Source organism: Rhodoferax sp. RT5P35 (assembly GCF_056521385.1).
Genome location: NZ_JBWMAX010000009.1, coordinates 1 through 53,928 on the forward strand (window position 1 = coordinate 1; position 53,928 = coordinate 53,928).

Annotated in this window: 62 protein-coding genes (1 of these 62 only partly in view); 31 read left to right on the forward strand and 31 right to left on the reverse strand. The window is 61.9% G+C overall.

The genetic code is table 11. The features are described from left to right. The first annotated feature begins 173 nt into the window (after positions 1-173). The 4 genes from AC097L_RS15010 (at position 174) to AC097L_RS15025 (ending at position 2,351) form a co-directional block, all read left to right on the forward strand. On the forward strand, positions 174-614 hold the full coding sequence (locus AC097L_RS15010) for a hypothetical protein (RefSeq protein WP_479587341.1): 441 nt from the start codon (positions 174-176) through the stop codon (positions 612-614). Positions 615-745: 131 nt separating this feature from the next. Beyond that, positions 746-1,009 carry a BrnT family toxin gene (locus tag AC097L_RS15015; protein WP_479587342.1) on the forward strand — a complete coding sequence of 88 codons (264 nt, stop codon included), beginning with the start codon at positions 746-748 and terminating at the stop codon, positions 1,007-1,009. Continuing rightward, positions 999-1,268: a type II toxin-antitoxin system BrnA family antitoxin gene (gene brnA / locus AC097L_RS15020; protein ID WP_479587343.1), complete on the forward strand. Its 270-nt coding sequence runs from the start codon at positions 999-1,001 to the stop codon at positions 1,266-1,268. Before AC097L_RS15015 ends, brnA begins: the two co-directional genes overlap by 11 nt. Before the next feature lie 363 nt (positions 1,269-1,631). Next, complete coding sequence (locus tag AC097L_RS15025; protein ID WP_479587344.1) at positions 1,632-2,351, forward strand: hypothetical protein; 720 nt, start codon at positions 1,632-1,634, stop codon at positions 2,349-2,351. Between the two features lie 326 nt (positions 2,352-2,677). Here the strand turns inward: AC097L_RS15025 and AC097L_RS15030 are convergent, their stop codons facing one another. From AC097L_RS15030 to AC097L_RS15075, 10 genes are all read right to left on the reverse strand, one after another. Then, the gene (locus AC097L_RS15030; RefSeq protein ID WP_479587345.1) at positions 2,678-2,980 is read right to left on the reverse strand and encodes a hypothetical protein; all 303 of its coding nucleotides are present in this window, start codon (positions 2,978-2,980) and stop codon (positions 2,678-2,680) included. An 11-nt stretch (positions 2,981-2,991) separates the two neighbouring features. Continuing rightward, positions 2,992-3,291 carry a DUF6172 family protein gene (locus AC097L_RS15035; RefSeq protein WP_479587346.1) on the reverse strand — a complete coding sequence of 100 codons (300 nt, stop codon included), beginning with the start codon at positions 3,289-3,291 and terminating at the stop codon, positions 2,992-2,994. Positions 3,292-3,482: 191 nt separating this feature from the next. Further along, positions 3,483-4,331 carry a 2OG-Fe(II) oxygenase family protein gene (locus AC097L_RS15040; RefSeq protein ID WP_479587347.1) on the reverse strand — a complete coding sequence of 283 codons (849 nt, stop codon included), beginning with the start codon at positions 4,329-4,331 and terminating at the stop codon, positions 3,483-3,485. Between the two features lie 88 nt (positions 4,332-4,419). Then, positions 4,420-5,412 carry a nucleoside hydrolase gene (locus AC097L_RS15045; protein ID WP_479587348.1) on the reverse strand — a complete coding sequence of 331 codons (993 nt, stop codon included), beginning with the start codon at positions 5,410-5,412 and terminating at the stop codon, positions 4,420-4,422. Positions 5,413-5,511: 99 nt separating this feature from the next. Continuing rightward, positions 5,512-6,441, reverse strand: coding sequence for a ribokinase (locus tag AC097L_RS15050; RefSeq protein ID WP_479587349.1), 930 nt, complete (start codon positions 6,439-6,441; stop codon positions 5,512-5,514). Positions 6,442-6,608: 167 nt separating this feature from the next. Then, on the reverse strand, positions 6,609-7,574 hold the full coding sequence (locus AC097L_RS15055) for an ABC transporter permease (RefSeq protein ID WP_479587350.1): 966 nt from the start codon (positions 7,572-7,574) through the stop codon (positions 6,609-6,611). Further along, positions 7,574-8,668 (reverse strand): ABC transporter permease, encoded by a 1,095-nt coding sequence (locus AC097L_RS15060; protein WP_479587351.1) that lies wholly within the window; start codon positions 8,666-8,668, stop codon positions 7,574-7,576. The genes AC097L_RS15055 and AC097L_RS15060 overlap by 1 nt, the downstream gene beginning before the upstream one ends. 17 nt (positions 8,669-8,685) lie before the next feature. Next, positions 8,686-10,281, reverse strand: coding sequence for an ABC transporter ATP-binding protein (locus tag AC097L_RS15065; RefSeq protein WP_479587352.1), 1,596 nt, complete (start codon positions 10,279-10,281; stop codon positions 8,686-8,688). Between the two features lie 11 nt (positions 10,282-10,292). Continuing rightward, the gene (locus tag AC097L_RS15070) at positions 10,293-11,288 is read right to left on the reverse strand and encodes a BMP family lipoprotein (protein WP_479587353.1); all 996 of its coding nucleotides are present in this window, start codon (positions 11,286-11,288) and stop codon (positions 10,293-10,295) included. A gap of 169 nt (positions 11,289-11,457) precedes the next feature. After that, a complete protein-coding gene (locus AC097L_RS15075) occupies positions 11,458-12,360 on the reverse strand; it encodes a 23S rRNA (adenine(2030)-N(6))-methyltransferase RlmJ (RefSeq protein WP_479587354.1) in 903 nt (300 codons plus the stop codon). Between the two features lie 69 nt (positions 12,361-12,429). On the opposite strand from AC097L_RS15075, the gene AC097L_RS15080 reads away from it, so the two are divergent. The 5 genes from AC097L_RS15080 (at position 12,430) to mdtD (ending at position 17,082) form a co-directional block, all read left to right on the forward strand. Next, positions 12,430-14,034 (forward strand): serine/threonine protein kinase, encoded by a 1,605-nt coding sequence (locus tag AC097L_RS15080; protein ID WP_479587355.1) that lies wholly within the window; start codon positions 12,430-12,432, stop codon positions 14,032-14,034. A 198-nt stretch (positions 14,035-14,232) separates the two neighbouring features. Beyond that, positions 14,233-14,664, forward strand: a complete 432-nt coding sequence (rplM, locus tag AC097L_RS15085) for a 50S ribosomal protein L13 (RefSeq protein WP_092758364.1) — start codon at positions 14,233-14,235, stop codon at positions 14,662-14,664. Positions 14,665-14,676: 12 nt separating this feature from the next. After that, positions 14,677-15,069, forward strand: coding sequence for a 30S ribosomal protein S9 (gene rpsI, locus AC097L_RS15090; RefSeq protein WP_295960582.1), 393 nt, complete (start codon positions 14,677-14,679; stop codon positions 15,067-15,069). Between the two features lie 156 nt (positions 15,070-15,225). Then, positions 15,226-15,591 (forward strand): iron-sulfur cluster insertion protein ErpA, encoded by a 366-nt coding sequence (gene erpA / locus AC097L_RS15095; protein ID WP_092758362.1) that lies wholly within the window; start codon positions 15,226-15,228, stop codon positions 15,589-15,591. A gap of 72 nt (positions 15,592-15,663) precedes the next feature. Next, positions 15,664-17,082, forward strand: coding sequence for a multidrug transporter subunit MdtD (mdtD, locus tag AC097L_RS15100; RefSeq protein WP_479587356.1), 1,419 nt, complete (start codon positions 15,664-15,666; stop codon positions 17,080-17,082). A gap of 8 nt (positions 17,083-17,090) precedes the next feature. Here the strand turns inward: mdtD and AC097L_RS15105 are convergent, their stop codons facing one another. Further along, complete coding sequence (locus AC097L_RS15105; RefSeq protein WP_479587357.1) at positions 17,091-18,194, reverse strand: anhydro-N-acetylmuramic acid kinase; 1,104 nt, start codon at positions 18,192-18,194, stop codon at positions 17,091-17,093. A gap of 4 nt (positions 18,195-18,198) precedes the next feature. After that, a complete protein-coding gene (locus AC097L_RS15110) occupies positions 18,199-19,539 on the reverse strand; it encodes a peptidoglycan DD-metalloendopeptidase family protein (RefSeq protein WP_479587358.1) in 1,341 nt (446 codons plus the stop codon). A gap of 172 nt (positions 19,540-19,711) precedes the next feature. On the opposite strand from AC097L_RS15110, the gene tyrS reads away from it, so the two are divergent. From tyrS to dtd, 3 genes are read left to right on the forward strand one after another with little or no spacing between them, the layout of a single operon-like run. After that, positions 19,712-20,956, forward strand: a complete 1,245-nt coding sequence (gene tyrS / locus AC097L_RS15115; RefSeq protein WP_479587359.1) for a tyrosine--tRNA ligase — start codon at positions 19,712-19,714, stop codon at positions 20,954-20,956. A gap of 33 nt (positions 20,957-20,989) precedes the next feature. Beyond that, entirely contained in the window at positions 20,990-21,754 is a 765-nt protein-coding gene (locus AC097L_RS15120) for a molybdate ABC transporter substrate-binding protein (protein WP_479587360.1), read from the forward strand. Between the two features lie 9 nt (positions 21,755-21,763). Then, positions 21,764-22,201, forward strand: a complete 438-nt coding sequence (gene dtd, locus AC097L_RS15125) for a D-aminoacyl-tRNA deacylase (protein ID WP_479587361.1) — start codon at positions 21,764-21,766, stop codon at positions 22,199-22,201. Here dtd and AC097L_RS15130 read toward each other — a convergent pair. Genes AC097L_RS15130 through AC097L_RS15145 form a run of 4 tightly spaced genes read right to left on the reverse strand, consistent with a single transcriptional unit; the run spans position 22,198 to position 24,731 of the window. Beyond that, positions 22,198-22,806, reverse strand: a complete 609-nt coding sequence (locus tag AC097L_RS15130) for an OmpA family protein (protein WP_479587362.1) — start codon at positions 22,804-22,806, stop codon at positions 22,198-22,200. The two genes, dtd and AC097L_RS15130, sit on opposite strands and share 4 nt — an antisense overlap. Then, a complete protein-coding gene (locus AC097L_RS15135; protein WP_479587363.1) occupies positions 22,803-23,258 on the reverse strand; it encodes a FecR family protein in 456 nt (151 codons plus the stop codon). The genes AC097L_RS15130 and AC097L_RS15135 overlap by 4 nt, the downstream gene beginning before the upstream one ends. Before the next feature lie 13 nt (positions 23,259-23,271). After that, the gene (ybeY, locus tag AC097L_RS15140; RefSeq protein ID WP_479587364.1) at positions 23,272-23,727 is read right to left on the reverse strand and encodes an rRNA maturation RNase YbeY; all 456 of its coding nucleotides are present in this window, start codon (positions 23,725-23,727) and stop codon (positions 23,272-23,274) included. Positions 23,728-23,774: 47 nt separating this feature from the next. Beyond that, positions 23,775-24,731 (reverse strand): PhoH family protein, encoded by a 957-nt coding sequence (locus AC097L_RS15145; RefSeq protein ID WP_479587365.1) that lies wholly within the window; start codon positions 24,729-24,731, stop codon positions 23,775-23,777. A gap of 95 nt (positions 24,732-24,826) precedes the next feature. On the opposite strand from AC097L_RS15145, the gene AC097L_RS15150 reads away from it, so the two are divergent. From AC097L_RS15150 to AC097L_RS15165, 4 genes are all read left to right on the forward strand, one after another. Continuing rightward, positions 24,827-25,933 (forward strand): MlaE family ABC transporter permease, encoded by a 1,107-nt coding sequence (locus AC097L_RS15150; RefSeq protein WP_479587366.1) that lies wholly within the window; start codon positions 24,827-24,829, stop codon positions 25,931-25,933. Between the two features lies 1 nt (position 25,934). Next, complete coding sequence (locus AC097L_RS15155) at positions 25,935-26,747, forward strand: ABC transporter ATP-binding protein (protein ID WP_479587367.1); 813 nt, start codon at positions 25,935-25,937, stop codon at positions 26,745-26,747. Next, entirely contained in the window at positions 26,737-27,714 is a 978-nt protein-coding gene (locus tag AC097L_RS15160; RefSeq protein WP_479587368.1) for an MlaD family protein, read from the forward strand. The genes AC097L_RS15155 and AC097L_RS15160 overlap by 11 nt, the downstream gene beginning before the upstream one ends. A 77-nt stretch (positions 27,715-27,791) precedes the next feature. Continuing rightward, positions 27,792-28,394, forward strand: coding sequence for an ABC-type transport auxiliary lipoprotein family protein (locus AC097L_RS15165; RefSeq protein WP_479587369.1), 603 nt, complete (start codon positions 27,792-27,794; stop codon positions 28,392-28,394). A gap of 7 nt (positions 28,395-28,401) precedes the next feature. On the opposite strand, the gene AC097L_RS15170 is transcribed toward AC097L_RS15165, so the two are convergent. After that, complete coding sequence (locus AC097L_RS15170) at positions 28,402-28,929, reverse strand: bactofilin family protein (RefSeq protein WP_479587370.1); 528 nt, start codon at positions 28,927-28,929, stop codon at positions 28,402-28,404. A gap of 200 nt (positions 28,930-29,129) precedes the next feature. Between AC097L_RS15170 and ruvA the strand changes: the two genes are divergently transcribed. Further along, complete coding sequence (gene ruvA, locus AC097L_RS15175; protein WP_479587371.1) at positions 29,130-29,702, forward strand: Holliday junction branch migration protein RuvA; 573 nt, start codon at positions 29,130-29,132, stop codon at positions 29,700-29,702. On the opposite strand, the gene AC097L_RS15180 is transcribed toward ruvA, so the two are convergent. Then, positions 29,703-30,863, reverse strand: a complete 1,161-nt coding sequence (locus AC097L_RS15180; RefSeq protein ID WP_479587372.1) for a carbonic anhydrase — start codon at positions 30,861-30,863, stop codon at positions 29,703-29,705. It abuts the gene before it with no gap. Positions 30,864-30,991: 128 nt separating this feature from the next. On the opposite strand from AC097L_RS15180, the gene ruvB reads away from it, so the two are divergent. The 3 genes from ruvB to AC097L_RS15195 are packed head-to-tail and all read left to right on the forward strand — an operon-like array spanning position 30,992 to position 32,746. Beyond that, on the forward strand, positions 30,992-32,053 hold the full coding sequence (gene ruvB, locus AC097L_RS15185) for a Holliday junction branch migration DNA helicase RuvB (protein WP_479587373.1): 1,062 nt from the start codon (positions 30,992-30,994) through the stop codon (positions 32,051-32,053). 49 nt (positions 32,054-32,102) lie between these two features. Beyond that, positions 32,103-32,360, forward strand: coding sequence for a ribbon-helix-helix domain-containing protein (locus AC097L_RS15190; RefSeq protein WP_479587374.1), 258 nt, complete (start codon positions 32,103-32,105; stop codon positions 32,358-32,360). Next, entirely contained in the window at positions 32,357-32,746 is a 390-nt protein-coding gene (locus AC097L_RS15195; RefSeq protein WP_479587375.1) for a PIN domain-containing protein, read from the forward strand. Before AC097L_RS15190 ends, AC097L_RS15195 begins: the two co-directional genes overlap by 4 nt. 219 nt (positions 32,747-32,965) lie before the next feature. On the opposite strand, the gene AC097L_RS15200 is transcribed toward AC097L_RS15195, so the two are convergent. The 8 genes from AC097L_RS15200 to AC097L_RS15235 all read right to left on the reverse strand — a co-directional run bounded on the left by AC097L_RS15200 (position 32,966) and on the right by AC097L_RS15235 (position 39,579). Then, positions 32,966-33,607, reverse strand: coding sequence for a histidine phosphatase family protein (locus AC097L_RS15200; RefSeq protein WP_479587376.1), 642 nt, complete (start codon positions 33,605-33,607; stop codon positions 32,966-32,968). 10 nt (positions 33,608-33,617) lie between these two features. Beyond that, positions 33,618-34,244, reverse strand: coding sequence for a DUF4136 domain-containing protein (locus AC097L_RS15205; protein ID WP_479587377.1), 627 nt, complete (start codon positions 34,242-34,244; stop codon positions 33,618-33,620). Further along, positions 34,241-35,179: a tRNA 2-thiocytidine(32) synthetase TtcA gene (gene ttcA / locus AC097L_RS15210; protein WP_479587378.1), complete on the reverse strand. Its 939-nt coding sequence runs from the start codon at positions 35,177-35,179 to the stop codon at positions 34,241-34,243. Before ttcA ends, AC097L_RS15205 begins: the two co-directional genes overlap by 4 nt. 60 nt (positions 35,180-35,239) lie before the next feature. After that, positions 35,240-35,992 carry a substrate-binding periplasmic protein gene (locus AC097L_RS15215; RefSeq protein WP_479587379.1) on the reverse strand — a complete coding sequence of 251 codons (753 nt, stop codon included), beginning with the start codon at positions 35,990-35,992 and terminating at the stop codon, positions 35,240-35,242. A 42-nt stretch (positions 35,993-36,034) separates the two neighbouring features. After that, a complete protein-coding gene (locus AC097L_RS15220; protein WP_479587380.1) occupies positions 36,035-37,387 on the reverse strand; it encodes a GGDEF domain-containing protein in 1,353 nt (450 codons plus the stop codon). After that, entirely contained in the window at positions 37,378-38,154 is a 777-nt protein-coding gene (locus AC097L_RS15225; RefSeq protein WP_479587381.1) for a substrate-binding periplasmic protein, read from the reverse strand. The genes AC097L_RS15220 and AC097L_RS15225 overlap by 10 nt, the downstream gene beginning before the upstream one ends. 92 nt (positions 38,155-38,246) lie before the next feature. Next, positions 38,247-38,618, reverse strand: coding sequence for a dihydroneopterin aldolase (locus AC097L_RS15230; protein ID WP_479587382.1), 372 nt, complete (start codon positions 38,616-38,618; stop codon positions 38,247-38,249). 160 nt (positions 38,619-38,778) lie between these two features. Continuing rightward, entirely contained in the window at positions 38,779-39,579 is an 801-nt protein-coding gene (locus tag AC097L_RS15235; protein ID WP_479587383.1) for an SDR family oxidoreductase, read from the reverse strand. A gap of 95 nt (positions 39,580-39,674) precedes the next feature. On the opposite strand from AC097L_RS15235, the gene AC097L_RS15240 reads away from it, so the two are divergent. The 4 genes from AC097L_RS15240 (at position 39,675) to AC097L_RS15255 (ending at position 42,307) form a co-directional block, all read left to right on the forward strand. After that, a complete protein-coding gene (locus AC097L_RS15240; protein WP_479587384.1) occupies positions 39,675-40,691 on the forward strand; it encodes a class I SAM-dependent methyltransferase in 1,017 nt (338 codons plus the stop codon). Positions 40,692-40,693: 2 nt separating this feature from the next. Then, positions 40,694-40,888: a DUF2905 domain-containing protein gene (locus AC097L_RS15245; protein WP_479587385.1), complete on the forward strand. Its 195-nt coding sequence runs from the start codon at positions 40,694-40,696 to the stop codon at positions 40,886-40,888. A 13-nt stretch (positions 40,889-40,901) separates the two neighbouring features. Continuing rightward, positions 40,902-41,828 carry an ROK family protein gene (locus AC097L_RS15250; RefSeq protein WP_479587386.1) on the forward strand — a complete coding sequence of 309 codons (927 nt, stop codon included), beginning with the start codon at positions 40,902-40,904 and terminating at the stop codon, positions 41,826-41,828. Between the two features lie 191 nt (positions 41,829-42,019). Further along, positions 42,020-42,307, forward strand: coding sequence for an H-NS histone family protein (locus AC097L_RS15255; protein WP_479587387.1), 288 nt, complete (start codon positions 42,020-42,022; stop codon positions 42,305-42,307). Between the two features lie 10 nt (positions 42,308-42,317). Here the strand turns inward: AC097L_RS15255 and AC097L_RS15260 are convergent, their stop codons facing one another. After that, positions 42,318-42,464 (reverse strand): hypothetical protein, encoded by a 147-nt coding sequence (locus AC097L_RS15260; RefSeq protein WP_479587388.1) that lies wholly within the window; start codon positions 42,462-42,464, stop codon positions 42,318-42,320. A 104-nt stretch (positions 42,465-42,568) separates the two neighbouring features. On the opposite strand from AC097L_RS15260, the gene AC097L_RS15265 reads away from it, so the two are divergent. Together AC097L_RS15265 and AC097L_RS15270 are read left to right on the forward strand one after the other, a co-directional pair. Next, positions 42,569-43,252, forward strand: a complete 684-nt coding sequence (locus AC097L_RS15265) for a glutathione S-transferase family protein (RefSeq protein WP_479587389.1) — start codon at positions 42,569-42,571, stop codon at positions 43,250-43,252. Positions 43,253-43,265: 13 nt separating this feature from the next. Continuing rightward, positions 43,266-44,531 (forward strand): multifunctional CCA addition/repair protein, encoded by a 1,266-nt coding sequence (locus AC097L_RS15270; protein ID WP_479587390.1) that lies wholly within the window; start codon positions 43,266-43,268, stop codon positions 44,529-44,531. Positions 44,532-44,555: 24 nt separating this feature from the next. Here the strand turns inward: AC097L_RS15270 and AC097L_RS15275 are convergent, their stop codons facing one another. Continuing rightward, on the reverse strand, positions 44,556-45,575 hold the full coding sequence (locus AC097L_RS15275) for a substrate-binding domain-containing protein (protein ID WP_479587391.1): 1,020 nt from the start codon (positions 45,573-45,575) through the stop codon (positions 44,556-44,558). 509 nt (positions 45,576-46,084) lie between these two features. Between AC097L_RS15275 and AC097L_RS15280 the strand changes: the two genes are divergently transcribed. The 5 genes from AC097L_RS15280 to AC097L_RS15300 all read left to right on the forward strand — a co-directional run bounded on the left by AC097L_RS15280 (position 46,085) and on the right by AC097L_RS15300 (position 51,833). Next, the gene (locus tag AC097L_RS15280) at positions 46,085-47,095 is read left to right on the forward strand and encodes a hypothetical protein (RefSeq protein WP_479587392.1); all 1,011 of its coding nucleotides are present in this window, start codon (positions 46,085-46,087) and stop codon (positions 47,093-47,095) included. A gap of 337 nt (positions 47,096-47,432) precedes the next feature. Further along, complete coding sequence (locus AC097L_RS15285) at positions 47,433-48,713, forward strand: ABC transporter substrate-binding protein (RefSeq protein ID WP_479587393.1); 1,281 nt, start codon at positions 47,433-47,435, stop codon at positions 48,711-48,713. An 80-nt stretch (positions 48,714-48,793) separates the two neighbouring features. Then, a complete protein-coding gene (locus AC097L_RS15290) occupies positions 48,794-49,726 on the forward strand; it encodes a carbohydrate ABC transporter permease (protein WP_479587394.1) in 933 nt (310 codons plus the stop codon). Positions 49,727-49,737: 11 nt separating this feature from the next. Next, positions 49,738-50,583, forward strand: coding sequence for a carbohydrate ABC transporter permease (locus tag AC097L_RS15295; protein WP_479587395.1), 846 nt, complete (start codon positions 49,738-49,740; stop codon positions 50,581-50,583). Between the two features lie 62 nt (positions 50,584-50,645). Next, entirely contained in the window at positions 50,646-51,833 is a 1,188-nt protein-coding gene (locus AC097L_RS15300) for an ABC transporter ATP-binding protein (RefSeq protein ID WP_479587396.1), read from the forward strand. Positions 51,834-51,938: 105 nt separating this feature from the next. Here the strand turns inward: AC097L_RS15300 and panC are convergent, their stop codons facing one another. The 3 genes in view from panC to AC097L_RS15315 are tightly spaced (at most 19 nt apart) and all read right to left on the reverse strand, a layout consistent with a single transcriptional unit that may run on beyond the window. Further along, positions 51,939-52,790 carry a pantoate--beta-alanine ligase gene (gene panC / locus AC097L_RS15305; RefSeq protein WP_479587569.1) on the reverse strand — a complete coding sequence of 284 codons (852 nt, stop codon included), beginning with the start codon at positions 52,788-52,790 and terminating at the stop codon, positions 51,939-51,941. A 19-nt stretch (positions 52,791-52,809) separates the two neighbouring features. Next, a complete protein-coding gene (panB, locus tag AC097L_RS15310) occupies positions 52,810-53,739 on the reverse strand; it encodes a 3-methyl-2-oxobutanoate hydroxymethyltransferase (RefSeq protein ID WP_479587397.1) in 930 nt (309 codons plus the stop codon). Further along, on the reverse strand, positions 53,736-53,928 hold the final stretch of the coding sequence (locus AC097L_RS15315; protein WP_479587398.1) for a lytic transglycosylase domain-containing protein. Its footprint extends 1,805 nt past the window's final position; the window shows 193 of its 1,998 coding nt (coding positions 1,806-1,998); its start codon lies off the right edge, out of view; it ends in the stop codon at positions 53,736-53,738. The genes panB and AC097L_RS15315 overlap by 4 nt, the downstream gene beginning before the upstream one ends.

Here is a 53,928-nt window from a genome sequence, read left to right on the forward strand (position 1 = left end):
TTTGAATGTATCGGGGAGGTGGGTTCGAATAATCCCCTATGCTTTCATCTCCCTTTTACCAACAGCCATCCTGGGCGTTGGTTCAGTCCAACAAGGTTTATCTGCCGCGTATGAACATCGCTCTTGTCTCTTTTGCCGCGCCTCGCGGCAGATAAACGCTATTCGTTTTTCAAATGCACGCCGACGAACTCGACAGTAATGGTTGGCGTCTTTACGCACCGGCGCCGAATGATCTGGAACTGAAAAGTGGGCTGCGGCCTGCATGGGTTTCCACGTTGAAGAAGGATCAAGCGACGGTCATCGACGACGTCGAAGATTTTTATCCTGTCGCCGATGTAGCTCCCGAAGGGTGGCAGTGTTTCGTATTGCCGGACTACATACTGCCTCACACATTCGTCGCGGCTTTGCGTTCATCAAACGGCGCATACGCGATGCTTTTCTTTCAGAAGGTTGGCCCTTCCTTCTTTCGGCAAGAGCGCCCGCTCCGCTCAAACTTGCTCGGCTGGTTCAGCTTCGCACTGGCTGAGCCGGTTATTTCCTTGCCGTCCCTTCACGTCAATCTTCAGCTTGCAGTCGAACGACTGCACCGCGAAGGCATCGTCCCTAAGAAATAGATCATGCGCATCGCGTTGACATCTAACCCGTCGCTCAAGCGGACTTGCCTTACGGCAAGCTGCTTACCTTCAACGTTAGAAGTTCAAGCTGGCTGGTGCGTTGACGCCAATTTAGGTATAGTTTCTATACTATGAACTCCTTCGAATTTGATGCCGCAAAGAGCGAGTCCAATCGCACGAAGCACGGCATCGATTTTGTCGAGGCGCAGGGTCTCTGGGACGACCCGATGTTGCTGGAGATTCCGGCAAAAACGGATGATGAGCCGCGGTATTTGGTGATTGGGTCAATTGATGGGAAGCATTGGTCGGCTGTCATCACTTACCGAGGGGCCAATGTCCGATTGATATCCGTGCGTCGTGCACGCACAGAAGAGGTGGCACTTTATGAAAGCTAAAAAGTTTGAGCAACAGTTTGACGAGGGCGTCGACATCACGGCTTCTTTGGACTTGTCTAAAACCAAGCGCGTGCTGCAAGAGCAGAAGCGGGTGAATGTCGATTTTCCAACCTGGATGATTGACTCGCTAGATCGAGAAGCTAGCAAACTGGGGGTTACAAGGCAGTCTGTTATCAAGATCTGGCTGGCCGAACGTCTTGAGACGACCGCTTCTAACTTGCCGTTTCAACGGACGCGCGCTGGTGCCGCGCGTCGCTGAACTCTACGTTAAAGCTCAGGCTTCAGAATGGTTTCGCGCGTCATTGTTTTCGTTGGAGCCTTGCTGGCCATGGGCACCTTGTGGCTGTTTGCATTGATTGCTGTCGCAGACGCATGCTGCAGTTTCGCTTTGCAAGGTAATGCACTATGGATTGCGAGCGCTGTTCTCTTTGGGTTGGCAGCGGTTGTGTCATGGAAGCTATTTCTCGCTAAAGGTCACCAACGGCATGTTTGACACCGTTCACCGCTTTAACAGGTTCGTCGATTGGATACAAAACGGCGGGAGGGGCTTCTGCCTTTCTTCACAACAGAGTGCACCGTTGTTTGCCACTCACGGCCAACGTTAGGCCTCAAAATATCTCCTATGCACTTCATCAGCTTAAAAATGCGATTCATCACAATGATTTCGGCAGCCGCATTGTTAGGAGCATGCGCCGTGCCTCAAGTGAAACAGGTTTCAAATCCTGAACCATCAGCCCTCTCCGTCGATGGAGTTTCGAACACCATTGACCTCAGTATCGTGACGGTAAAGCTTCCGTATGACGAGGTGAAAATGCGTATTCAGTACGGTTGGCTATGCGAGTTCGGCAAGGAGGTCATTCTGCCGAATGACAGGCTCCCGATAAGTAGGCGAGACGTTGACGAAGGTTTCAGGCGCGCGCTAGGACCACTGAATTACAAATTTCCGAAACCTTCCGAATCTGTTTTTCAGCCCTCCTCAGGTGATGGCCCTGACTTACTTCTCGGCGCGACAGTCATCGGGCGAGAAGCAAGCCTTTGTTTCCAGTTTTCTGGCAGCCCCACACTTTCTTTTGGCAACATCAGTTCTGCCAAAGGAAGTGCATATCTAAAAATAACCTGGGAAGTATTCTCAGTTGCAGAGCAAAAAGTCATTCTGAAAAAGACAACTGAAGGCACATATCGGACTGATGAATCCGTGGCAGATGGAGACAAGGTAACGACCCTAAATGCGTTCAAAGCGTCATTGCTCAGCCTGGCGGCGGATCCAGAATTCAAAGAATTGATTCTCCGAAAAATACCTTCACCTCCAAGTAAGGAGAAAACCAATGCTCTGCCAACATGAGCGCATTGAGGCCTAACCCTTCTCTCAAGCGGAGCGCCAACGGCAGGCCGCCAAGCCCGGGCCGGTGATACGCGGTACATTTTCACCGGCCTGGGCTTGGCGGCCTGCCGTCGTCACCCGCTTAGCTCGAACGTTAGGCCGTCCAACGCCTTCCGACTGTCGCTAAGCCTATCCAGTTATCGGGCAGCTCCACCCCCGCCGTCCCCAACCCGCAAATAGGGGTCGGAGCACGAATGCGGGCCAGGGCTGTGCGGGTTCTGTGTGCACCCAGCGCGCAATCGTGATCCGACCCCCATTGGCTGGACCCCCTGTTCAGCCCCACCGCCTCATGCCTCCAAAAACCGCCCCCGAAACGCCTCGCAAAACTGCGGCGTGCCGGTCAGCGACAGCGTAAACGTCTGCCGAGCCTGCCCAGCCACCATTTCAGCCTGCTGCTGCACCTGAAAATCCCACTCCCCGCCTTCCTCCAGCGGGGCCTGCAGGCTGGGGAATGCCGCGTGGGCCCAGTCCAGCACCTGCTGGATTTCGGCCTGTACGGCGGGTGCCTGGGCGGGGGGGACGGATGCCATGGCTTCCAGGGATGCGCAGCCATGCTCGTCTTCGCTGGTGTCGAAGTCGAGGTAGTCCATGGGCTTAAAGCTTACTGTGCAACGCTGGGTTTTGCGGTGCGCACGCCGTTTTTGGCGACCAGCTCGATGTAGAAGGATGTGCCACCGGCAGCGTCCACCTCGTCGATCAGCTTGGTGATGGTGGCGAAGTGCACCACCACGGCGGTCTCGGCGCTGGTGCCGAATTTGCAATCCCAGTCCCAGTAGTCCACGCCTTCGGGCAGGGCCACGCGCAGCTGGCGTTTGACGTATTTACGGATGTCGTGCTTGGTGGCTTCGACCACGCGGTCGCGGTTCTTGCCTTCAATGTTCAGGGGGAATGTTTTTTTCACAAGGTGCCTTTGAGGAGCCGATGCCGCTCCTGAATACGTTTTCAGGGACGGCCATCGGCAGGCGCTCAATTATGAGGCTTAGGACGCGCTTTCTTGCTTGTGCTATTAAATAAATAGCTAGTAGCGCAGGTGCTGTATGCGCCAGAGGCCTATTTTTTATAAATTTCTATACCAGGCTACGCAGCACTACATTAGGTGGGACGGGGACCGCGCAGCTCGGCCATGCGTTCGTCGAAGTACTTCTGCACGGTGTAGCGGTCAGACAGCACCACATCGCGGCGCGGGTGCAGAAACAGCGGCAGTGACACGCGCGACTTGAAGCGGCCTTCGCCCGTGGGATTCAGCACCCGGTGGGTGGTAGACGGGTAGTAGTGGCCCGAGGCTTCCTGCAGCATGTCCCCGATATTGACGATCAGCAGGCCGAAGTCGCAGGGCACGTCATACCAGGCACCGTCTTTGCCCAGTACCTGCAGGCCGGGTTCGGTGGCGGCGGGCAGGATGGTCAGCAGGTTGATGTCGCCGTGCGCAGCGGCGCGCACGCTGCCGGGTGCCTCGTTGCCGCGCAGGGGCGGGTAGTGCAGCACGCGCAGCAGGGTTTGGTCGCAGCCCTCGATCATCTGCGGCAGGGGCTCGGTGTAGAGGGCACGCACTTCGGGCGGCGAGTTGTCTTCCACCCACTTGAGCAGCTCGGCGGCCAGGGCGCTGCCTTGGCTGTAGTAGCGGCGCGCGGCATTCGACACCTCGGCCGGATACCGGCCCCAGGGGTAGATGTGGAAGAACTCCTTGAGGTCGCGCTTGTCGTTGCCCTTGGCGGTCTCGGACACGGCGGGCGAGAAGTAACCGTCGAATTGGACCGGGTCGTGGGTGTACTTGTGCTTGGCCTCGGAGCCAAAGAAGGCTAGCCATTCGGCGTAAATGCCGTCTACCAGGTGCTGGTCCAGCGGGTGGTGCGACAGAACGCCAAAGCCGGTTTCGTGCAGGCTTTTGCAAAAGTCTTGCGCGGCGGTGGCGCTGAGGTAGTTGACGACGGGGAACTGCATGGCGACCTCCTCGGAATAATGATAAGACTTGCGCAGCGCCCTCTGAGCCGCCTAATGGGCACTCAGAGGGACTTGCGAAAGTCTTTTGTTACTTGGGCAACCAGTCGGACATCAGCATCTCTTCCAGCACGGCGTTACAGGCCTCGGCCTGGACCTGCATGCAGACCTGGGTGGCAGGCGTGTCGGCCCAACCGGCCTGGGGGTGGAAGATGTCTTTGCGTTTCATCATGGTCTGGCCGTTGGCGATGCCTTCGGTGGCCACGCGGATGCCGCCGGACTCGACGGTGAACAGCTCGGGGTTCACCAGGTAGATGAAGGCCAGCACGTCGTGCCCGAAGCAGCCGTGGATCTTGGCCACGTGCGGGTAGATGCCGCTATAGAAATCGGCGTAAAAGCTCACGGCGTGGTGCAGCACGTCGGTGGCCACGTGCTGGTGGTGGTCGGCGATTTTCTTGAACAGCGCCAGCGGCAGGATCACGCGGTGGGTCACGTCCAGGCCCACCATGGTGAGCTTCCAGCCTGCGCTGAACACGTGGTCGGCGGCGTGCGGGTCGTTCCACACATTGGCTTCGGCCACGGGGGAGACGTTGCCGGGCTCCAGCACGGTGCCTGCCATCAGGATCACTTCTTTCAGCAGCTTGGGTAGGGTGGGTTCCAGCTTCAGGGCCAGGCTCAGGTTGCCTAGCGGGCCTACCGCCACCAAGGTTATTTCACCGGGGTGGGCGCGGGCCATGTCGACGATGAACTGGGCGCTGGAGCGCGGGTCGAGCTGGTTGGTTGTGGCTACGCGCGAGGGCAGGTTGCCCAGGCCGTCGGCACCGTGGATGAAGGCCGGGGGCGCTTCGCCGGGCTTGACCCAGGGCGTGGCCACACCCTTGGTGACGGGCACGGTTTTACCTGCGATGGCGGTGAGGTACAGGGCGTTGGTGGCCGCTTGCTCTACCGTGACATTGCCGAAGGTGGTGGTGATGCCGACCACGTCGATAGCCGGATGCGCCAACGCGAAGTACAGGGCCATCGCGTCGTCCACGCCGGGGTCGGTATCAAAAATAACTTTGGTAGTAACTGTGGAAGAGGTCATGGCAGTTCAGTTCAAGGTTTATAGGACTTACGCAGCGCCCCTGTGTCGCCCTCTGGGCGCACAGAGAGGCTTGCGTAAGTCCGGGGTTAAATGCTCAGTTTAGGCGGGGAATCCACAAAATTCTCGCAAGGCGGCATCGGCTCCGGCGGGCGTGCCGGTGGCGACCAAGGCTTGCACTTCAGAATGGGTAGGAATGCTGGACTGCGCGCCCGGGCGGGTGCAGGCCAGGGCACCGGCGGCGCTGCCGTACTGCATCGCCAGCGCCAGTGGGTGGCCTTGGGACAGGGCGGCGGTGAGGGCACCGCAAAAGCTGTCGCCTGCTGCAGTGGTGTCCACCGGCGTGACGGGGTAGGCGGCTTGCAGCAGGATCTGGCCGTTGAGCCGTGCGCAGCAGCCCCGGTGGCCCAGGGTGACGACCACGCAGGTGGTGCTCAGCCGGGCCAGGCACTCGGCAATGCTGCCGGTGTGCTGGGCCACGCTGGCCAGCTCGCCTTCATTGACCACCAGCACATCCACGGCGGCCAGCAGGTCGGCGGGCAGTACCTGGGCGGGGGCGGCGTTGAGCACCACCTGCACGCCCTGGGTACGGGCGGCCTGGGCGTAGTCGGTCACCGTGTCCAGCGGGGTCTCTAACTGCAGCAACAGATGGCTAAAGCCCGCTAGCGGCGGCAAATGCGCGGCTTGCAGGCTGGTGTTGGCACCTGGGGCGACGGTGATAGCGTTTTCGGCATCGTCGGACACGCAGATGAAGGCCGTGCCGGTGGGCTGGTCGGGGCTGCGCACCACGTGCTGCACCACGCCTGCATCGGACAGCGAGGCCTCCAGCGGCTGGGCGTAGGTATCCGCCCCCAGCGCCAGCAGCATGTGGGTGGTGGCACCGCCAGCCCGCGCGCAGGCGATGGCCTGGTTGGCACCTTTGCCGCCGGGAAAGGTCTGGAACGCGCGGCCCAGCACGGTTTCACCCGGTGCGGGGATGTGGGTGGCGCGCACCACAAAGTCAAGATTGGCCGAGCCAGCAACAAAAATCATGAAAGTTTCCAACTAAGAGGGCAGCTAACTATCGAGCATTAGACTTGGGAAAGAACCTGCGCAGGCCAGAAACACCGCAGAACTGGCTTTGCCAGGCTGCTGGTGTTGCCCCCTGCAAGGGGGTTGGCGGAAGATGCGCAGCACTGCAGTCTGGGGGTGTGTGTCATTCAGCGGGATTTAACAAAGGGCACGCCGATGGCCTTGGGGGCGACCGACTTGGCCATGAAGCCTGCCAGGATGATGACGGTGACGATATACGGAATCATCTGGATCAGCGAGCCCGGCACCTTGCCGATTACGGGCAGCACCACGCCTTCGAGCTGGATCTGCAGGGCCGAAAAAAACGCAAACATCAGGCAGCCCAGCGTGGTGTGCACCGCGCGCCAGCTGCCAAACACCAGCGCGGCCAAGGCCAGAAAGCCATTGCCCGCCGACATATCGGCCAAAAAGAAGCCGGTCTGCACGATGGCCAGGTAGGCCCCCGACAGGCCGCACAGCACGCCGCCCACCAGCAGGGCCAGGTAGCGCGTGCGCGCCACGCTGATACCGGCGGTGTCGGCTGCATGGGGGTTGTCGCCCACGGCGCGCAGGCGCAGGCCAAAGCGGGTGTGGTTGACCACCCAGTGCACCAGCGGCACCGTCAGAAAGGCCAGGTAGACCAGGATGGTGTGGCCGCCCAGCAGCTCGCGCAGCACCCAGCCCAGCACCGGTACATCGGCCACCGCCTGGCTGCCGGGGATGGTCAGCGACTGGAACCGGCCTTCGTCCAGCGGCGGCGTGCGGCCTCCTTGTTGGAAGAAGAACTGCGCCAGCACAAAGGTCAGGCCGCTGACCGAGATGTTGATGGCCATGCCCGATACCAACTGGTTGCCCCGTTGCTGGATGCACACAAAGCCGTGCAGCAGCGCCAGCAGGCAGGACACGGCGATGCCCGCCAGCACGCCGAACCAGGGGTTTTGCGTGGCGTAGGCGACGCAGGCTGAGGCAAAGGCGCTGCCGAGGATCTTGCCTTCCAGGCTGATGTCCACAATGCCCGAGCGTTCTGCAAACAGGCCGCCCAGTGCTGCAAAAATCAGCACCGGCGCGCTGCGCACCATGGCCACAAAGATGCTGGAGAGTTGGATGTCGTCCATCAGACCGCACTCCTTTTTTTATAGCTGCTCAACAAGGCGGAGAGGGCGGGAGCATATAAATTCTCCATGGCCCCGCAAAACAGGATGATCAGGCCCTGGATGAACACAAAGGTTTCGGGCGGAATATTGGATTTTTCCAGCGACAGGTCAAACCCGCCCTGGATCAGCCCGCCAAACAGCACTGCCGACAACAAGATGCCGATGGGGTGGTTGCGCCCCATCAAGGCCACCGCGATGCCGATAAAACCTGCGCCCGCCGTAAAGTTAAGCCCCAGGTTGTGGGACGAGCCCATCTGGCTGTTCACCGCCGCCATGCCCGCCAGCGCGCCCGATACGGCCATCACGCCGATGATGGTGCCCTTGATGGAAATGCCTGCGTAGTGGGCGGCGTGCGGGTTCAGGCCCACAGTGCTCACCCCGTAGCCCCAGGAGGTGCGCCACATCACCAGCGCGTACAGTCCCAGCGCGGCCAGCGCCAGCACAAAGCTGATGTTGACGGGGGTCTGGCCCAGCACCGGCAGCCAAACGTTCAGCCGGGGCAGCCAGGTGGCTTCGGCAAACTGGCGGCTAGAGGTGCTTTGCTGGCCCACCGGGATCAGCAGGCTGACGATGATGTAGTTCATCAGCGACGATGCGATGAAGTTGAACATGATGGTGGTCACCACGATGTGGCTGCCACGCTTGGCCTGAAGGTACCCGGGCAAAAACGCCCAGGCCGCGCCAAACAGCGTGCTCATGGCGATGGCCAGCGGAATCACCAGCCAGGGGCTCCAGTGTGCGTCCATGTTCAGCACCACCAGGGCCATGCCCAGGCCGCCGATGTACATCTGGCCTTCGCCGCCGATGTTGAACAGGCCGGCGTGCAACGCAAAGGCCACGGCCAGTCCGGTGAAGATGAAAGTGGTGGCGTAGAAAAGCGTGTAGCCCAGGCCCTCGGGGTTCAGAAAGGCGCTGTTGACCAGAATGCCCAGCGACTCGGTGGGGCTTTCGCCCAGGGCGTAAATCACCACGCCCGCCACCAGCATGGCCGAGACGAGGTTCAGGATGGGCAGCAGCAGGTTGGTGGCCCAGCCGGGAAGGTTGTGTGGGTTCATAAATTTAGTGCCCGGACTTACGCAGGGCCGCCAGGCAGGCCTTGCGTAAGTCCTGAATGTGATATGCCGCCCATCATCAGGCCGATGCGGGTGGTGTCAAAGTCCCCCGCTGCCACCTCACCAGTGATCCTGCCGCCACACATCACCAGGATGCGGTCGGCGAGCACGCGGATTTCTTCCAGCTCCACCGACACCAGCACGATGGCGATGCCCGCGTCACGCAGCGCCAGCAGGCGGCGGTGGATGGTCTCGATGGAGCCAATGTCCACGCCACGGGTGGGCTGCCCTATCAAAATGAGAGCAGGTTGTGCAGCTATCTCACGGGCTAGAACTACTTTTTGTTGATTTCCGCCGGACAGCAGGCCGACGCGCAGGCCCGGGTCGGTGGGGCGTACGTCAAATTCGGCAATCAGCTTTTTGGCGTGCGCCAGGATGGCTTGGGGATTGAGCAGCCAGCCAGACTGGAAAATACGGTCGTTCTGGTGCCCCAGCAGGGTGTTGAGGGCCACCGAGTTGGCCTTGACTAGGCCTTCGCGCAGCCGGTCTTCGGGAGCATGGGCAATGCCCAGGGTGCGGTACACCGCCGGCAGGCCATCGGCATCGCGCCGCCCTTTGAAGGGCAGGGGTTGGCCTTGGTAGAGGATGTCGCCGCTGCTGGGCAGGCGCATGCCCGCCAGCACTTCCAACAGTTCGGACTGGCCGTTGCCCGACACTCCGGCCACAGCCACAATTTCACCGGCTCTTACGCAAAAGTTCAGGTCGTCCAGCAGCTTTACGCCCTGGGCGTTGTGCAGGCTGAGGTGCTGTACCTCAAGCACCGCTGCACCGGGCTGGTAGGGGCCACGCGACAGGGTAGATTCGATGCTGCGGCCAATCATCAGGCTGGCCACGGCCTCGCGGCTGCTGGTGGCGGTATCGACCTCGCCCACCACGGTGCCCGCGCGCATCACAGTCACACGGTCGGTCAACGCAAAGATTTCCTGCAGCTTGTGGGTGATCAGGATGATGGTTTTGCCCTGGTCGCGGAACACGCGCAGGATGGCAAACAGCGAATCGGTTTCTTGCGGCGTCAGTACGGCGGTGGGCTCGTCCAGAATCAAGATGTCGGCACCGCGGTAGATCAGCTTCAAAATTTCCACCCGCTGCTGCGCACCCACCGACAGGTTTTCGACCCGCACGTTGGGATCCACTTCCAGGTTGTACTCGGCACCCAGCGCACGCAGGCGCTTTTCTGCGGCCTGGAACGGCGCATCCAGCACCAGCGCACCTTCCACGCCCAGCAAGATGTTTTCCAGCACGGTGAAGCTGTCCACCAGCATGAAGTGCTGGTGGATCATGCCGATGCCTCGCTGGATGGCCTCCTGGCTATTGCGCATGGGGGCGGGCTGGCCATTGAGCAGAATCTGCCCGCTGTCGGCCTGGTAGTAGCCGTACAGAATGCTCATCAGCGTGGATTTGCCCGCGCCGTTTTCACCCACGATGCCGTGGATGGAGCCTTTGCGGACCTTGAAGCTGACCTGGGCGTTGGCCTTGACCAACCCAAACTGTTTGGAGATGCCTTGGAATTCGACGACCGGCACCCCCGGCAGGGTGCCGCCTTCTTGCGCAGTCAACACTCCCTCGGTTAGACGGGGCAGCTGTTGCCGGTACGGTAGTCCACTACCTTGACCTTGCCGGACTTGATGTCGGTGGCAGCCTTGTTAATGCTGGCTTCCATGGCGGGCGTGATCAGCTTGCGGTTGTTGGCATCGAGTGCCCAGTCCACGCCGCCCTCTATCAGGCCTTTGCTGACCACGCCAGCTTTCCAGGTGCCATTTTTGACGCTCATGAAGCCGTCGTAGGTGGCGTTGTCCACGCGCTTGAGCATGGAGGTCAGGATGAAGCCGGGGTAGAGCGGGTTTTGGTTGGAATCGACACCAATGCCGAGTTTGTTCTTGTCCTTGACGGCCTGCAGTGCCCCCATGCCGCTACCGCCTGCAGCGGCAAACACCACGTCCACGCCACGGTCAAACTGTGCGCGGGCCAGCTCGCCACCCTTGGCCGGATCGCTCCAGGCGGCGGGTGTGGTGCCGACCATGTTTTGGGTGACGTCGATCTTCGCATCCACTGACTTCGCACCCTGGGCATAGCCGCAACCAAAGGCGCGGATCAGGGGCACGTCCATACCGCCGATGAAGCCGACTTTTTGCGACTTGCTGGCCAGCGCGGCGGCCACGCCCACCAAGTAGGAGCCTTCTTGCTCCTTGAAGGTGACGGAGCTGACGTTGTCGCCATTCACCACGTCGTCAATGATCATGAACTTGACCTTGGGAAACTCCTTGGAGACGGTGGTGACCGCGTTGGTCATCGAGAAGCCGATAGAGACTACCAGGTCCACGTTTTTGCGGGCCATCTGGCGCAGCACCTGTTCGCTTTGCGCGTCGGAGGTGATGGAGGCTTCCAGGTAACCGATCTTGGTTTCTTTCTTGAAGCGCTCGGCACCTTCGTAGGCCGACTGGTTGAACGATTTGTCAAACTTGCCGCCGCTGCCGTAGATCAGCGCCAGTTTGGGGTCGGCTGCGTGGGCGCTGAGTGCGCAAAATGCAGTGGCGACAGCGAGAGAAATGGAAGTGAGTTTCATATCAAGCAAGTGGGGTTGTGGAGGAAATAAGAGCCAAACATCATGCAATAAGCTTGCCAGTTTGATGCAATATCTTGATCATTTGGTCAGGATATTAAGCGAATTAAACCGCTTGTGAACTGGCGTAAACACCCGGTTGTAGATGCCGTCCACGCCATGCTTTCTGCGGTTAGCCGCCCGAATCCAGCGTCGAGGTGGCGTGCTTGTCTTGTCCCAGGCGCTCCACCATTTGTGCCAGTGCGGGCTTGAGGGCGGCTTTGAGTGTGTGCGGTGGGTTGATCAGGAACATGCCGCTGGCGGGCAGGCCGGGGCGCTTGACTTCGCCGTCGGCATCGGTGGTGAGCTTACTGAACTTCACGGTCAGCGTGGCGTGCAGCCAGCTTTTACCGGCCTTGGTGGCCAAGGTTTTGAGCTTGCGCGGCAGGTCGTGTGCTTCGGGGCGGGGAATGATCGGGTACCAGACGGCGTAAGTGCCGGTGGCAAACAGCTTCAGGCTGTTGGCGATCATCTCGGCCACCAGGCTGTAATCGCTCTTTATTTCATAGCTAGGATCGCAGAGCAGGAAAGCGCGGCGGCTTGGTGGGGGCAAGAATTTTCGGATACCTTCAAAGCCGTCTTCGCGGAACACCGCCACCTGGCGCCCGGCGGACAACTGGGCGATGTTGGCCGACAGGGTTTTGCTGTCGGTGGGGTGCAGTTCAAACAGCTTGAGCCGGTCGTGGTCGCGCAACAGTTGTTGCATGATGAACGGCGAGCCGGGGTACACCTTTTTGCCGCCCGATTTGTTGAAGCTGGCCACCACGTCCAGGTAGTCCTGCAGCGCAGGCGCGGCGACCAGCGGGGGCTGGCCCGGCTCGGGGTCGGCCAGCAGCTTCAGAATGCCATTGGCCGCCTCGCCGCTGGTTTCGGCGTAGTCGCCATCGAGCCGGTACAGACCGGCACCCGCATGGGTGTCCAGCACGGCCAAGGCCGGGTCTTTTTCAGTCAGGTGTTTGAGGGCGGCAATCAAAACCGTGTGTTTAAGCACATCGGCGTGGTTGCCTGCGTGGAAGGCGTGGCGGTAACTAAACATATCCCCCTATGGTAACGAGGCGCACACCGGGTGTGTAGGGCAACGCACTAAACTACCCCTCCTTTTCCCATGCCTGACGCCACCCAGCCCCCTCTCTTACATTCCGATGCCTTGCCTACTGGCACGCGGCTGGGTGAGTTTGGGCTGGTGCGGCTGCTGGGTGTAGGCGGCTTCGGCATGGTCTACGAGGCCTACGACCATTCTCTGCACCGGTCGGTCGCCATCAAGGAATATATGCCGACGGCGCTGGCCGGACGTGCAGGGGGCGTCACCGTTGGCATCCGCTCAGCTCTGGACAGCGCCAGTTACCAGGCCGGGTTGCAGTCGTTTGTGGCGGAAGCCCGGCTGCTGGCGCAGTTTGACCACCCCTCGTTGGTCAAAGTGTTTCGCTTCTGGGAGGCGAACAACACGGCTTACATGGTTATGCCTTTGTACAGCGGCATGACGCTCAAGCAGGCTAGGGGCCAAATGCGTGGCCCACCGTCAGAGGGCTGGCTACGCCAGGTGCTGTGGTCGGTGCTGCAGGCGCTGCAGCTGCTGCACGACAGCCACACCGTGCACCGAGACGTGTCGCCAGAAAATATTTTCCTGCAGGACAGTGGGCCGCCCGTGTTGCTGGACCTGGGCGCGGCCCGCCGGGCGATCGGCGACCTGGGCCTGAAACACACGGCTGTGCTCAAGGTGAATTACGCGCCGATTGAGCAATATGCCGATGTGCGCGATATGGCGCAGGGGCCTTGGAGCGATTTGTATGCGTTGGCCGCCGTGGTCCATGGCTGTGTGGCCGATGCCTTACCCCTGCCCGCCACCTTCCGGGTGTTGCGGGACCGCATGCCCAGCATGCAGGCGGTGGCGCAGGCCGCGCAAGCCGAGCATGGCCAGGTCTATTCGCCTGCATTCGTGGCGGCGCTGGACCAGGCTTTGGCGATCCGCCCTGAAGACCGCCCGCAGTCGGTGCAGGCCTTTGTCCACCTCCTGGGTTTGCACCCGTCTGCGGAAATGGTGCAATTTGACTGGCGCACCGAGATGGGGCAGGGCTGGCGACCCGCGGAGCAGGGTTGGGCACTGCCTGAGCCGATGGATCTGGCCCATCTGCCCACCCATTTTGTCTATCCGCCCCGGCCATCGGTAGACCTACCGTTGGAGCTGCTGAGTCCGGTGGCGGTGCCGCAGGGCCCGCCGCGGCGGGGCCGGTTGTGGGCTGCGGTGGCCGCGCTGGCGCTGGTGGTCGGCGTTGGTGCGGCGCTGTGGACGCTGCCTGCTGGGCAGTCCCGGCTTGTGGCTGGAGTCCCGGCTACCCAGCCGATGCTGGCTGTGCTGCCGCCGGTGTCCACCGTGGTGCCTGTAGAAGTCGTGGCAGAACCGGTGCGGCCCTCTGCTGCGGCTGCGGCACAGCCCGTCTCTGCACCACCGCGCAAGAAAATGGTGGCAGCCAGACCGCCTACCGAGCCCGCCGCACCGGACCCGAACGAGACGGTGGTTTCTGCGCATCTCGCCCAGCGCCACCGCGCGTCCCCGGGCGGTAATACGTCTGTGTTTCTGTGCCCTGACAACAATTTTCTGACCCGCCCGATGTGCATTTACCGGGAATGCCAAAAGCCTGAATTTGCCGCTTTGCCGGTCTGCGTGGAGAACGCGGAACGCCTGTTGGCACAGCAGCAAAATCGGCGCTGACGCCAAATTTGACGGCCATACCCCCGACTTTGTATAATCATGGGCTTCGCAGCGAATAGCTGGCCCCGCGGCGAAGTTTAAAACCCACCTAAGAGATCTCCACTAGAGAGACGCCGACCGTGGAAAAGGGCTGCTAGTACGCCACTTTTGGCGCCAACCTCCTGGGTTGGACAAACCATTCTTTCAAAGAGAAAATTCATGACCAAAACTTTCAGCGCCAAACCCGCTGACGTAGTGCATGAATGGTTTGTGATTGACGCGACCGACAAGGTCCTCGGACGAGTAGCCAGCGAAGTTGCTCTCCGTTTGCGCGGCAAACACAAGGCCATTTATACGCCTCACGTCGATACCGGTGACTTCATCGTCATCATCAACGCAGCCCAGCTGCGTGTCACCGGCGCCAAGTCGACTGACAAGATTTACTACAGCCATTCCGGTTACCCAGGTGGCATTTCTGCCATCTCGTTCCGCGACATGCAAGCCAAACACCCAGGCCGCGCTTTGGAAAAAGCCGTCAAGGGCATGCTGCCCAAGGGCCCGCTCGGCTACGCCATGATCAAGAAGCTCAAGGTGTACGGTGGTGCTGTGCACCCACACACCGCCCAACAGCCTAAAGTGCTGGACATCTAAGGAGTATTTCTGATGATTGGTGATTGGAACAATGGCACCGGCCGTCGCAAATCCAGCGTCGCACGTGTGTTTCTGAAAAAAGGCTCCGGCCAGATCAAGGTCAATGGTAAAGACATCACCGAATTCTTCGGTCGTGCTACCTCGATCATGATTTGCAAGCAACCCCTGCTACTGACCAACCACGCCGAGACTTTCGACGTGATGGTGAATGTGCACGGCGGTGGCGAGTCCGGCCAGGCAGGTGCGACCCGCCACGGCATTACCCGCGCCCTTATCGACTACGACGCTACGCTCAAGCCTGAGCTGAGCAAAGCCGGTTTCGTGACGCGTGATGCGCGCGAAGTCGAACGTAAGAAGGTCGGTTTGCACGGTGCTCGCCGTCGCAAGCAGTTCTCCAAGCGTTAAGCTTTTTGCTTTCTGCGACGCAAAAACCGCCAAGTCTTCGGGCTTCGGCGGTTTTTGTTTTTGAAAAGACCGCACTGCCGATACCGGCAAATTGTTTGCCCCGCAACTTAAGTCGGGAATTGCAGTAGCATCACTTAGATTCTTACGGAGTACCCCATGAGCGCCCTTGCCGAAAACATCCAGACCGAAATGCCCACCCCCATCGTCTTCACCGACAGCGCCGCCGCCAAAGTGGCCGACCTGATCGCCGAAGAAGGCAATCCGGATCTGAAACTGCGGGTGTTTGTACAGGGCGGTGGCTGCTCCGGCTTCCAGTACGGCTTCACGTTTGACGAAATCACCAACGAAGACGACACCACCATGACCAAGAACGGTGTGTCCCTGCTGATCGATGCCATGAGCTACCAGTACCTGCTGGGTGCCGAGATCGACTACAAGGAAGACCTGCAAGGTGCGCAGTTCGTCATCAAGAACCCCAATGCCACCAGCACTTGCGGCTGTGGTTCCAGCTTCTCCGCGTGAGCTTGCAACGCGGGTAAAAAAAGCCGCCCGAGGGCGGTTTTTTCTTGGGTGGAATATTTGTAAGAGAGCGCTATGCAGGACGATAAATCGAACCAACGTTTGCTATGGCTGGTCGCCATCGGGTTTTTCATGCAGACGCTGGATGCCACCATCGTCAACACCGCCTTGCCGGCCATGGCGGCCAGCCTGGGGGTGAGCCCGCTGCGCATGCAGTCGGTGGTGGTGGCCTATTCGTTGACCATGGCCATGCTGATTCCGGCCTCGGGCTGGATGGCCGACCGCTTTGGCACCCGCCGCCTGTTTGTGTCGGCGATTGTCTTGTTCACGCTGGGTTCTTTGCTGTGCGCGGTGTCCCAGAGCCTGACGCAACTGGTGCTGTCGCGCATCGTCCAGGGGGTCGGTGGGGCTTTGCTGTTGCCGGTGGGGCGGCTGGCGGTGCTTCGGGCCTTTCCGCGCGAGCAGTTTTTGAAGGCTATGAGTTTTGTGGCCTTGCCCGGTTTAATTGGTCCGTTGATCGGCCCCACGCTGGGCGGCTGGCTGGTGGAATACACCACCTGGCACTGGATTTTCTTGATCAACCTGCCGGTGGGCGTGCTCGGCTGCGCGGCTACCTTGGCATTTATGCCCGAAGGCCTGCGGGTGGTATCCAGGCGCTTTGACCTGAGCGGCTACGCCATGTTGTCGTTTGGCATGGTGGCCTTGTCGCTGTCGCTGGACGGACTATCGGAGCTGGGACTGCGCCAGGCCACGGTGCTGGTGCTGCTGATGTTTGGGCTGGCCAGTCTGGTCGCCTACTGGCTGCATGCCACGCGCGTGGCCGAGCCCTTGTTTTCCCCACGGCTATTCGATGTCTCGTCGCTGACGATTGGCTTGTTGGGTAATTTGTTTGCGCGGATCGGCAGCAGTTGCATGCCGTTTCTGCTGCCTTTGCTGCTGCAGGTCAGCATGGGCTATTCGCCTGCGCAGGCGGGCATGATGATGCTGCCGGTGGCCATCGCTGGCATGCTGGCCAAGCCCTTGGTTACCTGGCTGATCATCCGGCTGGGTTACCGCTTGGTGCTGGTGCTGAACACTATGCTGGTCGGGCTGGCTATCGCCAGCTTTGGGTTGCTCACACCCGACCAGCCGCTGGGATGGAAGCTGCTGCAACTGGCAATTTTTGGCGCGGTGAATTCGATGCAGTTCACCGCCATGAACACGGTCACCCTGAAAGATCTGGAGGGCCCGCTGACGAGCAGCGGCAACAGTTTGCTGTCGATGGTGCAGATGCTGGCCATGAGCATGGGCGTAGCAGCCGCTGGAGCAGTGCTGGCAGGCTTTACTGGCTACTTTGATGGCGGCGGATCGGCACATACTCTGGATGCCTTCCACGCCACGTTTGCCACCATGGGGTTGATGACGCTGGCGTCGGCTTGGATTTTTTGGCAGTTGTCGCCCGACATGCGGGTGTCTGCCTCCGACAGTGCCGTCAGCCACGCCGATACGCATTGATGTGAGGTTTAAGCCGGGTAGACCGCGCCTAACACCCGCTCGCCGCGCGCACCGGTCACGCTGGCCAGGTTGCCGGGCAAGCCCCGCACCGTCTGGCGGGCCAGCCAGGCAAAAGCTGCCGCTTCCACCTGCAAGGGCGGCAGGCCGTGCGCGGCAGACGACTGCACCTGTACCCCTGGCAGCAAGGCTTGCAGGCGCTGCATCAAAGTGCCGTTCAAGGCGCCGCCACCGCACGCAATCAATAGCTTGCTATTTTTTCCATAGCTATTCATGCAGGTAGCTATTGCGCTAGCGGTCAATTCGGTGAGTGTGGCCTGCACATCCACCGGGGCCAGTCCCGCAAAGCCCTGTAGCTTGCTGGCCAGCCAGGGCGGATTGAACAGGTCGCGACCTGTGCTTTTGGGTGGGGCTTTGGCCAGGTAGGGCTCGTCCAGCAAGGCCGCCAGCAGGGCGGGCTGCACCGTGCCGCTGGCGGCCCAGGCACCCTCTGCGTCATACGGCTGGCCGGTGTGCAATTGGCACCAATGGTCCATCAGGGCGTTGCCGGGGCCGCAGTCAAAACCCAGAATCTGCCCATCCAACAGGCTGAGGTTGGAGATGCCGCCAATGTTCAGTACCGCCACGGCTTCGTCCGCGCGGCCAAAGACCTGCTGGTGGAAGGCGGGCACCAGCGGTGCTCCCTGGCCACCTGCCGCCACGTCGCGGCTGCGGAAGTCAGCCACCACAGTGATGCCGGCACGTTCGGCCAGCAGTGCCGGGTTGTTGAGCTGCAGGGTGTAGCCAGTACCGCCGAATTCTTGCGGGCGGTGCCGTACTGTCTGGCCGTGGGCTCCAATGGCCTCAACCTGTGCGGCGGAAGTACCGCTGCGCTCCAGCAGTTGCTGCACCACGTCGGCATACACGCCGACCAGCCCGTTGGCGGCCAGGGCCGCGCTGTGCAGTTCGTTGTCGCCGGGGGTATTGAGCGCCAGCAACTCGGCCTGGAGCGCGGGCGTGAAGGGCAGAGTGGCGTACTGCTGCACCTGCATGCGGCCATCGGCAAAGTCCACCAGCACGCCGTCCACGCCGTCCAGCGAGGTACCCGACATCAGGCCGATGAACAGGTCGCGCACCGGCTTAGTCTGCGCTGGCTTGCTGGATCGAGGTGGCTGCCGCCAGTTGCTGGCGCATCACCGACGAAAGCTTGCCAAAAGCGGCCTTGGCCGTGGGCGACACGGGCTGGCTGTCGTTCTGCCGGGCAATAGTCAGCGGGTCCTGGTGCACACCGTTGACGCGGAATTCAAAGTGCAGATGCGGCCCGGTGGCCCAACCGGTCGCGCCGACGGCACCGATGTGGTCGCCCTGGCTTACCGACTGGCCAACGCGCACGTTAATTTGGCTCAGGTGGGCGTAGACGGTTTCGTTCTGGTTGTTGTGCTTGACGATGATGACGTTGCCGTAGCCGTTTTGCACCCCCGCAAACTCCACCACGCCATCACCCACGGTGCGCACCGGCGTGCCGATGGTGCCGGCGTAATCCACGCCCAGGTGGGCGCGCCAGTTCTTCAGGATCGGATGCAGCCGCATGCTGAAGCCGCTGGTGATGCGCGAAAACTCCACCGGCGAGGCCAGGAAGGAGCGGCGCAGGCTTTTACCGTCCAATGTGTAGTAGCTGCCTTTTTGGCCCGGCTCGGCGAACCACATCGCCTGGTAGGTTTTGCCGTTGCTGTTGAATTCGGCGCTCAGCACGCGGCCGGTGCGCAAGACCTGGCCGTCGGCCTCGGCGGTTTCATACACCACCGAAAAATGGTCGCCCTTGCGCAGAGCACGGTGAAAGTCGATGTCGCCCGAGAAGATTTCTGCAATCTGGGTGGCCACCGGGTCGGGGATATTGGCCTCGTCGGTGGCGGCAAACAGCGAGCTGCGGATGGTGCCACCGGCCAGGCGGCTGGTGTTGTGCAAGGCGGCTTCTTCGATGCGGGAGCGGAAGCCTTGGGCGGTTTTTTCGACCACCAGGCGTTCAAACACGCTGTCGTTTCCGGGGTTCCAACGCACGCTCAACTGGCGCAGCGCATGGCTGTCGCTGGCTTCGGCATTGACCACGCGGCCCGCCTTGCCCAGCAGGGCCTTGCTGGCCAGCGCATCGCTGCGTAAAAACGCCACGGCGGCCGCATCGTCCACGCCCAGGCGTTGCAACAAGGACTTGGCCGTGTCGCTGGAACGGGTGGTCTCAGAACGGAACAGGTTGAAAGTGTGGGTGTCGAGCGCATTGGCCTGCTCTTGCAGGGCAAACGGCTGCACCGACTCGAAAACCTGTTGGACGGGGAGGTCAGCGGCATCCGGGCCTAGGGACGCGACGGCAAATGCGCCGCCGCCTCCGCCCAGCAAGAGGGCGGCCACCAGCGCAGTCAGGCGTTTGGGGTGGCGTTGCAACAGGGATACCAAGCGATCGCTGACGGTTGGAAGACCGTGGTTCAAAAGAGGGTTTCCTAACGAATGTGGGTGCTGCGCGCGGGAGGCGAGGCCTGTAAGTTCAGTGTGAGGGGCGGCCTATCAGGCAACGCGCCACTAAAATCAGGGGCTACAGCGAGTCCGCGAGTATAGCGGCGGCCCGCGTGGGCCACAACCGATAAAGCACTGAAAAACCCTTATGAATCAACCCGCACACGTAAAGCCCAGTGGCTCATTTCCTGTAACAGATCGTGCGCGTGAAGCCCTGGCGGTGTCGCTGCGCGGCTGCGACGAGCTGATTCCGCAAGAAGACTGGCTGAAAAAATTGGCCCGTTCCGAAGCCACTGGCGTGCCGCTGCGCATCAAATTGGGCCTGGACCCGACCGCGCCCGACATCCACATTGGCCACACCGTGGTGCTGAACAAAATGCGCCAACTGCAGGACCTGGGCCACACGGTGGTCTTTCTGATCGGCGACTTCACCTCGCTGATCGGCGACCCGAGCGGGCGCAACAGCACGCGTCCACCGCTTACGCCCGAGCAAATCAAAGTCAACGCCGAAACCTATTACAAGCAGGCCAGCCTGGTGCTGGACCCGGCCAAGACCGAGATCCGCTACAACAGCGAATGGAGCGAACCGCTGGGCGCACGCGGCATGGTTCAGCTGGCCAGCCGCTACAACGTGGCCCGCATGATGGAGCGCAACGACTTCCACGACCGCTTCCACGGCGGTCAGTCGATCGCGGTGCACGAGTTTTTGTACCCGCTGATGCAAGGCTACGATTCGGTGGCGCTCAAGAGCGACCTGGAGCTGGGCGGCACCGACCAAAAGTTCAACCTGCTGATGGGCCGCCATTTGCAGGCCGAATACGGCCAGGAGCCGCAGTGCATCCTGACCATGCCGCTGCTGGAGGGCCTGGACGGCGTGGAGAAGATGTCCAAGTCGAAGAACAACTACATCGGCATCAGCGAAGCGCCCAACACCATGTTTGCCAAGGTACTGAGCATTTCCGATGTGCTGATGTGGCGCTGGTACACCTTGCTGTCGTTCAAGAGCGAGGCCGAAATCGCTGCGCTGAAGGCTGAAGTCGAAGGCGGTCGCAACCCCAAAGATGCCAAGGTGGCCCTGGCCAGGGAGATCACGGCGCGTTTCCATAGCGCTGCCGCAGCCGATGCGGCCGAGCAGGATTTCAACAACCGCAGCAAGGGCGGCGTGCCGGACGAGATCGCTGAAGTCAGCCTCACCGGCGCACCGCTGGGCATAGCTGCTTTGCTGAAAATGGCCGGGCTGGCCGCCAGCAGCGGCGAAGGCAACCGCCTGATCGACGGCGGCGGCGTGCGGGTCGATTCCAGCGTGGTCAGCGAGAAAGGCCTGAAGCTGGGTCCGGGTACTTATGTGGTGCAGGTCGGCAAACGCAAGTTCGCTAAAGTCACTCTGGCTTAGCCGGTTGAACCCTCCACTTCTTAAAGGACTGCGATGCCCCGTAACCCCCATTTTGTGAAACAGATAGCCGCCGCGTGCCTGCTGGTCGGGTCGGCCATGGCCACCCAGGCTGCCGAGATCGCGGTGTTGAGCGCGGGTGCCATTGAGCCCGGCCTGCGGGCTGCCGTGGCAGCCTATGACGCACAGACAGGGCACCGCACCAGCCTGACTTTCAACACTGCACCGGCGCTGAAAAAGCGCATGGACGACAACCCCGCATTCGACGTGGTGATCGCACCGCGCGCCGTGATTGGCGAGTTTGCCGCCGCCAGCAAACTGGCCGAAACCCGCGCCAATCTGGGCCGCGTCGGCATGGGGGTGGCCGTGCGGGATGGCGCGCCTGTGCCCGACATCCGCAGCGCCGAGGCCCTCAAACAGGCGGTACTGGAGGCGGATTCCCTGGTGTTCAACCGGGCATCGACCGGCCTGTACCTGGAAGGCCTGCTGCAAAAAATGGGGGTGTCTGCCCAGGTGGAAGGCAAAACCAGCCGCTACCCCGACGGCGCGGCAGTCATGGAGCACGTGATCCACGGCCGGGGCCGCGAGATCGGCTTTGGCGCGATGACCGAAATTCTTCTGTACAAAAGCAAGGGCTTGACGCTGGTCGGGCCGGTGCCGGAGGCCGTGCAGAACTACACCGCCTACACCGCTGCGCCGCTGGCATCCGGCACGCAGCAGGCGTTGGCGCAAGAGTTCCTGGCCTTTTTGGCCGGGCCGGTGGGCAAGGCGGCGTTTGTGGCCGCAGGCATCACGGACTAAGCGCGCCGGATGAAGGCTATTCTGCAGCGCGTCGCCCAGGCCCGGGTAGAGGTCGCCGGGCAGACCGTGGGCCAGATCGGCCCCGGCCTGCTGGTGCTGCTGTGTGCCGAGCGGTTGGACACCGATGCCCAGGCCGACCGGCTGCTGGCCAAAATCCTCAAGCTGCGCATCTTTAGCGACGCGGCTGGCAAGATGAATCTGAGCCTGCAAGATGTGGCCGGGGGTCTGCTGGTGGTCAGCCAGTTCACGCTGGCCGCCGATGTGGCGGGCGGCAACCGCCCCAGTTTTACCGCTGCGGCCCCACCGGACGAGGGGCGGCGCCTGTACGACTACTTTGTCGAGCGTGCCCGCCTGGCCCACAGCCCCGTGCAGACGGGGCAGTTTGGGGCGGATATGCAGGTGCACCTGGTCAATGACGGTCCAGTGACCATTCCCATCCAAATTTAGCGCAGCACAATCTCCACCCGGCGGTTACGGGCTTCGGCCACGCCATCGGCGGTGGGTACGGCCAACTGGCGCTTGCCGCGGCCCCGGGCTTCGATCAACTCGGCCCGTACCGGCTGCGGGTCTTGCAGCAGCATCTGGCGCACCTGTTCGGCCCGCTGGAGCGACAAGGCATCGTTGTCACCATCGCTGCCCTGTGCGTCGGTGTGGCCGATGACCAGGATGTCGGCACCGGCACGTTGGCGGGCTGCGGCCACTATGTGGGCCAGATCGGCCTGCGATGCGGCGGTGAGCCGCGTGCCGCCCGCTTCAAAGTAGAGGGTGAACTGCTCGGGTCGCGGCGGCATGGCGCTGAACAGCGCCGGGTAGGTCTGCTGCACGGCGGCCGGGTCCAGGCTGTCTTGCGTGGGGGCTTGGCCCAGGGTGGCGCTGGCGCGCTGGTAGGGCATGGACAGGATCTGGCGGGCCGGTCCCGACACCACCACCACCGACGACGGTGCGCCATCGGCCTGCGGCAGCAGCACCACTTCCGAGCTGGGCGCTGTGGCCCGACCTGCCAGCAGCGCGATCACCAGGCCACCGATGGCGACGATGGCGGGACCCATCATGGTGTGCCTGCGTCGGCATGGACGATGAAGTCGGTGCCCAGCACCCCAATCACCGAGGTGGGCGTGGTGATTCTGACGGCCTCGGGCTGGCCCTTGCCGACCAGTCCGGTGACCATGCGCAGGCTACCGCGCAGCAGGTTCAAAAACAAATTGCCTTTTTGCGTGGTGCCGTTGAAGGCAAAGCTGGTGATGTCGAGCTGGCTGCTGGGGCCAAGCACCAGGGTGCTGCCGTCGCGCATCACCACGCTGGCGGCGCTGTCGGCACCGGTGGCCAGCCGGTCGGCCTCGGCCACGGAGTCGCCGGAATGGGCCGGGTGGGTACCCTGGGCATTGGTGACGGTGACCGTGCCTTGCACGGTTTTAAGCGTGCCTGCGCGGGCCGCATCGCTGTTTTGTGCACCGGCGGTGCTACAGCACAGAACCAGCGCGAGGGTGGATAGCAGGTGTCGCATGGTGTTTGGAGGGTTAGCTGCCGTAGGGGTTGGCGATGCCCAGCCCGGCCAGAATCTGCGTTTCCAGAGATTCCATGGCATCGGCATCGGCTTCGCTGGTTTCGTGGTCGTAGCCCTGGGCGTGCAGGGTACCGTGGACCAGCAGGTGGGCGTAATGGGCTTGCAGGGTTTTGCCGTTCTCGGCGGCTTCGCGGGCCACCACCGGGGCGCACAGCACCAGGTCGGCGGTGACGATCGGCTCCTGGGTGTAGTCGAAGGTCAGCACGTTGGTGGCGTAGTCTTTGTGGCGGTAGTCGCGGTTCAGGGCCTGGCCTTCGGCGGTGTCGACAATGCGCACGGTGATTTCGCCGTCTTGCGCCAAGGCATGTCGAATCCAGCGGGTGACGCTGTGGCGGGGCAGGGCGGCGCGGTGCAAGGCGGCATCCGCAAGTTCACCGAACTGCAGGGAGAGTTGCAGGTTTTTAAGCATGTTTTAGGGCTCTAGCGCATATTCTGATTGCGCCAGTAGCTATTATTTTAGGAGTTTGCACGTTTGCGCGGTACGGCATCGGATTTACCCCGGGTGTCGTAGGCATCCACGATGCGGGCCACCAGCGGGTGCCGCACCACGTCGGCGCTGGTGAAGCGGCAGATGGCGATGCCTTTGGTGCGGCGCAGCACCTGTTCGGCGTCGATCAAGCCGCTGGTTTGGGTTTTGGGCAGGTCAATCTGGCTTACGTCGCCGGTGATCACGGCCTTGGCGCCAAAGCCGATGCGGGTCAAAAACATCTTCATTTGCTCGGGCGTGGTGTTTTGCGCCTCGTCCAGGATCACAAACGCGTTGTTCAGCGTGCGCCCGCGCATGAAGGCCAGCGGGGCCACTTCCAGGGCGTTGCGCTCGAAGGCCTTTTGCACCTTTTCGGCCCCCATCAGTTCGTACAGCGCGTCGTATAGCGGGCGCAGATACGGGTCGATCTTTTGGTTCAGGTCGCCCGGCAAAAAGCCCAGGCGCTCCCCGGCTTCCACCGCCGGGCGGGTCAGCACGATGCGCTGCACGGCGCTGCGCTCCAGCGCGTCCACCGCGCAGGCCACGGCCAGGTAGGTTTTGCCGGTGCCCGCCGGGCCAATGCCGAAGGTGATGTCGTGCTGGGCGATGTTTTCCAGGTAGGTGGCCTGGTTGGGCGTGCGGGCGCGCAGGTCGGCGCGCCGGGTTTGCAGCGACTGGCTGTCAGCGCCTTCGCTGGTGTCGGTGGCCAGCATGAGTTGCACGGTGTCGGGGCGGATCGGGCGGGCGGCTTGCTCATACAGCGCCTGCAGCAGCTCCAGCGCCTGCTGGGCTTTGGGCTTGGGGCCGTCGATCTTGAACTGCTCGTGGCGGTGGGCGATGCTGATTTGCAGCGCCGCTTCGATGGTGCGCAGGTGGCTGTCCATGGGGCCACACAGGTGGTCTAGCCGGGTGTTGTTGGGGGGCGAAAAGGTGTGGCGAAGAATCATGGGTCTATTGTCGCCTGTGCTCTGCTTTTAGAACGCGTTCTCAGGCGCTTGTCCTACCCGGCGGCGGCGCTTGCGTGGGTAGTATGGGCGGGACTATGACTTTGGATTCCGCCCCCCGCATTGCCCCTGGCCCTATTGCACGGCTTTTAGGCCGCTGGGCAGCCGCCGACTTGGCCGTGCCCGCGCAGTGGCGGGCGGCCACCGCGGCTTTGCAGGCGCTGCCGCCCGCAGCGCATTGGGATTTGGCAGGCGTGGAGCGGCTGGACCACGTGGGCGCGCAGCTGCTATGGAACCACTGGGGCCGCCAATGGCCTGCGCAGATCGACCTGCTGCCCGCGCAGCGCAGCCTGCTGGAACGGGTGGCAGAGTTTTCCACCGTCGTGCCTCCCGTGCGCGACACCACCTGGGCGCAGTGCTTTGACGCGCTGGGCGTGTGGGTGCTGGCAGGCCTGGCGCAAGGGCTGGTGCTATTGCGCATGGTGGGCCAACTGGCGCTGGATTTGCTGCGCCTGGTGCGCCGCCCACAGGCCGGGCCGTGGCGGGATATTTCCGGCCACCTGTACCAGATGGGCACCATGGCTTTGCCCATCACCGCGCTGGTGGGGTTTTTGATTGGCGTGGTGCTGGCCTACCTGACCTCGCAGCAGCTGCGCCAGTTTGGGGCCGAGGCCTTCATCGTCAACATCCTGGGCATGTCGGTGGTACGCGAGCTGGGGCCGATGCTGGCCGCCATTTTGATCGCCGGGCGCTCCGGCTCGGCCATCACCGCGCAGATTGGTGTGATGCGCGTCACCGAAGAGCTGGATGCCATGCGGGTGATGGGCATCCCGCTGGGCTACCGGCTGGTGATGCCTCGCGCCATTGCGCTGGCTATTGCCATGCCGCTGATCAGCGTGTGGACCACGTTGACCGCGCTGGCCGGGGGCATGCTGGCGGCTGACCTGGCGCTGGGCATCACGCCAGCATTCTTTTTGCAGGCCCTGCCGGGGGCGGTGGGCGTGGCCAATTTGGGGCTGGCGGTGTTCAAGTCGGCCGTGTTTGGCGTGTTGATTGCGCTGGTGGGCTGCCACTGCGGCCTGCGCGTCAAGCCCAACACCCAAAGCCTGGGGCAGGGCACTACGGCCTCGGTGGTGACGTCGATTACCGTGGTGATTTTGGTCGATGCCCTCTTCGCCATCATTTTCAAGAACGTGGGGGTCTGAGATGGACGCAGACACCATCGTCGATATCCAGGGCCTGTGGACGGCGTTTGGCAGTGGCAAAAGCCGGGTCGTGATCCACCAGGACCTGGCTCTCACTGTGCGGCGCGGCGAAATACTCTCGCTGGTGGGCGGCTCGGGCACCGGCAAAACCGTGCTGCTGCGCCAGATGCTGGGGCTGGAGCAGCCTGCCCAGGGCCAGGTCACTGTGCTGGGCCAGCCCGCAGCCGCGTTGAGCCGCGCCGGGGCGGCCAGCCGGGTCGGCATGCTGTTCCAGCAGGGGGCGCTGTTTTCGGCTTTTACCGTGTTGGAAAACATTGCTTTTCCGTTGCGCGAGCTGCGCACCCTGCCCGAAGCGCTGGTGCGCGACGCGGCCCTGGTCAAGCTGCAAATGGTCGGCCTGAACCCGGCCGATGCCGACAAAATGCCCGCCGACCTGTCGGGCGGCATGGTCAAGCGCGTGGCCTTGGCCCACGCGCTGGTGATGGACCCGCCGCTGCTGCTGCTGGACGAGCCCACCGCTGGGCTGGACCCGAACGGTGCGGACGAATTTGTGGCCCTGCTGCGCGCCCTGCACCAGGGCCTGGGCCTGACGGTGGTGATGGTGACCCACGACCTGGACACCTTGTTGGCCCTCAGCACCCGGGTGGCTGTGCTGGCCGAAAAAAAGGTTCTGGTGATAGGCACGCCCGCCGAGGTGGTGGCCTTCCCGCACCCATTTATCGAACACTTTTTTCTGGGCGAACGCGGGCGGCGTGCTTTGGCTCCGCTGCCCGCTATCCCCCTTCCCCTAGGAGAACTCCCCCATGGAAAATAAATCCCACGCGTTGGCCGCAGGCGCGTTTGTGCTGGTCATTACCGCGCTGCTGGTGGCGCTCGCGGTCTGGCTCACGCGCGACGCGGGCAGCAGCCACCCGTATGAGCTGTCGTCGGGCGACGCGGTCACGGGCCTGCAGCCCCAGGCCGCCGTGCGCTACAAGGGCGTGGCCGTAGGCAAGGTGACCCACATCGGCTTCGACCCCGACGTGGCGGGCAATGTGCTGATCCGCATCGCGGTGGACGACACCACGCCGCTGTCGCCCACCGCCTTTGCCAGCCTGAGCTACCAGGGGATCACCGGCCTGGCCTTTGTGCAAATTGACGACGCAGGCCTGCCGCAGGCGCGGATTCCCCCGGGCCGCAGCGGCGTGCCGCGCCTGCCGCTGGAGACCTCACAACTCGGCAAGCTGACCCAGCAGGTGCCACACATCCTGGAGCAGGTGGACGAAGCCACGCTGCGCCTGAACCAGTTGCTCAGCGATGAGAACCAAAAGCTGCTCACCGGCGTGCTGGTTAGCACCGACCGCGCCACCACCAGCCTGGCCCAGCTCAGCGCCCGGTTGGAACATACCGTCACCCAGCGGCTGGACCCGGCGCTGGCCCGCATCCCGGCCATTGCCCAAGACACCCACCAGGCCATGCGCGCCCTGCAAACCGCCGCCGACACCGCCAACGGCAGCTTTGCTGCGCTGGGCCAGACGGCTGAACGGCTGAACGAAAAAGGCGGCGTGGTGGACCGGCTGGCCGACGGCACGGGTGCGCTGTCGCATGCCGCCGACACCTTTGGCCGCGCCACCTTGCCACGCATTAACCGGGTGGCCGAGGATGCGTCCCGCGCGGCCCGGCAACTGGGCCGCACCGTTACGGGCATCAGCGATCAGCCGCAGTCGCTGATATTTGGTGGCGGTGCCGCCGTGCCCGGTCCCGGCGAGGCGGGCTTTGTGGCCCCTGCTGCGCAACCCTGAATACGGTTTACAAAGGATTTGCTATGGATATAAGAGCTACTGGCGTAGGTTCTACCTGCGCTAAGTGCCTATTTGGCTTGATTTATACGGCCCTGGGTGCCTGCTCGGCCTTGCCCGATAAACCTCTGCGCGCTACGCAGTACGACTTCGGCTCCGGTACCACCACGGCGGTGGCCACGCCCAGCTTGCCGCCCCTGGCATTGGCCGACGTGGAAGCCCCCGGCCTGGCCGATGGCGGCACGGCCATTCTGTACCGGCTGGGCTATGCCGATGCCCAGCAACTGCGCCCTTACAGCCAGGCCCGCTGGAGCGTGCCGCCCGCGCAACTGGTGGGCCAGCGGCTGCGCGATGCACTGGGCCAGCGCCGGGCGGTGCTGGGGGCCAGCGACAGTGCATCACTGGCGCGCACCATCGGCCCAGCACCACGGCTGTTGCGCATTGAGCTGCAGGAATTTACCCAGGTGTTTCAGTCGTCCATTGCCAGCACGGGCCTGGTGCGGTTGCGCGCCACGCTGCTGGAGAGCACGCCGCTGGGCGACAGCCTGCTGGCCCAGCGGTCTTTCAGCGTGCAGCGCCCAGCCCCCAGTGCCGACGCGCCTGGCGGTGTTCAGGCACTGGCGGCGGCCACAGACGCCCTGGCGCAAGAGCTCGATGTCTGGCTGGAGACGGTGGGGCGCTAAACCTTTATCAGGCGGCGATGGCCTGCAGGGCGGCTTTTGGGGGGAGCGGCTTGGCAGTGCCATAGGCAATTTCGCCCGACAACTGGCCACCTTCTTCGATCACCAGCTTGCCGTAGCGCACCTTTCCGGTGACGCGGCCGGTGGCGTAGATCACCAGCTTGTCGCGCACCGTCAGGTCGCCGTCAAAAGAGCCGTGGATTTCGGCAATGTCGATCTCGGCCGAGCCCTTGAAGGCCCCGGCGGCGGTGATCTGCATCAGGCGCGAATCCATCGTCGCTTCGACCGTGCCCTCGACCACCAGGGTGTCGCAATCGGTGATCTCCACGCCCTTGAGTTTGATGTTGGGGCCTACGGTGAGGGTGCTGCCGCTGGCTTTTGCGGCGGGCTGGGCAGCCAAGGTTTCTACAGGGATGTCGATGCTGTCGGCGGGCACGGGCTGCGGTTTCTGGACCAGGGTTTGCGCCTGCGCAAGGTTGCTGCGCACGCCAAAGGCTTCGGGTTCACGCTTGCCAAAAAACGGGGTTTGTAGAGCCATTGGGAATTCCCTTTTGAAAGAAACCCATGGTAGGGGCCTAGGCCGGTTACACATCGGCGCAGGATGCAAGGGATGTAACAGAATGGCCGCACATCCTGTCATGGACAATGGCGTTTTTCAGGACCTGCGCAAGCTCTCTGTGTGCCCAAAGGGCTCCACAGGGGCGCTGCGTAAGTCCTTACTCTTTATCCAGGACCCCCATGATCGGACGACTCCAAGGCCTGCTGGCCGCCAAAAACCCGCCCCAGGTGCTGATCGACTGCCACGGCGTGGGTTACGACGTGGACGTGCCCATGAGCACCTTCTACAACCTGCCGGGCCTGGGCGAGCAGGTCACGCTGCTGACCCACTTTGTAGTGCGTGAAGATGCGCAAATCCTGTACGGCTTCGCCACGCCTGGCGAGCGCGATGCCTTTCGCCAGCTCATCAAGATCAGTGGCGTGGGGCCGCGCACAGCTTTGAGCGTGCTGTCGGGCATGGGCGTGGACGACCTGGCCCAGGCCATCACTTTGCAAGAAGCCGGGCGGCTGGTGAAGGTGCCCGGCATCGGCAAGAAAACCGCCGAGCGCCTGCTGCTGGAACTCAAAGGCAAGCTGGGTTCCGACATCGGCCTGCACCACAGCGCCAGCAGCGATGCCCAGGTTGACATCCTGCAAGCCCTGGTGGCTCTGGGCTACAGCGACAAGGAAGCGGCGCTGGCGCTGAAAGCCCTGCCGGCCGGCGTGGGCGTGAGCGAAGGCATCAAGCTGGCCTTGAAGGCTTTAGGGAAATAGCTACTGGGCATCCCGTACCACGCGGCCATTCAGCGGCTGCACGGGCCGGGCGTTGGCGGGGTATAGCTGGCTGAACAGGCGCAACTGCTCGGGGCTGATCTGCACCGGCTGCTTCAGCACCATCCACAGCACGTTTTCCGCGCAGGGCGGGGTGGTCAGCGAGCCCATGAACTGGTAGTAGCGCATGTCTTGCGGCAGCAGCTCGTTCAGGTCCAGCAGACCGGCGGGCATGCGCACCCGGTCGCCAGTGTCCAGCGGCATATAGGTCCACACTTTGTTGATCAACGTGTTGGCCTGGCCGGGGTCGAGCAGCACGGCAACCACCGCCACCTGGCCGTCTACATCGCGGTGCATCAGGTGCGCCACCATGGCAAACGCCCGCCCGTTGACCCGCTCTTCACTGGGGTGGTGGAACACGATCTGGTACAGCTTGTAGGTGGCACCGCGCACCGTCAGGGTGTTGTCGCCCACCACATCGACCTGGATGGTGCGGCCGTTGTTCAGCACCATGGCACCGCTGGGCTGGTAGTGGATTTGCAGCGGCTCGGCCGGGCCTTGCAAGGTGTTGGTTTCATCAATGGCGATAGGCGACTGGCGTGTGCCCTGGGCGCACAGGTTGAAGTCGGGGCTGAGCTTGGCCCAGGCCTGTGGGCCGGTACTGCCCTCGTAGCCCCAGCGCACGTTGCCGCCATGGGCCATGGCCGCAGTAGCTGCGGCCGCACCGACACCTGGGGCCATGGCTGCCAGGGCTGCGGCGCGGGTGGCGGCTTTGCTGTCGGTCGGGTTGACCAGCCTGTTCGCTTTTGCGTGGGCCGCGGCAATGTCGGGCGGCGGGGCCGGAGCGCCACGGGCACCGGCCTTTTTGGGTTCGGCCTCGATGGTGATGGTGACGGCCTGCGTTTCCACGGCTTTGCCTTTGGTCTTTTTAGAGCTTTTGCCCTCACCGGCGTTGGCTTTGTCGATGGCATCACGCACCTGCTGCGCCATGCTTTCCTTGCTGCCCGGGTCTTGCGGCGCGGGCTTGGCGGGCAGGGTGATTCTGCCCAAGGCCTTGGGCTTGTCGACCGGTGCGTCTTCGGCATGGGCCGTGGCCACCCCCGCAGCGCAGAGCAGCAGGGCCAGCGCCCATCGGGTGGAAACAGAGTGCGTGCGGTGCGTCATGGCGGATCCTGGCGGGGCAAAAAGTATTGGCGTTAACTATAGCCACAAGCGCGGGGCGTTTTTCGGTGCGGGCAGGCCCAGGCGCTATAGTGGCTGTTACCTTTCCGACTTTTCCTGACTGCCTGCCCGTGTCCATCCAGACTGATGATTTTGCCGCGCCGCCCCTCAAGCGCATGGTGTCCGCCGCCCCCACTTCGCCGCAAGAGGAGGCAATTGAGCGCGCCCTGCGCCCCAAGCTGTTTGACGACTACGTGGGCCAGACCAAGGCCCGCGAGCAGCTGGAGATCTTCATTGGCGCGGCCACCAAACGCGGCGAGGCACTCGACCACGTGTTGCTGTTCGGCCCACCCGGCCTGGGCAAAACCACGCTCAGCCACATCATTGCCCACGAACTGGGTGTGAACCTGCGCCAGACCAGCGGCCCGGTTCTCGAAAAGCCCAAGGACCTGGCCGCGCTGCTGACCAATCTGGAAAAAAACGACGTCCTCTTCATCGACGAAATCCACCGCCTCAGCCCGGTGGTCGAAGAAATCCTGTACCCCGCGCTGGAGGATTACCAGATCGACATCATGATTGGCGAGGGCCCGGCGGCGCGCAGCATCAAGCTCGATCTGCAGCCCTTCACCCTGGTGGGGGCCACCACCCGCGCCGGCATGCTGACCAATCCGCTGCGCGACCGCTTCGGCATCGTGGCGCGGCTGGAGTTCTATACGCCCGAGGAGCTGGCCCGCATCGTCAAGCGCAGTGCCGGGCTGCTGAATGCGCCGATGGACGTGGAAGGCGGCTTCGAGATCGCCCGCCGCAGCCGCGGCACGCCGCGCATCGCCAACCGCCTGCTGCGCCGGGTGCGCGACTACGCCGACGTGAAGGGCAACGGCACCATTACCCTGGACATCGCCAACCGCGCCCTGGCCATGCTGGACGTGGACCCGCAGGGCTTTGACCTGATGGACCGCAAACTACTGGAAGCCGTGATCCACCGCTTCGACGGCGGCCCGGTGGGTCTGGACAACATCGCCGCCAGCATCGGCGAAGAGCGCGACACGATTGAGGATGTGATCGAGCCCTACCTGATCCAGCAGGGCTTTCTGCAGCGCACCAACCGCGGCCGCATCGCCACCCTGGCCGCCTACCGCCACCTGGGCGTGACCCCGCCGCAGACCGAGGGTGGGTTGTTTGTAACGGAGTAACTGCATGGCAGTATGATGTATATTTTTATACATCAATGTGGGGCTTGCCATGCACCGTACCCAAATTTATCTGCAAGATGCGCTGTACGACAGCCTCAAAACCCGGTCCCGCAATGTGGGGGTCAGTATTTCGGAACTGATTCGCCGCACGCTGGAAAAAGACATCCAGAAAGACCCGGTGGCCGATGCCCGGGCCTACTTTGATCGGCTCCAACCCCTGCAAAGCTTTGCCAACGTGGATGCCGAAGACTATGTGCGGACTATCCGCAGCAAAAGCCGCATTCTGCGCACGCCGGACGCGCCATGACCCCCGAGCGGCTGGTGCTGGACACCGATATCGTGATCGACCTGCTGAAGAAAAAGCCCGCCGTGGTGGAGCGATTCATTGCCTTGCTGGAAGCCCAAACCACTTTTCTGGTCAGCCCCATCGTGGTGGCCGAAGTCTATGCCGGGGCCTTCGCCCGTGAGCACAAGGACATCGAGGCGTTTTTCGATATGTGTGAATGTGTCGGTATGGACCGTGTCACAGGCCGGGTGGCAGGCCTGTACGCCAACCGCTTCGGCAAGGCTTTCCAAGGTATTTCGTTAGAAGACTACCTGCTGGCCGCCACCGCACAGGTCCACCGCTGCCCCTTGTGGACGCGCAACCGCAAGCACTATCCCATGGACGATATTGTGCTGTTGGCAGAATAAAATAATTTATTAACTACTCACCCCCAGGCTACAGTGCTTCGCATCTTTCGCCAACCCCCTTGCAGGGGGCAACACCAGCAGCCTGGCAAAGCCAGTTCTGCGGTGTTTCTGTAGGGATTGTTTATCGCGCTGCGTGGGACCTGAGCAGTGACCTGTTTTTATATAAAAAGGCCCTCGGCCTGTATTCAGGCTACGCCGGTAGCTACAAAATAAATAGCATTACGCCGTGTTCTCGTCCAGCGCGCCCTGTTGCTCCAAATGCTGGGTATCGGCCCAGCCGACCAGGGTGAAGCCCTCGGGGGTCCACAGCAGGCGGTTGATGGCTGCGTTGCCCAGGTCCCAGGTGCGGGGGGCTTGCAGGCCCTGGCCGGTGGCGGCGCGGTACAAAACGTCCATCACGCCGCCATGGGCCACCACGGCGATCAGCGCGCCGGGGTGGCGGGCCGCCAGGGCGCTGACGCAGGCGACTACGCGGTCACGGAAATCGTTCAGGCATTCGCCGCCTTCGGGGGCAAAAGCCGGGTCGCGCTTGCGCCACAGCAGGGCTTGTTCTGGCAGGCGGGCTTCGATGTCGGCAAAGCTGTGGCCCTGGAAGATGCCAAAGCCGCGTTCGCGCAGGCCCACGTCGGTGGTGATGGGCAGATCCAGAGCCCCGGCCACGGCCTGCGCCGTTGCCAAGGCCCGCAGCAGGTCACTGGCGTAGACGGTGGTGATGGGCTCGCCCGCCAGGGCCCGTGCCAACTGCTGGGCCTGCCAACGGCCGGTGTCGTTCAGGGGAATGTCAAGTTGGCCCTGGATGCGGCTGTCGACGTTCCAGGCGGTTTCACCGTGGCGGATGGCGATGATGCGGGTGGCGTCCATCAGGTTTCTTTCACTTCTGGGTGGGTGGAATGTCTACCGTAATTCTTTGCAGCCCGGCGGGCGGATGCGGGAAGCCGTGCAGGGCAGCCGTGACCATGGCCGGGATCAGGTCGTTGCCGATGGGCCATGTGCTGTCCTGGCTGGCCTGGGTTTCATACACCACCTGGCCGGTGGCGAGGTCGCGCAGCACCAGGCTGAGCAGGCGCTGGTAGCTGCGCACTTCCATGGGCAACATGGGCGCCATGAAGGGGCCGCGCATGCCGCGGCCACCGCCCATCCAGGGGCCGTACGGGCCATATAGGCCATAAGGACCACGGGGACCCCACGGACCGTAGGGGCGACTCCAGCTGCTTTCGGTCAGCAGCTGGGTGTTGATTTGCAGGCTGTAGCGGGCGTTGGGGGTGTCCAGCACCAGCCCGGCTTGCGCCAGGGCGGGTAGGGACAGTTGTTCGACCGCATCCTGGGTGGCGGCATCGGTCTGCTGGGAGGGCAGGCGCTCGAAGCGGAAGCCCAGGGGTCGGGGCACGGCGCTGGTCCAGTTGGTGAAGCTCTGCACGTCGCTGTCCACCCGGGTGATGCTGGCGCAGCCGCTGAGCAGCACGGCTATGCCGACGAGGACGGCGCGCCAGGCAGTCATAGCTGCACTACCTGCAGACCGGACAAACCTGCGGGTGGAAAGGTCGGCGCGTCGAACGCCTGGTCGCCGTCATCGCTGGGCACGCCGGTGGTTTGCAGGCCTTCGAAGTCGTAGCGGCTGCGGTCCATCAGGTGCGAGGGCACCACGTTTTGCAGCGCGCTGAACATGCTCTCGATGCGGCCGGGGTGCTTCTTTTCCCACTCTTGCAGCACCTGGGCGATTTGCTTGCGCTGCAGGTTCTCCTGGCTGCCGCACAGGGTGCAGGGGATGATGGGAAACTGCTTGTGCGCGGCCCAGCGGGTCAGGTCTTTCTCGGCCACGTAGGCCAGCGGGCGGATGACGATGTGGCGGCCGTCGTCGCTGACCAGCTTCGGCGGCATGCCCTTGAGCTTGCCGCCAAAAAACATGTTCAAAAAGAAGGTTTGCAGCATGTCGTCGCGGTGGTGGCCCAGGGCGATCTTGGTGGCACCCAGCTCGTCGGCCACGCGGTACAGAATGCCGCGGCGCAGGCGGCTGCACAGGCCGCAGGTAGTCTTGCCCTCAGGAATCACGCGCTTGACGATGCTGTAGGTGTCCTGGTTCTCGATGTGGAAGGGCACGCCCAGGGCTGCCAGGTAGGTGGGCAGCACCTCGGCGGGGAAGCCGGGCTGCTTCTGGTCGAGGTTGACGGCAATGATGTCGAAGTGGATGGGCGCGCGGGCCTTGAGCTTGAGCAAAATGTCCAGCATGGCGTAGCTGTCTTTGCCGCCGCTCACGCACACCATGACCTTGTCGCCTTCTTCCACCATGTTGTAGTCGACGATGGCCTTGCCCATCTCGCGGCACAGGCGTTTCTCTAGCTTATGCGTTTCGCGTTCGATCTTGAAATCGGGGGCGGCAGGTGAAACTGTGGAAGTGGGGGGGGCAACCTCGTCGGTGGTCCATACGGCGCTCATAGGGGGCAATCGGTTCTAAAAGATGCCGATTATCCCGCCTCAGGCCTTATATGTGGTGGATCAGGGTGCTTTGCCGGCGCTGGCCTTGGTTTCCATCGTGCGTTGCACGGTGCCGTTGGCCTTGAGTTGTTTGAACGCGGCCTGGGTACGCTCTACCAGCGCTGGCGGGGTGCCCAGGCTGTAAGCCATATATATGCCGGTGTTCAGCGCGTCCAGGCTCAGCACCCGTTCCAGCCCGGCGCAGTCGTAAGCGGTGGCGCGGCACTGGGCCTCGGCACCGGCTTCACTGAGCGGCACCATATCCACTTTGCGTTTGACCAACTGGGCAAAGTTTTCACTGGTTTGCGCTGACATCACCAACCGGGTAAAGCCCTGCTGCTGCAGGTACTGGTGGCGCAGGTCGTCACGCATCACGCCGATGGTGTAGTTGCGTGCGGCACCTAAATTGCTGGCGCGGATGTCGGCACGCTCACGCAGCTTATACAGGTGGTAGCGGATCTGCATGAATTCGCCGACCCACTGGAACTTGGCCTCGCGCTCAGGTGTGCGGGCCACCAGGTAGATCAGCACATTGGGTTCGTTCAGCGCCATGTCGTAGGCGCGCGCCCAAGGATATATGTTGAGCCGGTAGTCTTGGATGCCCGCCAGTTGCAGGGTTTTTTCCATTATTTCGGTGGCCGGACCGGTAATTTTCCCGTCTTGCAGGTAGACGAACGGAGTCGTCTCGGTAACCACCTGTACCGTCTGCGCCCAAGGGCTTAGCGGCACCAGTAAGGTCCAGGCGAAGAGGCCGACGCGCCATGCAGAGTTCATGCTGGATTCCTTTGGATTCGAAAAAATCAGCCGTGGGGTGTTTTATGCCGCCGCTTGCCCGTGCACCACCAGCCGGTTGCGGCCTGCGCTTTTGGCCTGGTAGAGGGCTTTGTCTGCCTGGTCGAACAGGGTGTCAAACTTATCCACCTGGGTCGGGTCGAGTTGTGCCAGTCCGATACTGATAGTCACCACCGGTGCGGCTTCCGAGTTGCGGTGGGCAATTCCCAGGTCGGCCACGGCGTGCAGCAATTGGGCGGCCAGCAGTGCGCCCTGGGTGGCATCGGTGGCGGGCAGCAGCACGGCAAATTCTTCGCCGCCGATGCGGGCTACCAGGTCTCCAGCCCGGGCACTGCCTGCCCCCAGGGCTGTCGCCACGCTGCGCAGGCACTGGTCGCCGCTGGCATGGCCATAGGTGTCGTTGTAGCGCTTGAAGCAGTCGATGTCACAGACCAGCAGGGTCAGCGGGTGGCTGGTTCGCAGTGCGCGGCGGAACTCGATCTCCTTCATTTCGTCGAATTGGCGGCGGTTGGCCAGCCCGGTCAGTGGGTCGGTGCGGGCCAGGCCGTCCAGCTGGGTGTTGGTGTTTTCGAGCTGGCTGTTGGCGGCCTCCAGCGCGGCGGTGCGTTCGCGCACCAGTTCGGCCAGGTTGTCGCGGTGGGCCAGCAGTTCGGTTTCATCGCGTTGCTGCTGTTCCAGGTAGTCGGACAGGGTGGTTTGCAACTGGTTGACTCCGCCCACCAGTTGCGATAGTTCGTCTTGCCGCCCTGTGTGGCGGTCCAGGGCCAGCAGTTGTCGCAAGTTGGCAGGAGTTAACTGGCCCAGGTGCTGGGCGATGCGGCGCACATGCACCGTCACCAGGCGGTTCAGTAGCAGCATCATGAGGCTGGCTAGCAGCAAGGACTGGATAATCTGTGTAACCAAAATATCGACGATCTCTGCCCCCAGCCATTGCCAGAGCACTTGCTTGTCGCCATACAGGTCAAAACTTCCCACCACCTCGTAATTGCCCGCAAAAGATTCGTAATCCAGGGGGACGTGCAATACCGGTGCCTGGGTTGATGGCTGCCAGTCGTTGCGCGTTTCGCGCAAAATTTCGGGAGGGTGGTTGGCCGTTTGCAGGGTGACTACCACTTGCCCGACCGAGGCCGCATTGGCGATGCTGGTAATGTGTGTCTGCAGGAGTTCACGGTCCATTTCCCAAATGGCTTTTGAAAGAGTGCGCTGGTATACCTGGGCAATCAACTCCATTTCGCCCCGCATGCGCGTGATATTGTTTTGCCAAGCGGACCAAATGCGGATTCCGGCCACCAGCAGCGTGAACAGCAGGCAGAACACCAATGTGGCCAGCACGATGCGGCCCCCTAAAGAGCCGGGTTTAGCGGCTTTTACAGCCATTTCTTCTGCAGGGCATCGTAGGTGCCGTTCTTCTTGATTGTCTCCAGGCCTTTGCGAAAACGTTCGACCAATACGTCAGGTGTCTTGAGCCCAAAGGCCATGTAGTTGCCGCCGCCGCTGAGCTCGGCGATACGCAGCGCCTTGTGCAGCACCTGGGCCGGGTCGTCGCCGGCCTGGCGTGACATGTAGTAAGCTCCGAGCTCATTCATCACCCACAGGTCGATGCGGCCGAGTTTGAGTTTTTCGTAATTCAGCTCGTATTTGCTACTGGACTGCAGGTTGCGGCCCAAGACGAAGCCTTGCGAGGCCAGGAACTGTTCGCCAATGTCCTGGTTGACGGTGCCAATCTGCAGATTTTTGGCGCTTTCCAGGTCGTTCAGCTGGATGTAGCGGCTTTTCAGGGAGAACAGGTAGAAGTCGGTAGGGGTGATCTGGCCCACCCATTTGAAGAGCTTCTCGCGCTCCTTGGACCGGTTGATGGAGTAGATCAACACGTTTTCGGTGGTTTGCGTGGTCTCGTAGGCGCGGGCCCAAGGCAGGGACTGGAACTGGCCCTCGATGTTGATTTCTTTCAGCACTGCCTGCACCACCTCTGTCCCCAGGCCGGTGATCTTGCCTTTGTCGGTGAAGTTGAACGGTGGATACTCTTCAGTCAGTATCTTGATGGTTTCGAGAGCCTGGGCGGGCAGTGCACACAACCACAGGCATACGCTGGCGATCAGCAGCGCAGCGCGGCGGGTGTTTGCCAGGGTGCCGGACAAAATCATGCAACTCTCCAAGGGGATCGGGATGCAAGCCTATTGAAAGGGTAATAGATACATCTTATTACGCACTTGGCGTGTTTATGCCGATTTCTGGCTCACCATTGCCCGGTTTCTACCCGGATTGCGACTTCGCAGTCGTCAAAAATCTCCAGTTTGGCAATTTTGACGCGCACGCCTAGTACGCCCGGTAATTGCATCAGCCTGGAGCTGAGCTTGCCAATCAGGCTCTCCAGCAGGTTGACGTGCTCGGCGGTGCAGTCGTCGATGATGATCTGGCGTACCTTGCGGTAGTCGAGCACGTGGTTGATGTCGTCGTCGCTGGGCTGCAGCGGCTGCGGGCCGAGGTTGAGTTCGGCATCCACCAGGATGGGCTGCGGCTCGGTTTTTTCGGACTCCAGAATTCCCAGGTTGGCGTTGAAGCGCAGACCGGTGAGTTGCAGGGTTTGGTTGCCGTGGGTGTGGGACATGGTATTTTTTAAGTGAGGTCCTAACTGCTCAGCCCATGCGTGCAGGCAGAACGCCCGCCCGCCAGAAACACCGCAGAACTGGCTTCGCCAGGCTGCTGGTGTTGCCACCTGCAAGGGGGGTGGCGAAAGATGCGAAGCACTGAAGCCTGGGGGTGTGCCATTAAGTGAGGTCCATGAGGGAGAAGTCGCGCTCGAACTGCATCAGGTGCTGCCCGCCGTCCACCAGCAGGGTGGTGCCGGTAATCGAACCATTTTCCAGCGCAAACTTCACCGTGGCCGCCACATCGGCGGCGGTGGACGAACGGCCCAGCGGCGAGATCTGGTGCAGCACGGCAAACTCTTCGTCGCTGAGCATATGGCTTTTGAGCGTCAGGCCTGGGGCCACGCCGACCACCCGCACATGCGGAGCCAGGGCCTGCGCCAGCATGGTGTTGGCCACTTCCAGCGCGGCTTTGGACAGCGTGTAGCTGAAGAAGTCGGGGTTCAGGTTCCACAGCTTCTGGTCCAGCAAATTGACCACCGCACCGCCTGCATTGCGCGACTGCAAATGGCTGTGCAGGGCCTGGGCCAGCAAAATCGGCGCGCCGGTATTGCTGCGCAGGTGCTGCTCCAGCGCGGCAAAGCCGAAGGTGGCGGCGCTGTCGTGCTCAAAAGTGGACGCGCAATTCACCACTGCATCCACCGCGCCAAAGTGCGCCACCACACGGGGCAGCAGGGCGAGCACCGCCGTCTCATCAGCCAGGTCGGCCTGGAATGCATGGTGTTTTAGGCCGCTTGCGCAGGTAATATCTACGCAGTCAGCTACAGTTTGCATAGCATCCTGCTCGGAATGTCGGTAGTGCACGGCTACCTGCCAGCCGCCGCGCGCCAGGGCCAGGGCGATTTCGCGGCCAAGCCGTTTACCGGCGCCAGTTACCAATACGGTACGGGCTGGGGAGGAGGGCGGGTTTGGAGGCAACATTCAGAGACAATCTGCGGGTGGAAAAAACAAACCCCAGTTTAACGATCGCGCTCCAGGCAGAGATTAGCCGGGCTATTGCAGTTGCAGACGGCTGGATGCCTTTTGACCAGTTCATGGCCCAGGCCCTCTACCACCCCGGTTTGGGCTACTACGCCAACGAGCGCCCCAAGTTCGGCAGCCAGGGTGCCGATGGCAGCGACTTTGTGACTGCGCCCGAGCTGTCCGGCCTGTTTGGCCAGGCCCTGGCCGTGCAGGTGGCGCAGGCGCTGCAGGCCACCGGCACCACCGAGGTGTGGGAGTTTGGTGCGGGCTCTGGCGCGTTGGCGCTGCAATTACTCGAAGCCCTGGGCGACCAGGTGCAGCGCTACTGCATCGTTGATCTGTCCGGTACGCTGCGGGCCCGCCAGCAACTGCGCCTGGCCCGGTTTGCCGACAAGGTGCAGTGGGTGACCGAGTTGCCCGCCACGCTGCAGGCCGTGGTGGTGGGCAACGAGGTGCTGGACGCAATGCCGGTGCAACTGCTGGCCCGGGTGGGCGGCCAGTGGCATGAGCGCGGCGTGGCCTGGTCCGGCGAAGAGTTCGTCTGGCAAGACCGCCCCACCGCCCTGCGCCCGCCCGCTGCCATCGACGGCCCGCACGACTACCTTACCGAAGTCCACCCCCAGGCCGAGTCTTTCATCCGCACCCTGGCCGACCGGCTCACCCAGGGCGCGGCCTTCTTTTTGGACTATGGCTTCCCTGAGGCCGAGTACTACCACCCGCAGCGCAACACCGGCACCGTGATGTGCCATTACCTGCACCGCGCCGACCCTAGCCCGCTGGCCCTGGTGGGGCTGAAAGACATCACCGCCCACGTCAATTTCAGCGGCATTGCGCTGGCCGGGCAAGACGCAGGCCTGACGGTGCTGGGCTACACCAGCCAGGCGCGGTTTTTGATGAACTGCGGTTTGCTATCTAAAATGGAGCATGCAACGCATGCAGAACGTGCGCAAGCGCTGAAATTGATTACTGAACACGAAATGGGCGAGTTGTTCAAGGTGATTGCCTTTGGCGCAGGGCCGGAGTGGGAGCCGCTGGGCTTTACCCAGGGCGACCGCTCGCACACGTTGTAGCCATGTTCCGCTGGCTGTTGGTCATCTTTGTCGCCTTGTTGCTCATAGACTGGTTTTCCCCGTTGTTGCAAAAGCTGGGTTTTGGCAGACTGCCCGGCGACTTGCGCTTTCGGCTGTTTGGTCGGCCCTGGTTTATTCCCATCACCACCACCCTCGTCCTCAGCCTGGTTGCAGGCCTGGTCGCTAAATTTATCTAACGAAAAGATCCCCATGAAAGCATGCATCGATGTCGGCGGCACCAAGGTTGCCGTCAGCCTGGCCAGCGGTAACGAAGATCTGCCGGTGCTGCAAGGCCGCCGCACCGAGCCTACCGCCAAAACCGGCACCAACGACGCGCTGGCGGTGCAAATCATCCGCATGGTCAATGAAACCTGCGCCGAACTGGGCATCGACCCCGCGTCGGTGCAAAACGCGGGCGTGTCGTCGGCAGGTCCGTTCATCCTCAACGACGGTCTGATCGAGCTGGCCGGCCCCAATATCTGCGGCGGCATGGCCGGCCCGGCGCGCGGTTTGCCCAACGACTGGACCACCGCGCTGCTGGAAGCCCCGCTGGGAGCCCGCTTCGCCCGCGTGCGCATCGAAAACGACTGCGTCGCCGCGCTGGAGGCCGAACGCCACTGGGGCGCATTGAAAGGCTTTGACCACTGCGCTTATGTCACCTGGAGTACCGGCATCGGCGTGGGCCTGTGCGTGGATGGCCATGTGCTGCGCGGTAAAAACGGCAACGCAGGGCACGCGGGCCACATGTTTGTGAGCGACAACGACGACGCACTGTGCGGCTGCGGCAACGTGGGCGATGTGGAAGGCTTGGTGGCCGGTAACTCCATCGCCCGCCGCTTTGGCCAGGAAGCACCGGTGCTGTTCCAAGCGGCCCGCGCGGGTGATGCCGCTGCCTTGAAAATTGTCGATGACCTGTGTCGCGTGATGGGCCGTACTTTGTACAACCTGGTGGCCGTGCTGGATTTACAGCGCATCAGCATGGGGGGGAGCGTGTTTTGGCATAACCGCGAGTTTCTGTTGCCACGCTTGCAGGCCCATATTGACGGCCATTTGCCTGCATTAACCGCAGGAGCCTTGCTGGTGCCCGCTGGTTTGGCCGACAAAGTGGGTGATTACGCTGCGGTGGCATTGGCCTGAGCCTGGGCTTGGCGTGCAAAAAAGACCATGACTGGATTTGGTTTGGGTATTTTTCGGCCGATGGACTCTGTTTGCTGTAAATAAAACGCTGGTCAGCCATTTTTTAATCATGCAAGTCCAGTAACTGTTTATTTCAGGGTATATAATATAATTTCTCAGTCGTATACCTTGATATATTCGGAAACAAAAAAATGCCAACCTACAAAGAACTTCTCGAACAGCGTGCACTCTTAGAGCAGCAAATCAAACAAGCCCACACGCTGGAAAATGCCGATGCCATTGAGAAAGTAAAAGCACTGGTGGCGGATTTTGGTTTGACTGCCGATGATATTTTTGGCGCCAGCAAACCCCGTGCCAAAGCCGTGGCCAAAGTCGCTCCCAAGTTTCGCAATCCCCTGACCGGTGACACCTGGACCGGCCGTGGCAAACCACCAAAGTGGATTCAAAATCTGGACCGCGAGCAGTTTCTGATCGCCTAAATCACATTCCCTACAGGCTGCATTGCGCAGGCTGCAGCAGATATTCAAAAAGCCCGGTCGTTTGACCGGGCTTTTTGCTTTTTGCTGCCATAGTTTGAAAATACGGGTAGGCGCTGGTGTCGAGATGCTGGGCATCAATCGGGTTCTGTTTTGGCATCAATACCTGGGCTGGCTTGCTATAAGCTGCAGTACCGCTACGGCGTGGCCATGGTTTCTACGTATCTATTACGTAAATACCCTTCATTATTTTCAGGAAATACGATGCAACAACTTTACATTGGTAATAAAAACTATTCATCTTGGTCCATGCGTCCCTGGGTGCTGTTAACGCAGTTGGGTATTGCATTTGAAGAGGTTTATGTCCGCTTTGATTCCTTCGACGCACATTCCCAGTTCAAAGCCACGGTGAATGCGGTGAGTCCGGTCGGCAAAGTGCCAGTATGGGTGGATGGCACGCTGGCGGTATGGGACACATTGGCGATTGCCGAAACCCTGGCCGAGCAATACCCCGGTAAAAACCTGTGGCCGCGCGACCCCCATGCCCGCGCCCGTGCCCGCAGCGTGTGCGCCGAAATGCACTCCGGCTTTGGTGCCCTGCGCAGCCATTGCCCGATGAATATCGAAGCCCGCCTGCCGCTGGTAGGCCAATTGGCCTGGCGCGACCAGCCTGCCGTGCGCGCCGACGTGGCCCGCCTTATCGCCCTGTGGTCCGAGCTGCTGCAAACCCACGGCGGCCCCATGCTGTTTGGCGACTTCAGCATTGCCGACGCGTACTTTGCACCGATCTGTATGCGATTGAATACCTATGCGCTGCCACTGCCCGACGCCGCCCAAGCCTATGTAGACCGTGTAACGGCGCTGCCCAGCGTGCAAGCGTGGATCAAGGAGGCCCTGGCAGAGCAAGACTTCCTCGACTTCGAGGAGCCGTACCGGATCAGCCGGTAGCTAAACTGGGCGGATGCAAATCTATTTAGTCGGCGGCGCGGTCCGCGATGCTCTGTTGGGCCGAACCGGTGGCGACCGCGACTGGGTGGTGGTGGGGGCGACACCCGAGGCACTGGTGGCCCAGGGCTACCTGCCGGTGGGCAAAGACTTTCCGGTCTTTCTGCACCCGCGCACCCACGAGGAATATGCGCTGGCCCGTACCGAGCGCAAGACGGCCCCTGGCTACCACGGCTTTGCGGTGCATGCGGCCATCGACGTGACGCTGGAGCAGGATCTGGCCCGGCGTGACCTTACTATCAATTCAATAGCTGCTAGTGCAAGTGGAACATACGCTAGTGGCCAATTAGACGTAAATTTTGAAGCGTTGACCGATCCCTTCGGTGGCCAGCGTGACCTGCAGGCCAGGGTTTTGCGCCACGTCACCGACGCGTTCCGAGAAGACCCGGTGCGCATCCTGCGCGTGGCCCGCTTTGCTGCGCGCTTCACCGATTTCACCGTGGCCCCCGAGACCATGGACCTGATGTGCGAAATGGTGGCTGCAGGTGAGGTCGATGCCCTGGTGCCTGAGCGGGTGTGGCAAGAGCTGGCCCGTGGCCTGATGGAGCCGCAGCCTTCGCGCATGTTTGCGGTGCTACGCGACTGCGGTGCCCTGGCCCGGCTGCTGCCCGAGGTGGCAGCCCTGTGGGGCGTGCCCCAGCGCGCCGATTACCACCCCGAGATCGATACCGGTATCCACGTGATGATGGTGCTGGACATGGCCGCACGCCTGCACGCGCCGCTTCCGGTGTGCTTTGCATGTTTGACGCACGATTTGGGCAAGGCGACCACGCCCGCTGACGTGTTGCCCCGCCATATAGGCCACGAGATGCGCAGTGCCGACTTGCTCAAAGGCCTATGCCAACGCCTGCGCGTACCCACCGACTGCCGCGACCTGGCCGACGTGGTGGCCCGTGAGCACGGCAACATCCACCGCGGGCTGGACATCAGCGCCTCCGCCGCCCTGCGTCTGTTGGAGCGGGCCGATGCTTTTCGCAAACCGCAGCGTTTTGACTATGCTTTGTTGGCCTGCGAATGCGACGCGCGGGGAAGACTGGGCCTGGGCGAGCAGCCTTACCCACAACGGCCGTACTGGCTGGCGGTGTTACAAGCGGCGCAGTCGGTGGCCACCGAGCCGATTGCCAAGGCCGCCCAGGACAAAGGCGTGCAAGGCAAAGAGATCGGGGGCTTGGTGCATGCCGCGCGGGTCGCAGCGATCAAACATGCAAAGCTGTGCGATTAGCTGGCTAGCTGGCTAGCTGGCTAACTAACTTGCCAAGGGCGGGCCGTCGCTGTCGCCGATTTCCAGTTCCGGCATGCACAGTTTTTGCAGCGACTCCAGCGGTTCGCCGCGCAGGCGTGCCAAGGTCATTTCGGCGAGTGCCACGCCGGTGGCGATGGGGGTGGGCTGCATCACTGCGGTAACGGTGGTGCGCACCACCGAGTCCGAGCCCAGCCCGTCATACACGATCACCGACAGGTCGCGTCCCAGTACCAGGCCCGAATGCAGCACCGCGTGGACGGCGCCGATACCCGCCAGATTGTTGTCGACTAGTACAGCGGTGGGGCGCTGGGGCAGGGCCAGCAGTTTTTGCATGGCTGCATAGCCCGACCGGCGCTCCAAGGCATGGCGCTGTACCGCCAGGGGTTTGAGCGGAATGCCTGCCGCCTTGAGGCTGGCGCAAAACCCGGCATAGCGCTGGTCGGCAAAGTTGTATTCAGGCGGCGCACCCAGATAACCCAGGCGGCGGTGGCCCAGGCGCAGCAGTCGATCCGTGGCCATGCGGGCACCGGCCAGATTGTCGAAGTCAAACCAGGCGTATTCGGAGGTCAGCGATGCGCTGCGGCCGTAGGCCACAAAGGCCACATTGCGCGCCTGCAGCAGTTCCAGCCGCCGGTCGCGCACACGGGTGCGCGGCACCACGAACACACCGATGTGGCGGCCGGTAATGGCCCGCTCATAGGCGGCCAGTTCGTCGTCAGCCGAGGCCGAAACAATCAGCAGGTCCAGCCCCGACTGGGCGAAACGTTCGCTCATCGACGATGCCACCTGCAAAAACTGCTGGTCGCCCAGGTCGCCGGTGGTGATGGGAAACACGATGCCCACAGCATCGGCCCGCCCCAAGGCCAGACCCCGGGCCCGTGCATCGGCCCGGTAGTCCATGCGCGCTGCGGCCTCTAAAACGTCACGGCGTGTGGCCGCGGCTACTTCGGGGTAGCCGTTCATGGCGCGGCTCACGGTGGTGAGCGACAGGCCGAGTTCTTCGGCAATCCGTTTCAGTGACATCTCAAGAGCGTAGTGGGTGGGGCTGGCGGCCGATAGTAGCCTATGGGATTTAAATGTAACGGCATGTCAACCCTGTTAGAAGCGGGTGCAGCCCGGTGTTTGTCGCAATTTTGCAACGGGCGATGGAATGCAGAAAAAATAATTAATTTCCAATTTGGCAGCCAATTTGTATGGTTACAGCTTAGTTACATCAGCACAAACCATCGCCCTTCGAACGCCATGGATAAGTGGCTAAAAATGGCCTCTCCGGGAGGAGAAAGCCAGCCTGAGGATTGTCTTGTACCCCGCTTGTAACTAATGCGTGCATAGGTTAATAGCAAAGAAGTATGAAGTAAGTTATGGATAGTTCATTTGTATGACTATTGGGGTTCATCCTGATCCCACCCTCTACACAGGTAACCAAAAATGCAGCAGGTTTGCAATCTTTGGTGGCAACCAAGGGCTCCGCAAGGCCCTGCCTGAACACAGACGCAAATCCCTCGCAACACTTCAACACACAGGAGATTTCCTTGAGCCACATTCTGAATACCGCATTCCGCGCCACTGCACTCGCCGCTATGGCGATGGTGTCCGCCGCCGCCTTTGCTGCCGTCGATATCGACGCCAACATCGAGTTGGACAGCAAGGTTGAAAACAATGGCCGTGGCGCAGCGCAAACGGGCCGCGTCGAACTCAATGGCAGCAAGAAGATGGGTTCCCAGTACTTCATCGCTGGCCGCGCAACCTATTTGGCCAAGCCAGATGGCACCGCTGGTACCGATGACTTGTGGGCACAGATCGGTAGCGAAACCGCCGACATCAAACTGGGCCGTTTTGAAGCCGCCAACCTGTTCCAGACCCCTGGCGACGTGCTGGTTGAATATGCTGGTTTCTCTCCTTACCAAGCCAATGTGTTGCGCGGTCGCCAAGGTGCGTACGGCAACGGCAATGCGCCTTTCCACGCTGCAGGTACCTTGCAACTGGGCGGCGGTTTGTCGTTTGAGTTGAGCGGTGTGTCCAGCAAAGGTGGCGGCGCTACCGGTGTCCGCCCTGTGTTGAGTTATGCCAATGGCCCATTGCATTTGGCAGCTGGTATTGAAGCCATCCAATACAGCAGTGCTTCCGCAGCTTCGACAACGTACAGCATTGTTGCCGGAAACATTGTGGCTACGCCGGTCGCTGCTTCGGTTATCAAAGGTACGCGCCAAACCGGCTACGGCTTGACGGGTGACTACAACTTCGGCGGCTTCACCCTGACCAGCAATTACGCTTCGGGCAAGGACACCAATGGCCTGAAACAAAGCACCTTTGCCTTGATGGGTGCATTTGGTCAACTGACGGTTGCCAGCGTATTCGGCAAGGCGGCACAAGCTACCGGTGCCGATGCCAAGGTCACCACCTTCTGGGCTGCCTACGCCATTCCATTCTTTGACGTGAAGGGTGCCACCATTACCCCAGCGGTGTCGTTCTCCCGAGCCGGCGGCTCCAACACGGCTGCCAACTCGTCTGGCGGCGCCGTGCGCGTGCATTACGACTTCTAAGTTGTTGACAGCGGTGCCCGCTGTCCACCATGGCCTGCTCCTTTAGGGGAGTCGGGCCAGCGTTCATCAGAAAAGCCCACACCTGCCGTTTCGGTAGGTGTGGGCTTTTTGCATGGCGCGAAGGGGTTCTGTGGGCAAGCCGTATGCGGTGTCACCGCGGACTTAACGTAATAAAGTAACCGTGATTGCGGTTTCCTCGGGTAAACCCAGTGTTCAATTCAAAGCGCTTTGAATTTATACTGCATTGGCTTTAAACCGCAACAAAACTTCGGCCTTGGGCGTTGGCAACACCACCACAAAAGCCCGGGCTGGTACCGAACACAACAGGAGACATTCCATGACAGCAATGACCAAAACCGCAGCCGCCGTGCTGATCAGCTTCGGCGCACTGGGTGCCATCGGCGCGCATGCAGCGGGCGTTACCGTGACCATTTCGTGCGGCTCGGTAGGCCAGGATTTCGAGTTCTGCAAAAAGGCGGGCGACGAGTGGAGCGCCAAGACCGGCAACACTGTCAAGCACCTGAGCATTCCCCAGTCTTCCAGCGACATCCTGGGCTTGTTCCGCCAGATGTTTGCCGCCAAGGCCACCGAGCTGGACGTGCTGTCGGTAGACGTGGTGTGGCCCGGCCTGCTCAAGCAGCATTTGCTGGACCTGACCCCTTACGCCAATGGCGCACAAAAAGACCATTTCCCCGCCATCGTGGCCAACAACACCGTAGACGGCAAGCTGCTGGCCATGCCCTGGTTCACCGATGCGGGTGTGCTGTACTACCGCAAGGATTTGCTGACCAAGTACAACGAAAAAGCGCCCACCACCTGGGCTGAGCTGACCGCCACTGCCACCAAGGTCATGGAAGCCGAGCGCAAAGCCGGTGCCCCCGACATGCAAGGTTTTGTGTTCCAGGCCAAAGCCTACGAAGGCCTGACCTGCGACGGCGTGGAATGGGTGTCCAGCTTCGGCGGCGGCAACATCGTCGATGCCACGGGCAAGATCACCATCAACAACCCCCAAGCGGCCAAAGCGCTGGACACCGCTGCTGGCTGGATTGGCACCATCGCCCCCACCGGCGTGCTGAATTACGGTGAAGAAGAAGCCCGCGGCGTGTTCCAAAAGGGCAATGCCGTGTTCATGCGCAACTGGCCTTATGCCTGGTCGTTGAGCCAGGGTGCAGACAGCCCCGTCAAGGGCAAAGTCGGTGTGGTGGCCTTGCCCAAGGGCGATGGCGGCAAGACCGCCGCCACACTGGGTGGTTGGCAATTGGCAGTCAGCAAGTACTCCAAGAACCCCAAAGAATCGGCTGATTTGGTGATGTACCTGACCAGTGCTGCGGTACAAAAAGACCGCGCTATCCGCGGCTCCTACAACCCGACCATTGCGACTCTGTACAAAGACAAAGAAGTGTTGGCGGCCAACCCCTTCTTCGGCGATTTGTATGACACCTTTGTGGGTGCCGTGCCCCGCCCTGCCACCGTCACCGGTGCCAAATACAACGAAGTGTCGGCTGCGTTCTGGAACGCGACCCACGATGTGTTGTCTGGCAAAGACAAGGGCGCTGACAGCGTCAAGAAGCTCGAAGCCAAGTTAGGCCAGATTCGCCGCGGTCCTAAGTGGGAATAAGCCTCTTCCGTTGAACTTCGGGCCGCTGCGTGCTAGACATGCAGCGGCCCGTTCAGCCACTAGATCCCCTTGGAGTCTCCATGCGCACTAAAACATCCGAACTCACCCGCGAGCGCACCCGCAGCGCGTGGATATTTTTGGCCCCCACGCTGCTCGTTTTGGCACTGGTGGCGGGCTGGCCGCTGGGCCGCACCATTTTCTTCAGCTTCACCGATGCTTCACTGGAAGCGATCGGTGACTCCACGTACAAGATGGTGGGTTTCCAAAACTATTTTGGTGAATACGGCGTGTTCAACCTGAATGCGGTCGAGGGCTTCTGGAGCACCGACTGGGGCATGGCGATTCGCAATACCTTCAAGTTCTCTTTCTTCTCGGTCGTCACGGAGACGTTTCTGGGGATTATTTTTGCCCTGGTACTGAACGCCAATTTCAAAGGCCGCTCGTTCATCCGCGCTGCGGTATTGGTGCCGTGGGCGATTCCGACCATCGTGTCGGCCAAGATGTGGGCCTGGATCATGAATGACCAGTTTGGCGTGATGAACGCCTTGCTGCGCAGTGCCGGCATCATCGACCACAACATTGCCTGGACTGCAGACCCCAGCTACGCGCTGTGGTCGGTGGTGCTGGTGGACGTGTGGAAAACCACGCCCTTTATGGCCTTGTTGATTTTGGCGGCGCTGCAAATGTTGCCTACCGACTGCTATGAAGCGGCCCACGTAGACGGTATCCACCCGGTACGCGTGTTCTTCAAGGTGACCTTGCCGCTGATCTGGCCGGCCCTGATGGTGGCGGTGATTTTCCGTTTGCTTGATGCCTTGCGGGTGTTTGACATCATCTACGTGATGACCTCCAACAGCGTGGACACCATCAGCATGTCTGGTTTTGTACGGCGTGAAATTGTGGACAACAACTATGTGGGCTATGGCTCGGCCGCATCCACGGTGCTGTTCCTCATCATCGGGGCTTGCACGATTCTGTATTTGAAGCTGTCCAAAGTGGACATGACGAAATAAGGACACGGGCCATGAACTACCAACACCAAAAAATACTGGGCACGATCGGGTTGTACCTGCTGGTCGCCGTGATCGCCTTGTTTTGCCTGTTTCCGTTTTACTTTGCGATTGTGACTTCGCTCAAGTCGGGCACCGAGTTGTTCAGCTCTTCGCTGTGGCCTGTGGCACCGTCTTTCAAAAACTACATCGCCATGTTCACCGTGGCCGAGCACCCGTTTGGCCGCCACATCCTCAACTCGCTGATGGTGTCCACCCTGGTGGTGATTGCCTCGCTGTTTCTGGGCGTGACGGCTTCTTACGCGCTGGGCCGCATCCAGTTCCGGGGCCGTGGCCTGCTGCTGCTCACCGTGCTGGCGGTGTCCATGTTTCCGCAGGTGGCGGTGCTGTCGGGCATGTTCGAGCTAATGCAGTACATCGGCTTTTACAACCACTGGTGGGGTCTGACCCTGCCGTACATGGTGTTCACCCTGCCGTTTACCGTATGGGTGCTGACCACCTTTGTGCGCGACCTGCCCAAGGAACTGGAAGAGGCCGCCATCATGGACGGTTGCACCCCCTGGGGCATCATCACCAAGGTGTTTTTGCCGGTGATGTGGCCGGCGCTGGTGACCACCGGCCTGCTGGCTTTCATTGCAGCCTGGAACGAGTTCATGTTCGCCCTGACTTTTGTGCTGAACAACGCCGACCGCACCGTACCCGTGTCCATCTCGCTGATCAGCGGTGCCGACAAGTACGAAATCCCCTGGGGAAAGATCATGGCTGCTTCGGTGCTGGTCACCCTGCCATTGATTGCATTGGTGCTGGTATTCCAACGCAAGATTGTGGGCGGCCTGACGGCAGGTGCCGTCAAGGGCTGAGCGCTAAGTCTAAGTACTAGCCCGTCCTCCCCAAGATTCCTTAAAAACAGTAGGAGACCTCCATGTCTGAAATTCGATTCCGTGATGTCCATAAGCGTTACGCCAGCCACCTGCCCGACACCATCCGCAAGGTCGATTTGGACATCGACAAGGGTGAGTTCGTGGTGTTTGTCGGCCCGTCGGGCTGCGGCAAGTCCACGCTGCTGCGCATGGTGGCCGGCTTGGAAGACATCACCAGCGGCGAGCTGAGCATCAACGGCCAGCGCATGAACGAAACCCCCCCGTCACGCCGCGGCGTAGCCATGGTGTTTCAAAGCTATGCGCTGTACCCGCACATGACGGTGTATGACAACATGGCCTTCGGCCTGAAGCAGGCCAAGACCGACGCTGACACCGTAGAGCAGCGCGTCAAAAAGGCCTCCAAGATCTTGCAGCTTGACCCGCTGCTCAAGCGCCTGCCCAAAGAACTCTCCGGCGGCCAGCGCCAGCGCGTGGCCATTGGCCGCGCCATCGTGCGCGAACCCGATGTGTTTTTGTTCGACGAACCGCTGTCCAACCTGGATGCCTCGCTGCGGGTGCAAACCCGGCTGGAAATCGCCAAGCTGCACAAAGACATCGGCACTGCCAGCATGATCTACGTGACCCACGACCAGGTCGAAGCCATGACCCTGGCCGACAAGATCGTCTTGCTCAACGCCGGTGAAGCCGTACAGCGCGACGGCAGCGTGGCCCAGTGCGGCGCGCCGCTGCAGCTCTACCACCACCCGGTGAACAAGTTTGTGGCCGGTTTCATCGGCAGCCCGAAGATGAACTTCATCGCCGCCCGCCTCACCCGGGCCAACGGCAACACGGCTGTGGCCACGGTGGCCGACGTGGAAGTGCATGCCGAGGTGGATGCCACCCGCATTGCCGCCAATACCGACGTGACCATCGGCGTGCGCCCCGAACACGTGCAGATCGTGCCACCCGGTGGCCCCAATGTGGTGACTGGCCTGGTCGCCTTCTTGGAGCAACTCGGCGAAGCCAGCTACATCTACGTGCGCCTGACCGGTGGCGAGCTGGTCACCGTGCGCGAAAGCGGCCAGTCCAGCAGCAGCGTGGGCAACCCGGTACACCTGTATTTCCCACCGCACTGCATGCACCTGTTTGACGACAACGGTGTGGCCACCAAGCGCACCGCCCCTCAGGAAATTTTGGGCCAGCCCCTGGTGGCGGGCGTGTCGATTTCGCGGGCATCCACCCACGCCTGACGCCATTACCATCATTAGGCATAAAAAGAGCACCTAGCGCATATTCTATAAGCGCTAGGTGCTCTTTTATTTATAGCAACTGGTCGGGCTCAACCCGCAGCGGCTTCAGACCTCTAAATTGTCGATCAGTCGCGTATTGCCCAGCCGCGCCGCGCCCAGCACCACCAGGGGCTCATTGGTCGTGTTGACGGATGCGGGCGGCAGCAGGTCGCTGCGGCGGCGAGCCACCAGGTAGTCGGGGGCCCAGCCGCGGGCGCGCAGGCTGTCCATGGCCTGGGCTTCCAGGGCCGGGATGTCGGTGGCACCGGTACGCAGGTCGGCGGCTAGTGCCTGCAAGGTTTTGGACAGTTGCACCGCCTCGGCCCGCTCGGTGGGGTTGAGGTAGCCGTTGCGCGACGACAGGGCCAGGCCGTCGGCATCGCGCTGGGTAGGGCCAGCCACGATGTCGATCGGCAGGGCAAATTGCTGCACCAGGCGGCGGATCACCATCAACTGCTGGTAGTCCTTTTGGCCAAACAAGGCGGTGCGCTGGCCCTTGGCCTCAGAAAAAACGCAGCCAAACAGCTTCATCACCACGGTAGCTACGCCCACAAAAAAGCCGGGGCGGAACTGCCCCTCCAGCAGGTCGGCCAGCGCCGGTGCAGGCTGGATCTTGAAGGTCTGCGGCTCGGGGTAGAGTGCTTTTTCCTTTGGTGCAAACAGCACGTCGCAACCGGCATCTTTGAGTAACGTGCAGTCGCGCTCCCAGGTGCGCGGGTAGCTGTCGAAGTCTTCGTGCGGCAAAAACTGCAGCCGGTTTACAAAGATGCTGGCTACCGTCACATCACCCAAAGGCTTGGCCTGGCGCACCAGGGCCAGGTGCCCCGCGTGCAGATTGCCCATGGTCGGCACAAAGGCTGGGTGCTGGTGGCTGCTGAGGTGGCTGCGCAGTTCTTCTACGGTACGGGCGATGCGCATGAACGAGTGGGGCAAAAATTTACCAGGCGTGCTGGCTGTTGTCGGGAAAGCTGCCGTCTTTTACGGCGCGCACATAGGCTTCCATCGCGCCCCGCACGCTGGACGCGTCCAGCATGAAGTTGCGCACAAAGCGCGGCATCTTACCCAAGTTGATGCCGAGCATGTCGTGCATCACCAGCACCTGGCCTGCTGTGTCCTTGCCCGCGCCGATGCCGATGGTGGCGCAGTGGGGCAGGGCGGTGGTGAGTTCGGCCGCCAGCGGGGCGGGCACCATCTCCAGCACCACCATGGCGGCACCGGCATCTTGCAAGGCGTGGGCGTTCTGGCGCAGCGTGCTGGCCGCGGCATCCGACTTGCCCTGCACCCGGTAGCCGCCCAGGGCGTGCACGGTTTGCGGGGTCAGCCCCAGGTGGGCACACACCGGGATGCCGCGCTCCACCAGAAACTGCACGATCTCGGTGGTCCAGCCGCCGCCTTCGAGCTTGACCATGTGCGCACCGGCCTGCATCAGCACGCCCGCGCTGCGGATGGCCTGCTCGCGGCTTTCCTGGTAGCTGCCAAACGGCAGGTCGGCAATCACCCAGGCGGTGGACTGGCTGCGTAGCATGCCGCGCACCACGCTTTCGGTGTGGTAGCGCATGGTCTCCAGGCTGACGCCCACGGTGCTGTGCAGGCCCTGGCAGACCATGCCCAGCGAGTCGCCCACCAGGATGCACTCCACCCCGGCGGCGTCGGCCACGGCGGCAAAGGTGGCATCGTAGGCGGTCAGCATGCTGATTTTTTCGCCGCGCTGGTGCATTTCGGCCAGGCGCGGCAGGCTGATGGGGCGGCGCAGCGCCGGGGTGCTGGTGGGCGGCAGCGTGCCGTACGGCGAGGCGTGTGCGGTGGTGTTGGGGGGCGTGGTGTTTCGGGCGGTGTCTGGGCTGGTTTCTGGGGTGGTGTCGTTCATGGCAGGTCCTTGATCAGTTCCACCGCATTGGCCTCCAGCGGGCCGACCTGGCCGAGCCGGGTTTTCAGCGACTGTGGCTGGCCTGTCAGCAGGGCGGCGTAGTTGGTGGTGTTGGAGAGCACTTTTTTCACGTAGTCGCGGGTCTCGGTAAACGGCACATTTTCGGCCCAAATTGCAGCCTCCAGCAGC

What these genes read in the sequence shown, in the direction of transcription:
- AC097L_RS15265 (WP_479587389.1), top strand. Translation starts at nt 42,569, where the DNA reads ATGCAACAACTTTACATTGGTAATAAAAACTATTCATCTTGGTCCATG.
- AC097L_RS15240 (WP_479587384.1), top strand. Translation starts at nt 39,675, where the DNA reads ATGCCTTTTGACCAGTTCATGGCCCAGGCCCTCTACCACCCCGGTTTG.
- AC097L_RS15215 (WP_479587379.1), bottom strand. Translation starts at nt 35,992, where the DNA reads ATGAACTCTGCATGGCGCGTCGGCCTCTTCGCCTGGACCTTACTGGTG.
- AC097L_RS15040 (WP_479587347.1), bottom strand. Translation starts at nt 4,331, where the DNA reads ATGCAGTTCCCCGTCGTCAACTACCTCAGCGCCACCGCCGCGCAAGAC.
- AC097L_RS15220 (WP_479587380.1), bottom strand. Translation starts at nt 37,387, where the DNA reads ATGGCTGTAAAAGCCGCTAAACCCGGCTCTTTAGGGGGCCGCATCGTG.
- AC097L_RS15195 (WP_479587375.1), top strand. Translation starts at nt 32,357, where the DNA reads ATGACCCCCGAGCGGCTGGTGCTGGACACCGATATCGTGATCGACCTG.
- AC097L_RS15270 (WP_479587390.1), top strand. Translation starts at nt 43,266, where the DNA reads ATGCAAATCTATTTAGTCGGCGGCGCGGTCCGCGATGCTCTGTTGGGC.
- erpA (WP_092758362.1), top strand. Translation starts at nt 15,226, where the DNA reads ATGAGCGCCCTTGCCGAAAACATCCAGACCGAAATGCCCACCCCCATC.
- AC097L_RS15130 (WP_479587362.1), bottom strand. Translation starts at nt 22,806, where the DNA reads ATGATGGGTCCCGCCATCGTCGCCATCGGTGGCCTGGTGATCGCGCTG.
- AC097L_RS15190 (WP_479587374.1), top strand. Translation starts at nt 32,103, where the DNA reads ATGCACCGTACCCAAATTTATCTGCAAGATGCGCTGTACGACAGCCTC.
- AC097L_RS15070 (WP_479587353.1), bottom strand. Translation starts at nt 11,288, where the DNA reads ATGAAACTCACTTCCATTTCTCTCGCTGTCGCCACTGCATTTTGCGCA.
- AC097L_RS15180 (WP_479587372.1), bottom strand. Translation starts at nt 30,863, where the DNA reads ATGACGCACCGCACGCACTCTGTTTCCACCCGATGGGCGCTGGCCCTG.
- AC097L_RS15150 (WP_479587366.1), top strand. Translation starts at nt 24,827, where the DNA reads ATGACTTTGGATTCCGCCCCCCGCATTGCCCCTGGCCCTATTGCACGG.
- panC (WP_479587569.1), bottom strand. Translation starts at nt 52,790, where the DNA reads ATGCGCATCGCCCGTACCGTAGAAGAACTGCGCAGCCACCTCAGCAGC.
- AC097L_RS15235 (WP_479587383.1), bottom strand. Translation starts at nt 39,579, where the DNA reads ATGTTGCCTCCAAACCCGCCCTCCTCCCCAGCCCGTACCGTATTGGTA.
- brnA (WP_479587343.1), top strand. Translation starts at nt 999, where the DNA reads ATGAAAGCTAAAAAGTTTGAGCAACAGTTTGACGAGGGCGTCGACATC.
- AC097L_RS15025 (WP_479587344.1), top strand. Translation starts at nt 1,632, where the DNA reads ATGCACTTCATCAGCTTAAAAATGCGATTCATCACAATGATTTCGGCA.
- AC097L_RS15295 (WP_479587395.1), top strand. Translation starts at nt 49,738, where the DNA reads ATGAACTACCAACACCAAAAAATACTGGGCACGATCGGGTTGTACCTG.
- AC097L_RS15275 (WP_479587391.1), bottom strand. Translation starts at nt 45,575, where the DNA reads ATGTCACTGAAACGGATTGCCGAAGAACTCGGCCTGTCGCTCACCACC.
- AC097L_RS15045 (WP_479587348.1), bottom strand. Translation starts at nt 5,412, where the DNA reads ATGACCTCTTCCACAGTTACTACCAAAGTTATTTTTGATACCGACCCC.
- AC097L_RS15290 (WP_479587394.1), top strand. Translation starts at nt 48,794, where the DNA reads ATGCGCACTAAAACATCCGAACTCACCCGCGAGCGCACCCGCAGCGCG.
- AC097L_RS15230 (WP_479587382.1), bottom strand. Translation starts at nt 38,618, where the DNA reads ATGTCCCACACCCACGGCAACCAAACCCTGCAACTCACCGGTCTGCGC.
- AC097L_RS15225 (WP_479587381.1), bottom strand. Translation starts at nt 38,154, where the DNA reads ATGATTTTGTCCGGCACCCTGGCAAACACCCGCCGCGCTGCGCTGCTG.
- mdtD (WP_479587356.1), top strand. Translation starts at nt 15,664, where the DNA reads ATGCAGGACGATAAATCGAACCAACGTTTGCTATGGCTGGTCGCCATC.
- AC097L_RS15010 (WP_479587341.1), top strand. Translation starts at nt 174, where the DNA reads ATGCACGCCGACGAACTCGACAGTAATGGTTGGCGTCTTTACGCACCG.
- rplM (WP_092758364.1), top strand. Translation starts at nt 14,233, where the DNA reads ATGACCAAAACTTTCAGCGCCAAACCCGCTGACGTAGTGCATGAATGG.
- AC097L_RS15155 (WP_479587367.1), top strand. Translation starts at nt 25,935, where the DNA reads ATGGACGCAGACACCATCGTCGATATCCAGGGCCTGTGGACGGCGTTT.
- AC097L_RS15285 (WP_479587393.1), top strand. Translation starts at nt 47,433, where the DNA reads ATGACAGCAATGACCAAAACCGCAGCCGCCGTGCTGATCAGCTTCGGC.
- ttcA (WP_479587378.1), bottom strand. Translation starts at nt 35,179, where the DNA reads ATGAGCGCCGTATGGACCACCGACGAGGTTGCCCCCCCCACTTCCACA.
- panB (WP_479587397.1), bottom strand. Translation starts at nt 53,739, where the DNA reads ATGAACGACACCACCCCAGAAACCAGCCCAGACACCGCCCGAAACACC.
- AC097L_RS15015 (WP_479587342.1), top strand. Translation starts at nt 746, where the DNA reads ATGAACTCCTTCGAATTTGATGCCGCAAAGAGCGAGTCCAATCGCACG.
- AC097L_RS15200 (WP_479587376.1), bottom strand. Translation starts at nt 33,607, where the DNA reads ATGGACGCCACCCGCATCATCGCCATCCGCCACGGTGAAACCGCCTGG.
- AC097L_RS15050 (WP_479587349.1), bottom strand. Translation starts at nt 6,441, where the DNA reads ATGATTTTTGTTGCTGGCTCGGCCAATCTTGACTTTGTGGTGCGCGCC.
- AC097L_RS15170 (WP_479587370.1), bottom strand. Translation starts at nt 28,929, where the DNA reads ATGGCTCTACAAACCCCGTTTTTTGGCAAGCGTGAACCCGAAGCCTTT.
- ybeY (WP_479587364.1), bottom strand. Translation starts at nt 23,727, where the DNA reads ATGCTTAAAAACCTGCAACTCTCCCTGCAGTTCGGTGAACTTGCGGAT.
- AC097L_RS15075 (WP_479587354.1), bottom strand. Translation starts at nt 12,360, where the DNA reads ATGTTTAGTTACCGCCACGCCTTCCACGCAGGCAACCACGCCGATGTG.
- AC097L_RS15205 (WP_479587377.1), bottom strand. Translation starts at nt 34,244, where the DNA reads ATGACTGCCTGGCGCGCCGTCCTCGTCGGCATAGCCGTGCTGCTCAGC.
- AC097L_RS15080 (WP_479587355.1), top strand. Translation starts at nt 12,430, where the DNA reads ATGCCTGACGCCACCCAGCCCCCTCTCTTACATTCCGATGCCTTGCCT.
- AC097L_RS15120 (WP_479587360.1), top strand. Translation starts at nt 20,990, where the DNA reads ATGCCCCGTAACCCCCATTTTGTGAAACAGATAGCCGCCGCGTGCCTG.
- rpsI (WP_295960582.1), top strand. Translation starts at nt 14,677, where the DNA reads ATGATTGGTGATTGGAACAATGGCACCGGCCGTCGCAAATCCAGCGTC.
- AC097L_RS15060 (WP_479587351.1), bottom strand. Translation starts at nt 8,668, where the DNA reads ATGAACCCACACAACCTTCCCGGCTGGGCCACCAACCTGCTGCTGCCC.
- AC097L_RS15300 (WP_479587396.1), top strand. Translation starts at nt 50,646, where the DNA reads ATGTCTGAAATTCGATTCCGTGATGTCCATAAGCGTTACGCCAGCCAC.
- AC097L_RS15245 (WP_479587385.1), top strand. Translation starts at nt 40,694, where the DNA reads ATGTTCCGCTGGCTGTTGGTCATCTTTGTCGCCTTGTTGCTCATAGAC.
- dtd (WP_479587361.1), top strand. Translation starts at nt 21,764, where the DNA reads ATGAAGGCTATTCTGCAGCGCGTCGCCCAGGCCCGGGTAGAGGTCGCC.
- AC097L_RS15260 (WP_479587388.1), bottom strand. Translation starts at nt 42,464, where the DNA reads ATGCCAAAACAGAACCCGATTGATGCCCAGCATCTCGACACCAGCGCC.
- AC097L_RS15135 (WP_479587363.1), bottom strand. Translation starts at nt 23,258, where the DNA reads ATGCGACACCTGCTATCCACCCTCGCGCTGGTTCTGTGCTGTAGCACC.
- AC097L_RS15255 (WP_479587387.1), top strand. Translation starts at nt 42,020, where the DNA reads ATGCCAACCTACAAAGAACTTCTCGAACAGCGTGCACTCTTAGAGCAG.
- ruvA (WP_479587371.1), top strand. Translation starts at nt 29,130, where the DNA reads ATGATCGGACGACTCCAAGGCCTGCTGGCCGCCAAAAACCCGCCCCAG.
- AC097L_RS15250 (WP_479587386.1), top strand. Translation starts at nt 40,902, where the DNA reads ATGAAAGCATGCATCGATGTCGGCGGCACCAAGGTTGCCGTCAGCCTG.
- AC097L_RS15160 (WP_479587368.1), top strand. Translation starts at nt 26,737, where the DNA reads ATGGAAAATAAATCCCACGCGTTGGCCGCAGGCGCGTTTGTGCTGGTC.
- AC097L_RS15030 (WP_479587345.1), bottom strand. Translation starts at nt 2,980, where the DNA reads ATGGACTACCTCGACTTCGACACCAGCGAAGACGAGCATGGCTGCGCA.
- AC097L_RS15055 (WP_479587350.1), bottom strand. Translation starts at nt 7,574, where the DNA reads ATGGACGACATCCAACTCTCCAGCATCTTTGTGGCCATGGTGCGCAGC.
- AC097L_RS15145 (WP_479587365.1), bottom strand. Translation starts at nt 24,731, where the DNA reads ATGATTCTTCGCCACACCTTTTCGCCCCCCAACAACACCCGGCTAGAC.
- tyrS (WP_479587359.1), top strand. Translation starts at nt 19,712, where the DNA reads ATGAATCAACCCGCACACGTAAAGCCCAGTGGCTCATTTCCTGTAACA.